Annotated in this window: 61 protein-coding genes and 2 pseudogenes (1 of these 63 only partly in view); 36 read left to right on the top strand and 27 right to left on the bottom strand. The window is 67.9% G+C overall.

From position 1 onward, the window contains the following. The 7 genes and pseudogenes from A4R43_RS29890 to A4R43_RS29865 form a co-directional block, all read right to left on the bottom strand. Positions 1-711, bottom strand: partial view of a phosphotransferase enzyme family protein gene (locus A4R43_RS29890; protein ID WP_233520028.1) — the 5' portion only. 102 nt of this gene lie to the left of the window's left edge; 711 of the gene's 813 nt are visible here — the first part of the coding sequence; its start codon is at positions 709-711; its stop codon lies beyond the left edge, outside the window. Between the two features lie 88 nt (positions 712-799). Beyond that, positions 800-1675, bottom strand: coding sequence for a hypothetical protein (locus A4R43_RS29885; protein WP_233520039.1), 876 nt, complete (start codon positions 1673-1675; stop codon positions 800-802). Positions 1676-1981: 306 nt separating this feature from the next. Then, positions 1982-2074, bottom strand: a pseudogene (locus tag A4R43_RS44220) (helix-turn-helix domain-containing protein); the annotation flags it as partial. 122 nt (positions 2075-2196) lie between these two features. Continuing rightward, complete coding sequence (locus tag A4R43_RS29880; protein WP_110341576.1) at positions 2197-2556, bottom strand: hypothetical protein; 360 nt, start codon at positions 2554-2556, stop codon at positions 2197-2199. Between the two features lie 14 nt (positions 2557-2570). Next, positions 2571-3902: a helix-turn-helix domain-containing protein gene (locus A4R43_RS29875; protein ID WP_233520027.1), complete on the bottom strand. Its 1332-nt coding sequence runs from the start codon at positions 3900-3902 to the stop codon at positions 2571-2573. Between the two features lie 466 nt (positions 3903-4368). Further along, positions 4369-5031 carry a GntR family transcriptional regulator gene (locus A4R43_RS29870; protein ID WP_233520026.1) on the bottom strand — a complete coding sequence of 221 codons (663 nt, stop codon included), beginning with the start codon at positions 5029-5031 and terminating at the stop codon, positions 4369-4371. Between the two features lie 96 nt (positions 5032-5127). Then, positions 5128-5661, bottom strand: coding sequence for a GntR family transcriptional regulator (locus A4R43_RS29865; RefSeq protein ID WP_110341288.1), 534 nt, complete (start codon positions 5659-5661; stop codon positions 5128-5130). 274 nt (positions 5662-5935) lie between these two features. On the opposite strand from A4R43_RS29865, the gene A4R43_RS29860 reads away from it, so the two are divergent. The 9 genes from A4R43_RS29860 (at position 5936) to A4R43_RS29820 (ending at position 13113) form a co-directional block, all read left to right on the top strand. Next, positions 5936-6625 carry a 6-pyruvoyl trahydropterin synthase family protein gene (locus A4R43_RS29860; protein ID WP_110341286.1) on the top strand — a complete coding sequence of 230 codons (690 nt, stop codon included), beginning with the start codon at positions 5936-5938 and terminating at the stop codon, positions 6623-6625. After that, positions 6622-7326 carry a 7-carboxy-7-deazaguanine synthase QueE gene (locus tag A4R43_RS29855; protein ID WP_205215108.1) on the top strand — a complete coding sequence of 235 codons (705 nt, stop codon included), beginning with the start codon at positions 6622-6624 and terminating at the stop codon, positions 7324-7326. The genes A4R43_RS29860 and A4R43_RS29855 overlap by 4 nt, the downstream gene beginning before the upstream one ends. A gap of 157 nt (positions 7327-7483) precedes the next feature. Further along, a complete protein-coding gene (gene folE / locus A4R43_RS29850; RefSeq protein WP_199542610.1) occupies positions 7484-8110 on the top strand; it encodes a GTP cyclohydrolase I in 627 nt (208 codons plus the stop codon). After that, the gene (locus A4R43_RS29845) at positions 8110-8925 is read left to right on the top strand and encodes a hypothetical protein (RefSeq protein ID WP_110341284.1); all 816 of its coding nucleotides are present in this window, start codon (positions 8110-8112) and stop codon (positions 8923-8925) included. Before folE ends, A4R43_RS29845 begins: the two co-directional genes overlap by 1 nt. Further along, on the top strand, positions 8925-9992 hold the full coding sequence (locus A4R43_RS29840; RefSeq protein WP_199542608.1) for a hypothetical protein: 1068 nt from the start codon (positions 8925-8927) through the stop codon (positions 9990-9992). The genes A4R43_RS29845 and A4R43_RS29840 overlap by 1 nt, the downstream gene beginning before the upstream one ends. Positions 9993-10011: 19 nt before the next feature. Continuing rightward, complete coding sequence (locus A4R43_RS29835) at positions 10012-10707, top strand: dTMP kinase (RefSeq protein WP_098087045.1); 696 nt, start codon at positions 10012-10014, stop codon at positions 10705-10707. 31 nt (positions 10708-10738) lie between these two features. Next, positions 10739-11659, top strand: coding sequence for a DUF2797 domain-containing protein (locus tag A4R43_RS29830; protein WP_098085328.1), 921 nt, complete (start codon positions 10739-10741; stop codon positions 11657-11659). Between the two features lie 66 nt (positions 11660-11725). Continuing rightward, on the top strand, positions 11726-12565 hold the full coding sequence (locus tag A4R43_RS29825) for a class I SAM-dependent methyltransferase (RefSeq protein WP_098085325.1): 840 nt from the start codon (positions 11726-11728) through the stop codon (positions 12563-12565). Beyond that, the gene (locus tag A4R43_RS29820; protein WP_098085322.1) at positions 12562-13113 is read left to right on the top strand and encodes an NUDIX hydrolase; all 552 of its coding nucleotides are present in this window, start codon (positions 12562-12564) and stop codon (positions 13111-13113) included. The genes A4R43_RS29825 and A4R43_RS29820 overlap by 4 nt, the downstream gene beginning before the upstream one ends. Before the next feature lie 20 nt (positions 13114-13133). On the opposite strand, the gene A4R43_RS29815 is transcribed toward A4R43_RS29820, so the two are convergent. After that, entirely contained in the window at positions 13134-13649 is a 516-nt protein-coding gene (locus A4R43_RS29815) for an NUDIX domain-containing protein (RefSeq protein WP_269467510.1), read from the bottom strand. A 398-nt stretch (positions 13650-14047) separates the two neighbouring features. On the opposite strand from A4R43_RS29815, the gene A4R43_RS29810 reads away from it, so the two are divergent. Next, the gene (locus A4R43_RS29810) at positions 14048-14647 is read left to right on the top strand and encodes a methyltransferase domain-containing protein (protein ID WP_098085319.1); all 600 of its coding nucleotides are present in this window, start codon (positions 14048-14050) and stop codon (positions 14645-14647) included. A gap of 70 nt (positions 14648-14717) precedes the next feature. On the opposite strand, the gene A4R43_RS29805 is transcribed toward A4R43_RS29810, so the two are convergent. The 9 genes from A4R43_RS29805 to A4R43_RS29765 all read right to left on the bottom strand — a co-directional run bounded on the left by A4R43_RS29805 (position 14718) and on the right by A4R43_RS29765 (position 24653). Further along, complete coding sequence (locus A4R43_RS29805) at positions 14718-15752, bottom strand: S1C family serine protease (RefSeq protein WP_205215107.1); 1035 nt, start codon at positions 15750-15752, stop codon at positions 14718-14720. Then, positions 15749-16702, bottom strand: a complete 954-nt coding sequence (locus tag A4R43_RS29800; RefSeq protein ID WP_098085316.1) for a M48 family metalloprotease — start codon at positions 16700-16702, stop codon at positions 15749-15751. The genes A4R43_RS29805 and A4R43_RS29800 overlap by 4 nt, the downstream gene beginning before the upstream one ends. 36 nt (positions 16703-16738) lie before the next feature. Further along, a complete protein-coding gene (gene clpB / locus A4R43_RS29795; protein WP_098085313.1) occupies positions 16739-19408 on the bottom strand; it encodes an ATP-dependent chaperone ClpB in 2670 nt (889 codons plus the stop codon). Between the two features lie 3 nt (positions 19409-19411). After that, positions 19412-19768 (bottom strand): chaperone modulator CbpM, encoded by a 357-nt coding sequence (locus tag A4R43_RS29790; protein ID WP_098085310.1) that lies wholly within the window; start codon positions 19766-19768, stop codon positions 19412-19414. Further along, positions 19765-20757, bottom strand: coding sequence for a DnaJ C-terminal domain-containing protein (locus A4R43_RS29785; RefSeq protein ID WP_098085307.1), 993 nt, complete (start codon positions 20755-20757; stop codon positions 19765-19767). The genes A4R43_RS29790 and A4R43_RS29785 overlap by 4 nt, the downstream gene beginning before the upstream one ends. A 6-nt stretch (positions 20758-20763) precedes the next feature. Then, the gene (locus A4R43_RS29780; protein WP_098085305.1) at positions 20764-21414 is read right to left on the bottom strand and encodes a nucleotide exchange factor GrpE; all 651 of its coding nucleotides are present in this window, start codon (positions 21412-21414) and stop codon (positions 20764-20766) included. Between the two features lie 14 nt (positions 21415-21428). Continuing rightward, positions 21429-23312 (bottom strand): molecular chaperone DnaK, encoded by a 1884-nt coding sequence (dnaK, locus tag A4R43_RS29775; protein ID WP_098085302.1) that lies wholly within the window; start codon positions 23310-23312, stop codon positions 21429-21431. 23 nt (positions 23313-23335) lie between these two features. Next, positions 23336-23791, bottom strand: coding sequence for a YflT domain-containing protein (locus A4R43_RS29770; RefSeq protein ID WP_236808363.1), 456 nt, complete (start codon positions 23789-23791; stop codon positions 23336-23338). Positions 23792-24014: 223 nt separating this feature from the next. Continuing rightward, a complete protein-coding gene (locus A4R43_RS29765; protein ID WP_158559783.1) occupies positions 24015-24653 on the bottom strand; it encodes an STAS domain-containing protein in 639 nt (212 codons plus the stop codon). Between the two features lie 266 nt (positions 24654-24919). Between A4R43_RS29765 and A4R43_RS29760 the strand changes: the two genes are divergently transcribed. Further along, entirely contained in the window at positions 24920-25375 is a 456-nt protein-coding gene (locus tag A4R43_RS29760) for an Hsp20/alpha crystallin family protein (protein ID WP_110341272.1), read from the top strand. Between the two features lie 104 nt (positions 25376-25479). Here the strand turns inward: A4R43_RS29760 and A4R43_RS29755 are convergent, their stop codons facing one another. Beyond that, a complete protein-coding gene (locus A4R43_RS29755) occupies positions 25480-26268 on the bottom strand; it encodes a GAF and ANTAR domain-containing protein (protein ID WP_220818364.1) in 789 nt (262 codons plus the stop codon). A gap of 490 nt (positions 26269-26758) precedes the next feature. Between A4R43_RS29755 and A4R43_RS44840 the strand changes: the two genes are divergently transcribed. From A4R43_RS44840 to A4R43_RS29735, 4 genes are all read left to right on the top strand, one after another. After that, positions 26759-27814 carry an STAS domain-containing protein gene (locus A4R43_RS44840; RefSeq protein ID WP_110341268.1) on the top strand — a complete coding sequence of 352 codons (1056 nt, stop codon included), beginning with the start codon at positions 26759-26761 and terminating at the stop codon, positions 27812-27814. Next, positions 27702-28184, top strand: coding sequence for an ATP-binding protein (locus tag A4R43_RS29745; protein WP_369973562.1), 483 nt, complete (start codon positions 27702-27704; stop codon positions 28182-28184). Before A4R43_RS44840 ends, A4R43_RS29745 begins: the two co-directional genes overlap by 113 nt. After that, positions 28181-28570: an STAS domain-containing protein gene (locus A4R43_RS29740; protein ID WP_158559782.1), complete on the top strand. Its 390-nt coding sequence runs from the start codon at positions 28181-28183 to the stop codon at positions 28568-28570. Before A4R43_RS29745 ends, A4R43_RS29740 begins: the two co-directional genes overlap by 4 nt. A gap of 189 nt (positions 28571-28759) precedes the next feature. After that, a complete protein-coding gene (locus A4R43_RS29735; protein ID WP_098085288.1) occupies positions 28760-29281 on the top strand; it encodes a hypothetical protein in 522 nt (173 codons plus the stop codon). 57 nt (positions 29282-29338) lie between these two features. Here the strand turns inward: A4R43_RS29735 and A4R43_RS29730 are convergent, their stop codons facing one another. Next, positions 29339-29665 carry a MerR family transcriptional regulator gene (locus tag A4R43_RS29730; RefSeq protein ID WP_098087040.1) on the bottom strand — a complete coding sequence of 109 codons (327 nt, stop codon included), beginning with the start codon at positions 29663-29665 and terminating at the stop codon, positions 29339-29341. Between the two features lie 946 nt (positions 29666-30611). Here A4R43_RS29730 and A4R43_RS29720 point away from each other — a divergent pair. The 12 genes from A4R43_RS29720 to A4R43_RS29665 all read left to right on the top strand — a co-directional run bounded on the left by A4R43_RS29720 (position 30612) and on the right by A4R43_RS29665 (position 36954). Further along, positions 30612-31043: an Hsp20/alpha crystallin family protein gene (locus A4R43_RS29720; protein WP_098085284.1), complete on the top strand. Its 432-nt coding sequence runs from the start codon at positions 30612-30614 to the stop codon at positions 31041-31043. Between the two features lie 100 nt (positions 31044-31143). Next, positions 31144-31548 carry a hypothetical protein gene (locus A4R43_RS29715; protein WP_098085281.1) on the top strand — a complete coding sequence of 135 codons (405 nt, stop codon included), beginning with the start codon at positions 31144-31146 and terminating at the stop codon, positions 31546-31548. A gap of 2 nt (positions 31549-31550) precedes the next feature. Beyond that, on the top strand, positions 31551-31745 hold the full coding sequence (locus A4R43_RS29710) for a hypothetical protein (protein WP_098085278.1): 195 nt from the start codon (positions 31551-31553) through the stop codon (positions 31743-31745). Between the two features lie 118 nt (positions 31746-31863). Then, a complete protein-coding gene (locus A4R43_RS29705) occupies positions 31864-32199 on the top strand; it encodes a hypothetical protein (protein WP_127516257.1) in 336 nt (111 codons plus the stop codon). An 8-nt stretch (positions 32200-32207) separates the two neighbouring features. Beyond that, the gene (locus A4R43_RS29700) at positions 32208-32543 is read left to right on the top strand and encodes a J domain-containing protein (protein WP_228809437.1); all 336 of its coding nucleotides are present in this window, start codon (positions 32208-32210) and stop codon (positions 32541-32543) included. Positions 32544-32752: 209 nt separating this feature from the next. Beyond that, positions 32753-33481 (top strand): GAF and ANTAR domain-containing protein, encoded by a 729-nt coding sequence (locus tag A4R43_RS29695; protein WP_098085274.1) that lies wholly within the window; start codon positions 32753-32755, stop codon positions 33479-33481. A 568-nt stretch (positions 33482-34049) separates the two neighbouring features. Beyond that, positions 34050-34499, top strand: coding sequence for an Hsp20/alpha crystallin family protein (locus A4R43_RS29690; RefSeq protein WP_098085272.1), 450 nt, complete (start codon positions 34050-34052; stop codon positions 34497-34499). 266 nt (positions 34500-34765) lie between these two features. After that, the gene (locus tag A4R43_RS29685) at positions 34766-34978 is read left to right on the top strand and encodes a DUF2905 domain-containing protein (RefSeq protein ID WP_098087038.1); all 213 of its coding nucleotides are present in this window, start codon (positions 34766-34768) and stop codon (positions 34976-34978) included. Between the two features lie 55 nt (positions 34979-35033). Next, complete coding sequence (locus A4R43_RS29680) at positions 35034-35810, top strand: redoxin domain-containing protein (protein ID WP_098085268.1); 777 nt, start codon at positions 35034-35036, stop codon at positions 35808-35810. A gap of 21 nt (positions 35811-35831) precedes the next feature. Beyond that, the gene (locus A4R43_RS29675) at positions 35832-36140 is read left to right on the top strand and encodes a glutaredoxin family protein (protein ID WP_098085266.1); all 309 of its coding nucleotides are present in this window, start codon (positions 35832-35834) and stop codon (positions 36138-36140) included. Further along, positions 36110-36586, top strand: coding sequence for a thioredoxin (trxA, locus tag A4R43_RS29670; protein WP_098085263.1), 477 nt, complete (start codon positions 36110-36112; stop codon positions 36584-36586). The genes A4R43_RS29675 and trxA overlap by 31 nt, the downstream gene beginning before the upstream one ends. Further along, the gene (locus tag A4R43_RS29665) at positions 36583-36954 is read left to right on the top strand and encodes a nuclear transport factor 2 family protein (RefSeq protein ID WP_098085261.1); all 372 of its coding nucleotides are present in this window, start codon (positions 36583-36585) and stop codon (positions 36952-36954) included. Before trxA ends, A4R43_RS29665 begins: the two co-directional genes overlap by 4 nt. Positions 36955-37033: 79 nt before the next feature. On the opposite strand, the gene A4R43_RS29660 is transcribed toward A4R43_RS29665, so the two are convergent. Beyond that, positions 37034-37351, bottom strand: a complete 318-nt coding sequence (locus A4R43_RS29660) for a DUF2267 domain-containing protein (protein WP_050998041.1) — start codon at positions 37349-37351, stop codon at positions 37034-37036. A 96-nt stretch (positions 37352-37447) separates the two neighbouring features. On the opposite strand from A4R43_RS29660, the gene A4R43_RS29655 reads away from it, so the two are divergent. From A4R43_RS29655 to A4R43_RS29645, 3 genes are all read left to right on the top strand, one after another. After that, the gene (locus A4R43_RS29655; RefSeq protein WP_098085258.1) at positions 37448-38053 is read left to right on the top strand and encodes a hypothetical protein; all 606 of its coding nucleotides are present in this window, start codon (positions 37448-37450) and stop codon (positions 38051-38053) included. Between the two features lie 160 nt (positions 38054-38213). Beyond that, a complete protein-coding gene (locus A4R43_RS29650; RefSeq protein WP_098085255.1) occupies positions 38214-40937 on the top strand; it encodes an nSTAND1 domain-containing NTPase in 2724 nt (907 codons plus the stop codon). Positions 40938-41245: 308 nt separating this feature from the next. After that, positions 41246-41890: an HAD family hydrolase gene (locus A4R43_RS29645; RefSeq protein WP_110341264.1), complete on the top strand. Its 645-nt coding sequence runs from the start codon at positions 41246-41248 to the stop codon at positions 41888-41890. Between the two features lie 18 nt (positions 41891-41908). Here the strand turns inward: A4R43_RS29645 and A4R43_RS29640 are convergent, their stop codons facing one another. Further along, positions 41909-43177 carry a helix-turn-helix domain-containing protein gene (locus tag A4R43_RS29640; protein ID WP_110341262.1) on the bottom strand — a complete coding sequence of 423 codons (1269 nt, stop codon included), beginning with the start codon at positions 43175-43177 and terminating at the stop codon, positions 41909-41911. Between the two features lie 442 nt (positions 43178-43619). Between A4R43_RS29640 and A4R43_RS29635 the strand changes: the two genes are divergently transcribed. The 4 genes from A4R43_RS29635 (at position 43620) to A4R43_RS29620 (ending at position 45882) form a co-directional block, all read left to right on the top strand. Beyond that, positions 43620-44177, top strand: a complete 558-nt coding sequence (locus A4R43_RS29635) for a 6-pyruvoyl trahydropterin synthase family protein (RefSeq protein ID WP_112276357.1) — start codon at positions 43620-43622, stop codon at positions 44175-44177. After that, on the top strand, positions 44174-44626 hold the full coding sequence (locus A4R43_RS29630) for an NUDIX domain-containing protein (RefSeq protein ID WP_098085249.1): 453 nt from the start codon (positions 44174-44176) through the stop codon (positions 44624-44626). The genes A4R43_RS29635 and A4R43_RS29630 overlap by 4 nt, the downstream gene beginning before the upstream one ends. Positions 44627-44699: 73 nt before the next feature. Next, positions 44700-45578 carry an inositol monophosphatase family protein gene (locus tag A4R43_RS29625; RefSeq protein WP_098085246.1) on the top strand — a complete coding sequence of 293 codons (879 nt, stop codon included), beginning with the start codon at positions 44700-44702 and terminating at the stop codon, positions 45576-45578. Beyond that, positions 45565-45882 (top strand): hypothetical protein, encoded by a 318-nt coding sequence (locus A4R43_RS29620; RefSeq protein ID WP_098085244.1) that lies wholly within the window; start codon positions 45565-45567, stop codon positions 45880-45882. The genes A4R43_RS29625 and A4R43_RS29620 overlap by 14 nt, the downstream gene beginning before the upstream one ends. Before the next feature lie 1419 nt (positions 45883-47301). Here the strand turns inward: A4R43_RS29620 and A4R43_RS29615 are convergent. The 6 genes and pseudogenes from A4R43_RS29615 to A4R43_RS29595 all read right to left on the bottom strand — a co-directional run bounded on the left by A4R43_RS29615 (position 47302) and on the right by A4R43_RS29595 (position 52529). Continuing rightward, on the bottom strand, positions 47302-48276 hold the full coding sequence (locus A4R43_RS29615; protein ID WP_098085241.1) for a hypothetical protein: 975 nt from the start codon (positions 48274-48276) through the stop codon (positions 47302-47304). Between the two features lie 587 nt (positions 48277-48863). Next, positions 48864-49004, bottom strand: a complete 141-nt coding sequence (locus A4R43_RS44835) for a hypothetical protein (RefSeq protein ID WP_371392077.1) — start codon at positions 49002-49004, stop codon at positions 48864-48866. Then, positions 49005-49263 (bottom strand): annotated as a pseudogene (locus tag A4R43_RS44830) (RNA polymerase-binding protein RbpA); the annotation flags it as partial. It lies immediately after the preceding gene. 66 nt (positions 49264-49329) lie between these two features. Beyond that, positions 49330-49551: a helix-turn-helix domain-containing protein gene (locus tag A4R43_RS29605; protein ID WP_112276355.1), complete on the bottom strand. Its 222-nt coding sequence runs from the start codon at positions 49549-49551 to the stop codon at positions 49330-49332. Between the two features lie 21 nt (positions 49552-49572). Then, positions 49573-51696 carry a hypothetical protein gene (locus tag A4R43_RS29600; RefSeq protein ID WP_112276353.1) on the bottom strand — a complete coding sequence of 708 codons (2124 nt, stop codon included), beginning with the start codon at positions 51694-51696 and terminating at the stop codon, positions 49573-49575. Beyond that, the gene (locus tag A4R43_RS29595) at positions 51693-52529 is read right to left on the bottom strand and encodes an SAM-dependent methyltransferase (RefSeq protein ID WP_098085232.1); all 837 of its coding nucleotides are present in this window, start codon (positions 52527-52529) and stop codon (positions 51693-51695) included. Before A4R43_RS29595 ends, A4R43_RS29600 begins: the two co-directional genes overlap by 4 nt. 324 nt (positions 52530-52853) lie before the next feature. Between A4R43_RS29595 and A4R43_RS29590 the strand changes: the two genes are divergently transcribed. Both A4R43_RS29590 and A4R43_RS29585 read left to right on the top strand, forming a co-directional pair. Next, on the top strand, positions 52854-53726 hold the full coding sequence (locus A4R43_RS29590; protein ID WP_127516251.1) for a hypothetical protein: 873 nt from the start codon (positions 52854-52856) through the stop codon (positions 53724-53726). Positions 53727-53743: 17 nt separating this feature from the next. Beyond that, complete coding sequence (locus tag A4R43_RS29585) at positions 53744-54511, top strand: hypothetical protein (RefSeq protein ID WP_098085227.1); 768 nt, start codon at positions 53744-53746, stop codon at positions 54509-54511.

The following is a 54511-nucleotide window of genomic DNA, read 5'->3' as shown; positions in this document are numbered from 1 at the left end:
GAGGACGAAGGCAGTCCACCGGAGTTCTCTGATCGTCGCCAGGGTGCGGTAGCCGGGCCAGGCGGTCATGTCGTAATCGCCGTAAGCGTCCACAAAAGCCTGGTAGTCCACCTCCGTGATCCGGGCGAAGTCGGTGTAATCGACCGCCAAGGAGACCAGGTCCCACTCAGGAGGCCCGATCCCGACATGGTCGAGATCCAGCAGCACGGGGGCGCCGCCTGCCCTGGGGACAACAACGTTGCCCTGCCAGGCATCGCCATGGATGACGCGCCGAGGCAGTTCCGGAACCAGCACCAAGTACTCACTGTGCAGCTGCCCTGCGAGATCTCGAAGCCAGGCCCGGTCATCCTCGGGCAGGATGGTTCCGCCGTCGATTGACTCGCGTAGCCCTTCGAAGGGGTCAACAACGGGGAACGAAGGCGATTCCGGCACCTCTAGGGCGTGAAGGCGCCCCAGTACCGCGCCGAGTTCGGCCGGCGTGGCGTGGCGGTGGTCAGGAAGCTGTACCCACCATGTGACGGGCCGATTCCCAACAACCGTGGGCTGGTCGATGTCGTCGACGGCACGCACGACGGGGATCCCGGCATCAGCCAGCCAACGCGACGCCTGGATTTGACGGGCGGCCACGAGCTGCGAGCCCGGAGGGCCCACACGAGCGACGACCCTACCGGCCACCTGGTAGATGACGTTCGTACCGTCGCGGATCAACATCGCTTCCGCGGTTGATACGCCGGCCTTCCTGCCCGCTGCCGTTAGCACGTAACGTGGATCTCGCGACAGGACCAAGTTCGTGTCCACATCAGACATTGGTCATGGCCGATGTCGCGAAGTCCGAGAGCTCGGCCACTTCTGGTATTGACAGGTGAGGTTCACACGCTCGTACCAGTTTGGACAGTTCCTCGCTCATCCGCCGCGAGTGCAACATCGGCGCATCGGCGATGGCTTGCCGTCCAATGTCGACGGCCTCCCACGGGTCGCCGATCGTCATGTTCAAAGTCGCCAACCGCGTCCTGGAGAATGCCCGTGAGCGAGGGTAAGCGTCGCTGTGCAAGCGGATCGCCGTTTCGAGGCGTCCGGCGGCGTCACCCGGCCGCTTGTCGGTCATAGCGAGTGGAGTGAGTGCTCGCGCGCTGCTGCCCGCATGTTCAGCCTCGTCGTAGTAGATCAGCCAGGGCGGGTCCGTCTCCGCTTGACGCCCGACGAAATGCTCGTCGGCGCGGTCGACCTCAGCTCGCGCTTCGTCGTGGCGGCCCAGCATCGCCAGCAATCGAGCGCGGACGACGCCGATCATCGCCCTCGCGGTGGCGGTCAGCCGGTCAGCCCGGACTTGGGCGAACTCGATCAACGACAGGGCGTCGTCCAAGTTGCCCAAATAGATGGCTTGGCGCGCCATGTCGGCGAGCGTCGCGGCGCGTAGTTCCCACGACCCGCCCTGTTCTGCGCACCATAGGCCGAAACGGAAGCATCGTGCTGCGGCGTCCTGGTTTCCGACGTCGAACGCTGAGAAGGCCACAACCCCCGCCAGGTTCCCGACGGCCTCGAACATCCCTGCTTCGACGCTGGTGCCGGCCTGAGAGCTCAGCAGGCGGCTGGCCCACCGCAGGTGGGCGAGTCCTGCCTCACCGGCCATGCCGCCGCCGTAGAGGTTCTCGCTGGCGGCCAGCGTGCGCGTCATCAGCCTTACCTGCTCGACCTCGGCCCACCCGACACGCCGAGGAGGCTGCACGTCCAAGGTCAACGGCTTGAGGAACTCGGCTGGGCTGGCTCCCACGTCAACATGTGCAGTCGGGTCGTATCCGGCCACGCCAGTGGAAGCGGAGCCTGGCAGCGCCAGGGAGGTTCCGTGGGATTGCCCTGGGACTTCTTGTCCGGTGCTCAACTGTGACGGACTTGTCGGGGCGTCAGCCGAGACCGGTCCGAGCAGGGCGTCCAATTCATCGAGGGAAACATCAAGCGCTGTCGCGATGCGGGGCCTGCGCCATGGCTGAGGAGTCAGGGCACCGCGCTCCCACCGGCCAACGGTCGAGAACTCCACACCGACGGCAGCAGCGAGGCTCTCCTGGGTGAAGCCCATCGCCTCGCGTCGAGCTGCGAACGCTTCACGCCTGTTTCCCACGCGTTTACCTCACTCCACCCGCTCACACGTCCGCTACGCCTGGGCTTAAAGACGATGCTTGCCTTGCCCCGGCATAGGGGTTACACGTCCTGTTCGATGCGCTCGAAGATGTCGATGTCCGTCGCCCTCTGCCAGTCCGGCAAGTCGTCCCAGTCCGCGACGTAGGACGCCTTCGGCTCGGGGAAGTGCTTGAAGATCTGGCCAATCCAGCACAGCGCGACGAAACGGCCTTTCTGGTCTCGGGTGAGCTTGGCGGTGGCGCCATCGGTAGCCTTGATGAAGGCGAAGACCTGGTCGTATACAGCGGTCGCGGCGTCGCGCTCCCAGTCCGGGGTCTGGTCCCACGGCGTGATGTATCCGGGCTTGGGCTCGCCGGGGTAGTGCTTGGTGACTCCAGCGATCCACGCCTCGCGGAACACGCGGCCTCGGTCATCCTGCATCCTGTTGTCCTCCATCAAGCGGCATGGCTGCCGATAAGGCTGTTGATCTCAGCATCGAGTTGTTGGATCTGCTGGTTGGTGAGCAAGGGTGCCAAGTGCGGCTGTAGGCCACGCAGCTTGCGCACGACGACTCCAGAGCCCGTCTGGCGAGCGGTGGCCAGGACGGCGGAGGCGTAGTTGACGATCTGGTCGGGATCGCGCCGGTGCACGCCGATCATCGCCAGATCAGTGAGGACGCCTGCTTTTCGCCGAGCGGTCAGGTTGCCGGCCAGTGCGTCGGTCAAAGCGGCCTCGGCGAGATCAGGGCGACCAAGGGTGACGTAACAGGTGCCGCGTTCCTCGGCGAGACGGGAGCCGTCGAACCGGAGCCAGCCGCCGTTGTGCACCGGCTCCTGCAGGTGCTGGACCTCGGCGGCGGTGTCGAGTGCACGCTGACAGGCATCGAGGTCTCCGAGTCCGGCAAAAGTCTCGGCCTGTACGACGGCGATCCAATGCCGAGTCGAGAGACCGGGGTTGCCGCGGCGGGCCAGGTCTGCAGCCAGTTCCAGGATCGGGGCGGCTTCGTTGAACCGGCGTTCGTAGACGGCGATGAAGGCGTGTCTGGTCAGCGCGCAGGCCCAGAGGTCAGGGGTATTGGCTTCTTTGCTCGCTGTCGCGGCGAGGGTGTAGCAGTGGGCGGCGTCGGTGTAGCGATCACCGTCGAAGAAGATCTCGCCCGCCAACTGGAAGAGATCGGCGGACAACTCGCAGAGTCGCTGCCGGGTAGCCGGTGACTGTGGTCGACGCAAGCCTTCGGACAGTACGTCGAGCTGGGCGCGGACCAGGGGAAGTACCTGGCTCTTGGTCGATGCGAAGGCATATACACGCCACAGATGGCTGTTGAGCTGCTCAAACTCAGCGACTGCCGTCGAGTCCACGGCACCAGTTCGAGCCGCCGCAGCGAGCCTTTCCGCGTCGCAGACAGCCGACTCGGCCGCTGGCAACGCCAGCAAGGCGCCGGTCATGCTGAACAGGCGTAGCAGGTCGCGACGGTTCATGTCGTCTGTCTCCGCGAGGTCTGGCTGAACAGGGAGGACATCCGCTCCCGCGATCTGGGCTAGGGCGACGGCCGAGGTGCCGTTCGGCCCGGACGGTGTCGGTGCGAGCAACGTGCCCAGCTCTTCGAGGGTGAGACCGAGTGCCTTCGCGATGCGGGGCCGCCGGTACGGCTGCGGCGTCAGATCACCGCGTTCCCACCGGCCGACGGTGGAGAACTCCACACCGACGGCTGCTGCGAGGCTCTCCTGGGTGTAGCCCATCAGCTCACGCCGCGCGGCGAACGCCTCTCGCCGGTCGCCCATGAACATCACCTCGCTCCGTCGGTCCAATGCCACGATAACCAGCTACCGGTCAAGCCTGATCACCCGCTCGGCGAGCAGCACCCGTTCGGACTACTGCCGTAAAAATGGCGTTTGCGCAGGTCAAGTCGGGTGCCGCCTCATTGCCGCCTCATTGGCGCCGCGTCTCCGCTCTGGCCGTCGTTGATCATCCCCACTTGACTGGGGTCGCTGCGGTCTGGGCGAGTTTCCGTCTTCGGCGGCAGCCCGAGTACCTAGAAGCACGTTCACCAGAACGCACCGCTGGGGATGCCGGGCGACGAGACCACCCTCCACGTCTATGGGGAGTTCCCGTTCCCGCGGACGTGCTGGCGGGGACGCTCGACGCACCGCATTGAGGTCTCGGACCAAGTCGTAATTCGAGGGCGTGACCGATGAGGAGATCGTCACCAATGCAGTTGTCGTGTCTGAAATCGAAACCCTTGGCATCGTGGCTCTAGCCCAACTCGGTCTCTACGGTCTGGCGGTACAACAGCTCATACAGGTGTGCGCCCTTGATGAGGACCGAGGCTTCGACGGGGCGCTCGTTGTCGCTGTAGATGACACGCAACTGCCGGATCACCGGCGTCCCATCTGGAAGGTCCAGTGTCTCGGCTTCCTCCACCGTCGGGGATCGTGCCGAAATCCGGTCGACGAAGGTCCGCTGAGGAAACCCGAGGTCGGCGAGGGCTTGGGGCGCGCCGCCGCGGATCTTCGCGGCCTTGGCCAGGCTGCTGTTGTCGGCGATCTCGGAGGGGTAGTAGGACGCGGACAACTCCACGGGCTGGTCGTCGTGGAGGAGGATTCTGGTGCGGAGGATCGCGGTAGCGCCCGGCGTCAGCTGCAATCCGGCGACGATGTCCGCCGGTGGAACGACGTTGTCGACCTTGAGCAACTGGTAGCGGAACCGGCCTGGTTCGGGCGTGATGTAGGCGGAGGCGTCGATGACGAACGGCTGCCGGTCGCGGACGTAGACGCCTTTGCCGACACGGCTGTCGAGGAAGCCTTCGTCCTTCAGGGCCTTCAGCGCGTGCTGGATGGTGGCGTTCGCTGCGCCGTACCGCTCCACGAGTTGCGCGGTGGACGGCAGTTGCGTACCAGGGCTCAGCTCGCCACGCATGATGAGATCGCGCAGTTCCGCTGCGATTTGCTGGTGCCGGGGCCGGCTGTCACGGGCGCGAGGCAAAGTCGGCTCCTGGAGACGTCGTTAGAGCGATCATGGCGTCAGCTCGTATCGCAGCCGTCGTCCGTCGGCCACCATCGTCATCAGGCTGGCTTCGACAGGCCGTTCGTCTCCGGTGAGGAGCACACGGGCGAGCAGCAGCACGCAGGACGGGTCGTTCAGTTCCAGCGTGGTCCGTTCGTGCGGCGTGGCAAGCCGCGCGCTGACGTCTTCACGTACGCGGCGTGGCCGATGTCCGAGGTCAGCCAGGAGAGCGACGGCTCCGCCAGGGATCTTGCGGGGCTCGGCCAGCCGGGTGCCCCGAGCGATGTTCACCGGGTAGTACGAGTCGACGAGCTCGACTGGGTGGTCGTTGAACAGCATGAGGCGGCGCCGCACGACCACCGGCTCGCCTGCAGCCAGGCCGAGCATGTCCGCCACCATCGCGGAGGCGGACACCTCCTCCACACCCAGCAGCTTCTGGGTTCCCGTACCTCCGTGCTCTGCCGCCTCGGCGCTCCAGGCGTCGCCGCGGTGGCCGCTCACGTACGGCATCGACACGCTCGTCCACGGGCCGGCATCGGTCATCGCTCGCCCTCCTTGCGTCTCCTGGTGGGGGGTGCTCCCACCGTTGACCTTAGTCGTAAGGCAGCAAGGCTGCCCTCGACAGCGAGACCTCAACCTTATTACCTTTCTGATATCGCAGTAAGGTTCACCGGTAGCGAAGGTACTACAGATCGTCACGGCTCGGTTCGGCCCCCGGACTTTCCGTCGCTGCGTCGTTCGTGCCGGTACGAGCAGTTCCGCCGCCAGCGCACATCGGTCCGAGTGCTGTTCGGCATGACCGACGAAGGAGGGCTACATGAAGGCCGCTGAGGAGAAGTGTGTGGCGGACGGCCAGATCACCATCTCGCAGTCGTTCGGTTTCAGCGCCAGCCATGAGCTGAGACTGTTGCCGGCCAGTCACAAGTGCAGCCGCAACCACGGCCACAACTACACGGTGACCGCATCGGCGCTCGTGCACAATGACGGCCCCGGTGACCTGACGCCTCTTGGGGACTATCTGGCCGCGACGTTTGACCACCGATTGCTCAACGAGCAGGTCACCTTCCACCCGACGAGCGAGCTTCTCGCTTCTCACCTTGCCGAGTGGTTCCGGGACAACGTTGAGTCCGCGGTGCCGATCACGCTCGTCGCGATGGTTGTTTCGGAGACCGCGACCACGTCGGCACGCTGTGACGGTGTCACCGGCGAGGTCACGATCTCGAAGACCTTCAAGACCGGCCACGGTGACGTCACGCTGGTGCTGGGGGCGGACGGGCTGGACGAGGTTGGGTTCATCACCGATTTCGGCGACCTGAAGCCGTTCGGGGCTTACCTCCAGGCCCCTGCCGCCGACGCGGGGCTACGTGCCGCCGGCCCTGCGCTGGTCGCCCACCTGGCTGGCTGGTTCGTCGACAACGTCGAGCCGGAGATCCGCGGTCGACTCGTATCCGTACGGGTCGACTCGGGGACCACCACTGGCCTGTGGGAACGAGGCGATGCCTCGTGAACACGCTGACCTTGGCTCCCGAACGGGTAGAGGGTTCTGCAATTCTCACGGAGAAGTTCGAGTCGTTCCAGGGCGAAGGCCCCTGGACAGGGCAGCGCTGCGTGTTCGTCAGATTCTCCCGCTGTAACCTCCGGTGCGGCTACTGCGACACCCCGGAGAGCTGGGACTGGAGCAGGTACAACCCGGTCGAGGTCAGCGACCGAGTCCCCGTCGCCGAGCTGGTGTCGTGGGTGCGCGAGCGCGGCGTGGACATGATGGTGATCACCGGCGGGGAGCCGATGTTGCAGCAGCCCGCCATGACCGCCCTCGCCCGCGGCCTGGCCGACATCCGGGTGCAGGTCGAAACCAACGGCACGGTCGCACCCACACCGGAACTCACCTCCTTGGTCGATCTCTGGGTGGTGAGTCCGAAACTCGCGAACTCTGGCATGACCTACTCCACCCGCATCAAGCCCGAAGCCCTCTCGGCGTTGGTCGCGACAGACCGCGCAGTGTTCAAGTTCGTTGTCACCGAGCCCGACCGCGACCTCGACGAGATCGCCCAGCTCGTCGAGGAACACCACCTGGCTCCGGTGTGGGTGATGCCGGAAGGCACCACCCAGGAGAAGGTTCTGGCCGGCATGGACGCGCTCTACGGCCGGGCCACTGAACGCGGATGGAACGTCTCCACCCGCCTGCACATCCTGACCGGAGCGCGGTGACACCGACTCCCAGACCGAGCACTGGATCGCGGTGCTCGCGGTCACTGTCGCTGCGCCCGGCATGTCGTCCCCGCACCTGCGGGCCGTGGCGCTATCAGGAGCCGCCGCCGCTGACGTCCTTGACCCATTCACCACTCCCGGAAGCGAGGCGAAGTCCGTGACCAACACCCTCGACAGGCTTGCTCCCAGCGAAAGCCAGGACCTGGTGTCGCCGGGCCCGGTCGACACTGAGCGCGTTGCCGATCTTGTCGGCCAGCTCCTCGCCGCGATCGGCGAGGACCCTGGACGGGAGGGTCTGTCGGACACGCCGGCCAGGGTCGCCGCGTGGTGGCGCGGGTTCTTCTCCCCGGAGCCGTCGGCCGCCCCGACCTGCTTCCCCGAGCAACATCTGAGCGGCCAGTTGGTGGTGATCGGCGGCATGAGCGTCTGGTCGCTGTGTGAGCACCACCTGCTACCCATGAACCTGGACGTCGCCATCGGTTACGTACCGGACGGCGAAGTAATGGGCCTGTCGAAGTTCGGTCGAATCGCACAGCAATACGCGGGCCGCCTTCAGGTGCAGGAGCGCTTCACCCGGCAGGTAGCCGACGAGATCGCCGTCGTGATCGGCAGTACCGACGTGGCCGTCGCGGTTCGTGGCACGCATCTGTGCATGAGCGCGCGGGGCGTGCGGATGGAGGCAGCTCGTACCACCACACTGCAGGCCCGCGGCCGATTCGAGAGTGATCCTGTGCTCTCCCAACAGTTCCTCGCCCTCGCCACGGACAGGTGGAGGGTCGCCTGATGGCCAAGAGCATCGCCTTCTCCGCGATCGCCCCGCCCGACTACCTGAACGTCTTCGTCGCGCAGGAGCCCGCCAGCGTCCACCACGTGGCGGCCCAGCGTGTTCTGACCGACGCTGCCTACCGCGCGTTCTTCCACCGCGAGGCGCAGCGGGGTGCGGAGATCATTGTCGACAACGGGGTCTTCGATCTCGGCCACGCCCTGCCGGCCGCCGACCTGATCGCGGCGGCCCACATCGTGGACGCCCGCGAGATCATCCTCCCGGACGTCATGCGCGACGGGCTCGCCACCATCAAGGCCAGCGACGAAGCCGCTCGCGAGATCCTCGACCTCAGCGACGAGTTCCGCCTGTGCGTCGTGCTGCACGCGGCAGACGATCAAGAGTGGCTGCGCTGCTACGACTACTTCGCTTCCAACGAATACGTCGGAGCGATCGCGCTGCCCGCATCACGACGTCCCGCGCCCGAAGACCAGCTCTGCCGCACCCGCTGGGCGGCCACCCGGTACCTGGAAGACCACGGCATGGTCGAGGACCGGATCGTCTATCGGCTGCTCGGCCTCGGCCGCACCGGGCACCTGGAACTCGTCGAACAGCGCGAGCACGAATGGATCGCCTCGGTCGACGGCGCCGCCCCGGTCATCCTCGGCGCGATGGGCATCGAGATGCTGCCCGACGGTCCCTACGAGAAACCCCCGACCCCTCGAATCGAGAATCTGGGTCGGATCCCCGAAGAGCGGTTCGACTTGATCCGGCGGAACATCGCCGTCGTCCGCGAAGCGGCGGGTAGTAGCGTGCGGATCCCGGAGGCGGCCTGATGAGCCTCCTCGCCAACACAATCCCGACCGCGGGAGCCAGCTCGGCGTTGCAGACGTCCCCCATCGCGGTGGACGGGCACACGATGGCCCCGGACCGCCTTCTGCGCTACCTACAGATCAAGGTCCACCACCTCATCCAGGACCACGACTGGGACAGCATCCACGTCGTCGGCGGCTACGACCGCGAAGCCGTGATCTCCACGCACGAGAAGACCGGCAAGCTGTTCAACTTCGAGCGCCCCACCGCCGAGGTCCACGGCCGTGACCTCATCGTCAAGGCGTTCCCCGGTGCCGACTACGTCCACCACTACGCCCTGATCATCGCCACGTACCTGTCCATGACAGGAAAACCGGCCGACACGGTCACCTACGAGTTGCCCGACCCGATGTTGTCCCGCGAGGCGGTGGCGAAGCTCGGCCTCGAACTCGATGGCGACCTCGTGATCGTCGGCTGGGGCCTGGCGCACCTCGCTCCTGCCGACGGAGCGTGGACCTACGGGCACGGCTACGCCTGGCAACGCGCTCAGATCCACGGCCGACGAGTGGTCTACCTCGGGTTCCTCCACAGCATCTGGGGCGACGTCGCCGGACGCGTGGTCACGCGCCTGGCCGAGCTCGGTGCCCGCGACGTCGTCTACGTCGGCAAAGTCGGTGCGCTGAACCCCGACATCGAGCCCAACACGCGGCTGGCTACCGGAAACACAAGCCTCGTCGGCGGCAGCCTCGTGGCGTGGCCTGACTTCTTCGGCGACTTCGCCACCGCCCAACCAGGCGTGCACACCGGCATCCACGTCACGTCACCCTCGATCCTGCTGGAGAACAGGGACTGGCTGACCGAGCACGCCGAGCACGCATTCGTCGATCCCGAGATCGGCCCTATGGGAGTTGCAGCACGCGACGCCGGGATCGATTTCGGCTACCTGCATGTCATTTCCAACAACCTTGCTCGCCACTACCCCGCGGACTTGTCCAACGAGCGTCACAGCGACGTTGTCCGGCGGCGCACCGTCCTAATTAGACAGATTCAAGACATCGTCGCCAACCGACTGGCCGCCCGGCCGATCTGATCCCTTGGAGCGCACCAACATGACGAACGCAGCACCACTTTTCAACCCTGCGCGCGGGCGCGAGATCACGGTCGTCGGCATCGACGGCGCGGGCAAGTCCACCCTCGCCACCCGCCTGCACCAAGCGCTCAACGAGGCCGGCCACGAAACGATCCTGATCGGCAAGCACAGCACCGAAGTCCCGATGGACGCCGAGTTGTCCGCCTACGTCGACAGGCTCAACGCATTGGTCTATCGCCGCGACGCGCGCGTCGCCCAGGCGTGCGGCGATCACTACTGGCTGCTGGCGCTGGCCGCCTGGTACACCCTCCAGGACAAACTCGTCATCCAGCCCGCCCTCGCCGCCGGAACCCACGTGATCCTCGACAACGCCCACCACAAGATCCTCGCTCGCTACGCGGTGAATCCCGACGTCTCCACCAGCCTGGCCGAGCAGGTCTTCGCCCACCTCACCGAACCCGACCTGGTGTTCTTCCTGCGCATCAGCGCCCGCGACGCGCTCGCCCGCAAGGGCGAATTCAGCTCCCTGGAAACCGGCCACTCCGGCGGCGCGGACGAGGACTTCATCCGCTACCAGGACACCGTTCTCGCGAAGCTGCGCGAGCACGAGCAGCGCGGCGGATGGCTGTCGATGGACGTGACCGACATGGACCGCGACGCGGTCTTCAAGACCGCTGCCGAAGCGCTCGCCGACCGCCTCCAGCTCGCCATCTGACCCCGCCAACAGTCATCACGAGGAACGCACCATGCCAGCGACCCGACCAACCGGCGGCGAGTACGTGTGCCACGGCATCACCTGGGCGACAGGAAATCCCCGGCTGCTGCTGGCCCCGCTGCCCGACGGGCCGCTGGTCTACGCCGAGATCATGAACCAGCGACTCGGTTTTGCGGTCGGTACCGGCCGGTGGTGCACCGGCCGGTACCAGTTCGCCGACACGGTGCGCGTCGAGGCCCTCGCGTGTCCCGACCGCGCGCCGACCGAGCAGGGCGACCAGTGCGCTCGGTGCTTGCGCCAGGACGAGTTCCGCTTCGCCCACCAGTTCCACCAGGACGGCAACGTCCCCGCGGCCCTGCGCCAGTACATGGACCAGCCGCACTGGCTCTACCTCGCCACCTTCGCCGACGGCGCCACCAAGGTCGGCACTGCAGCCGAACCACGCAGGCAATCCCGCCTCGACGAACAAGGCGCCCTGATCGCGACCTATCTGACCAAGAGCGCCGACGGCCGCGCCGTACGCCACCTCGAAGACGCCATCACCCGCGGCCTGCAGGTGCCCCAGACCATCCGGGCCTCGACCAAGCTCAAGGCGCTGGCCAATCTGACCGACCTGTCCACCGCGAGCGCGACCCACGACCGTCACGTCTCCCGCGCCGCGGACGCGCTCGCAGCGATGAACACTCCGGCAATGCTGGAGACGTGGACTCCTCCTGCCGAAGGCGACCGAATGCGCGTCGCCGACGGCGTACGGATGCTGTACCCACACGATCTGCGCGACGGTGAGCACGGCTTCACCGTCGTCTCGTGCGTCGGCACCCAGGTGCTGGCCGCCCTGGACGGTGACGACGAAGTGGACTACGTGCTCGACCTCGGCACCCTCAAGGGTCGCCGCATCACGCTCGGCCCGTTCACCTCGCCCGCCGCCGCCTTCCAGAACTCCCTCTTCTAACCGACCCCGGCTCGTCGCGTCCGTCCGCAACGAGCCTGGCCTGCGCCCTGAAGCGAGGTACCCGCGATGGCACCACTGGACGCCCTTCTCGGCTGGGACGAGGACACCACTGCCGAGGCGTACGCCGCCTTCACCCGTGCCTTCCCCATGTATTCGGCCACCAGCCGGGACCTTGCTCGCCGCGCCGATCTCACCGACAGCCGGCTGGTGGTCGACCTCTGCGGCGGAGCCGGCGCGACCGCGGAGGCAATCCTCGAACTCGTGCCGATCGACGCCCAGGTCGTCTCCCTGGACAACGCCGCTGCCATGCAGCGCGTTGGCCGACGCACCCTGGCCGACCCACGCCTGAGCTGGGTCACCGCACCAGCCGAAGATCTGGTCGGCCACGTTCCCGGCGCGGCAGACGCGGTGGTGTGCAACTCCGCGATCTGGAAGACCGACGTGCCACAGGTGTTCGCCGCCGTCCACCAGGTCCTACGACCCGGCGGCCGGTTCGTGTTCAACGTCGGCGGCGGCTTTGCCGGCGTCCGCCACCCCGACGAGACCAATGTGCGCACCGGCCCCTCGCTGAACACCTTGATCCGTCAGGTCGCGGCCCGTGACCACGGCTACGCCCCGCCTCCAGCCGCCGAGCCAGCTCCGAAGCTGCCACTGGACACGATTGCCGACCACCTGTCGGTCGCCGGACTGACCGTGCTCGACACCGAGGTCGTCGCCCAGCGCAGCACGATGGCCGAGAAGAAGGCGTGGTTGTCGATTCCGGTCTTCGCTCGACCCGACGGGGACTTCACCCACGCTCAGCGGATGGACATCCTCGACAAGGCGTACTCGCTGACCACGCCCGACACGCCTACCGTGACGAGCTGGCTCGTGGTTGTCGCACAGCGACCCAGGGAACTACGTTGACCGCCCCGCCACCGACCAGTAGCCACGGCAGCAGGATCAAGTACTGCGACCACGCGGCCGTCGGCGTGCTCATCTCCTCACCGGACGGGCTGCTGGTCTTCGAACGCGCGAGGCCCCCTGCGGGGATCGCGCCGGTCGCTGGTCATGTCGACCAGCACGGAGGCCCCGAGCAAGCCGCCCGCATTGAGGTCGCCGAGGAAGTCGGCCTGACCGTCACCTCACTTCACCTGCTGCTGACCGCATGGCGGCCCAACCACTGCCGCCGACCGACCAGCGACCGCGTGGGCCATCAGTGGTGGATCTATCGGGCCCAGACCTCTGGCCCGATCCGACCCTCTGCCCAAGAGGTGCGCGCACCCCGATGGCTGCACCAAGACCAGCTCCAGCAGCACGCGCACCGCACCGCGGCCTACGCCGAAGGGCAGCTGAGCGAGGAGCAGTTCACCGCGAAGCCCGGCTTGGAGCCGGTGTGGGTTCGATTCCTGCACGAGCTCCAACTGGTGACGCTGCCCGACGACATCCTGAGTCTGATCGACAAGGTCCTCTGACCGTGCACCGGCGACGGGTCTCAGCGCGCCCCCACCACGTTCCCCGCTGCCAATCGGCGTACGTACGCGCGGATACGTTCGCGGTCCTCGGGGAACACGCTCTCCCACGTCTCGTCCAGGTCAACCCACCTCGATGGCTGCCCAGTCTCCCCGCCGAGCGGCACGTCGCGGTCGACGACGGCGCCGTAGGACAGGCTCAGCGTCGGCGCCCAGTCGGCGCGGAAGGAGCGGACAGCCACCGCGGCCGGCATAGGCAGCAGCTCGCCCGCTACGCCGGCCTCCTCCACGAGTTCACGAGCTGCGGCTGCCCGCGGCGTCTCGCCTGGCTCGACCTTGCCGCCAGGCGGCACCCATCCGCGCACGCGGTGCCGTACCAGCAAGACGTGGCTGTACGTCGGGTCGGTGACCCAGACCTCGGCCGCGAGCGGCTTCAGCAGCGACTGGTGGGCGTGGAGCCACGTCTGGGCGTCATCGAACTCCATCGCGGCAAGGCGAGCGTCCGCGACCGCCGCTTCCACGGTCAACTGGTCAATCACCTGACCCAGCCTAAGCCGACGTCGCAGCCGACCCGGACATTGCAGGGGGACAAGGCCCGCCGTGTCCTGGCCTGTGAAGGAACGACCCGGAGGTTGGATGCCCCGAATGGTGGAATCGTCAGCGACGAGTCGCGATATTCATGCAGGTCAAGCTTGGTGACGCCTCAACCGCGCCTCCACGGCACTGCCCGAACGCGCTTGATGACATGGCCCATTCGCAGTTGACTACCTCGGGCTGCGCCGAGAGGGAGGTGCTGCCTTAGCGGCGCGCTCTGTCGAGAGCATTTCTGCCCGAACAACCCAGGGTGTCCGCCCTGTCTCATATCTGGATGCGTCGTAACCGGGCCATGCTGACCATGGCCGTCCACATAGTTGATCGTTGAACTAGAAGGGAAGCGATGGGCACCGATACCACCACCGTGTCGCCGGGGTCGCTGCGCGCGGAGATGGTCGCCAAGGTCCGCAAGTCGGGATACGCGCAGCTCAGTGAGGTCGCGCGGGTCCTGCTGGACACACCACGTCATGAGTTCGTGCCCGACGCCCCACTGGCCACTGCCTACGACCCGTGGCAGGCGGTGATCACCCACCGGTTCCAGGATGGCCGGTCGTTGTCCTGCGCGTCGGCGCCGTGGCTGGTCGCGGCGATGCTCGACCAGCTTCACGTCCAACCCGGCAACCGCATCCTGGAAATCGGCGCGGGAACTGGCTACAACGCCTGCCTGCTTGCCCAGTTGACCGGCCGCGCGGACCTGGTGACCACGATCGACATCGACCCGGACGTCACCGCGAAAGCCAAGCGGGCCCTGACCGCCACCGGCTACGGCGACGTGCATGTGATCACCGGCGATGGTGGGCTCGGCTATCCCGACCACGCCCCGTACGACCGCATGATCGCCACCGTCTCGCCGTGGGACATTCCCGCGCAGTGGTGGCAACAGCTCGCGCCCGGAGGACGGCTGGTCGCCCCGCTGCGCTTCCCTGTCAAGTCAGCGTGTTGAACCGTTTCGTCGGGCGGTGGTGGCGTTCCCAGCCGCCGCTCGGACCGATTAACGTGGGTGCTGAGGGTGCTCAGCCGGTGCGCGAGCCGATGGTCAGGGTGACGGATTGGGATGTGTCTGCGCGGATGAGGGTGGCCGGCACCTTCTGTCCTGGCTGGGTGTGTCGGAGGGCAGCCAGGAGGTCCTCGACGCTGCGGATTGGTGTGCCGGCGAATTCGGTGATGACGTCGCCGGTGCGGATGCCGCTGGCGGCGGCGGGACCGCTTTGGTCGATGCCGAGGACGAGTGCGCCGTGGTCGGTGTGTACGCCGAGTTTTTGTTGGATGTCGGGGGTGAGCCGGCCGAGTGAGATCCCGAGGTAGGGGTGGGTCGCGGTGCCCTTGGTGAGCAGCTGGTCGGCGATGTCGGTGACGGTGGCTGAGGGGATGGCGAACCCGAGAGACACCGCCCCTGCGGCGGGTGGGATGTATGCCTCGTTGATGCCCACGACCCGGCCTTGCGTGTCGAGCAGTGCACCGCCGGAGTTGCCGGGGGAGATCGAGGCGTCGGTTTGAATGAGGTCCACAAGGGACTGGGTTTGGCCGGCGGATCCGGGGATCTCGCGGTGCAGCCCGGAGATGATGCCGGCGGTGACCGAGTTCTCGAAGCCCAGGGGGCTGCCGATGGCCAGGGCTCGTTCACCGGGCCGGGGCAGGTCGTTGCGGTACTGCGGCACGGGCAGGTTCTTGCGGTCGGTGCGCACGACGGCGAGGTCGGTGATGGTGTCGGTGGCCAGGACGGTGCCGGGTGAGCGGGCGCCGTCGGCGTAGGCGATGGTGACCTCTCGCTGGGTTCCCACGACGTGCTGGTTGGTGACCACGACGTCCGGGCGCAGGACGACCCCGCTGCCCAGGTCCTGGCCTGCCTGGACGGTGACCACGCTGGGGCTGACCCGGTCGACCACGTCGGCGTACCCGGCCCCTGGCCCCGCGGGGGCCGGGGTGGTGGTGGTGGCGTTCGGCTGGGCGGGATTGCTCGATCCGGTCGTGCAGGCTGACAGCGCAATGGCCGCCGCCGCGACTGCACCGCAGATCCGCGCCGTTCGAGGGCTAACTGTGCTGTTCATCGCGCGAGGCTCCTCATCGTGGGGGCCAGTGCACCCGCCCAACTCGACCGGGGCGCGGGGCGCGCTGGACCCGACGGGCCGGCCGCTACCTGGCTGGCTAGCTGCCGCAGGCGGCGGATGCGCTCGGCGGTCGGCGGGTGGGTGCTGAACAGCGCCGCCACCCCGTCGTCGCTGAGCGGGTGAGCGATCATGAGGTGGGCGTAGGCGGCGTGTGGAGCGTCGGCGGGCAGCGGCAGCCGCCGTGTCCACTGGTCGATCTTCTGCAGGGCGCTTGCTAGAGCGAGCGGGTCGCCGGAGAGATCCGCGCCGTCGACATCGGCTTGGTATTCGCGGCTGCGGCTGATGGCGAGCTGGATCAGCCCGGCCGCGACGGGGGCGAGGATCAGCATCAGCAGCGCGGCCACCGGGTGGGGTCCGTCGTCGTCCTCGGTGGACGAGCCGATGGGCAGGAACAGGGCGAGGTTGGCCAGGCTGGTGAGGATCCCGGCCAGGGCGGCGGCGACGCTGGAGGTGAGGATGTCCCGGTTGTACACGTGGGACAGTTCGTGGCCCAGGACCGCGCGCAGCTCGCGTGGGGTGAGCAGACGCAGGATGCCGTCGGTAACGCAGACCGCGGCGTGGCGGGGACTGCGGCCGGTGGCGAACGCGTTGGGCTGGGCGATGGGGCTGACATACAGCCGCGGCATCGGCTGGCCGGCACTGGTGGCCAGCTCGCGCACCATCGCATGCAGCTCGGGTGCCTGCGCTTCGTTGACCGGGCGGGCGGCCATGGCGTGCAACGCGATCGTGTCGGAGTAGAAGTAGGCGGCCCCGTTCATCACCAGCGACAGCACGGTGGCCACGATGAGTCCGGTGCTGCCGCCGAGCGCGTAGCCGATGGTGAGGATGAGCGCGGTGAGCACACCGAGCAGCAGCGCGGTCTTGAGCGCGTTGGTGTAGCGCCGCACCATGAGGATTCACCTCCCGTTGTCGTCTGGTGTTGTGGGTTATGACCCGGTGCCGGCGGCTACTCGGTCGGCCGGGTCCTGGCTCGGGCCGGTGTTGGGGTTGTCGAAGCTGACCGTCAGCCCACCGTCGGATAGTCCGATGTGGATGGTGGCGCCGTCGTGCACGTCGCCGCCGAGCAGGGCGCGGCCGATGCGGGTTTCGACCTCGCGGGCGATGAACCGGCGCAGCGGTCGGGCGCCGTAGACCGGATCGAACCCTTGCTGGGCGATGAAATGCCGCGCCGGGTCGGACAGATGGAGGGTCATCCGGCGTTCGGCGAGCCGGCCGCGCAGCTCGTCGGTCATCAGCTCGACGATGCGCTCGATCTCGGCCTCGGTCAGCGGTTTGAACAGCACGATGTCGTCGATCCGGTTGAGGAACTCGGGCCGGAAGTGCCCGCGCAACGCCGCCATCACCCGCTCCCGCGCCTCCGGTTTGATCTCCCCGCCCGCCGTCGCGCCCTCCAGCAGATATTCCGAGCCGATGTTGGAGGTCATGATGATGACCGTGTTGCGGAAGTCGACGGTGCGGCCCTGGGCGTCGGTGAGCCGGCCGTCGTCGAGGACCTGCAGCAGCGTGTTGAACACGTCGGTGTGGGCCTTCTCGATCTCGTCGAACAACACGACCGAGTACGGCTTGCGGCGCACCGCTTCGGTGAGCTGGCCGCCCTCCTCGTAGCCGACGTAGCCGGGTGGGGCGCCGACCAGGCGGGAGACGGTGTGGCGTTCCTGGTACTCGCTCATGTCCAGGCGCACCATGTTGTCGGCGGTGTCGAATAGCGCCGCTGCAAGGGTTTTGGCGAGTTCGGTCTTGCCGACGCCGGTGGGGCCGAGGAAGACGAACGACCCGATCGGGCGGCGCGGGTCCTTGATGCCGGACCGGGCGCGGATGATCGCGTCCGCGACCAGTTGCACGGCCTCGTCCTGGCCGACCACTCGCTGGTGCAGGATTTCGTCCAGCCGCAAGAGTTTGTCGCGTTCGCCTTCTTGCAGGCGGGACACGGGGATGCCTGTCCAGCGCGACACGATCGCCGCGATTTCGTCCGCGGTGACGACTTCACGCAACAACCGCTGCCTGCCCTGCTTGGCCGTCAGCTGCTGTTCCTCGGCGTCCAGGCGGCGTTCCAGCTCGGGCAGCCTGCCGTGACGCAGTTCGGCGGCACGGTTGAGGTCGTAGTCGCGTTCGGCCAGCTCGGCGTCATGGCGCACCTGGTCGATCTCCTGCCGCAGCGACTGCACCTTGCGCAGCGCGGCACGTTCGGCCTCCCACTGCGCCCGCATGGCGTCGGCTTCGGCGCGCAGGTCGGCCAACTCCTTGCGCAACTCCGTGAGCCGGGACTGGCTGGCCGGGTCGGTTTCCTTCGCCAGCGCCGCTTCCTCGATCTCCAGGCGCATCACCCGCCGGGTCAGCTCGTCGAGTTCGGCCGGCATCGAGTCGATTTCGGTGCGCAGCATCGCGCAAGCCTCGTCGACCAGGTCGATGGCCTTGTCCGGCAGGAACCGGTCGGAAATGTAGCGGTGGCTCAAGGTCACGGCGGCGACCAGGGCGCTGTCCTGGATCTTCACGCCGTGGAAGATCTCCAGCCGCTCCCGCAACCCACGCAGGATCGAGATCGCGTCGGCCTCGTCCGGTTCGTCCACGAGCACGGGCTGGAAGCGGCGTTCCAGGGCGGCGTCTTTCTCGATGTGCTTGCGGTACTCGTCGACCGTGGTGGCGCCGATCATGTGCAGCTCGCCGCGGGCCAGCATCGGTTTGAGCATGTTCCCGGCGTCCATCGCCCCTTCCGCGGCGCCGGCACCGACGACGGTGTGCAGTTCGTCGACGAACAGCAGGATCCGGCCCTCGGCGGCTTTCACCTCGTTGAGCACGGCCTTGAGCCGCTCCTCGAACTCGCCGCGGTACTTCGCGCCGGCGACCAGAGAGCCCATGTCGAGGGCGAAGACGGTCTTGTCGCGCAACCCTTCGGGCACGTCGCCGCGGTGGATGCGTTGCGCGAGGCCCTCGACGATGGCGGTCTTGCCGACGCCGGGGTCGCCGATGAGGACCGGGTTGTTCTTGGTCTTGCGGGACAGGATCTGCACCACGCGGCGGATCTCAGCATCACGCCCGATGACCGGGTCGAGCTTGCCTGCGGCGGCGTCGGCGACGAGGTCGCGGCCGTACTTGTCCAGCGCTTCGTAGGCGACCTCGGGCATCGCGGAGGTGACCCGCTGGTTGCCGCGGATCGCGGTCAGCGCCTGCAGGAACCGGTCGCGGGTCAGGCCGTGCTCGTGCAGCAGCCGGCCCGCGGCGGTGGTGGTCCCTTCCTCGATCAGCGCGATCACCAGGTGTTCGACGGAGACGTACTCGTCTTTGAGCCGCTTGGCCTCGCGCTCGGCGGTGTCGAGCAGCCGGACCAGCCGCTGGGTGAGGAAGATCTGCCCCGGTGCGGCGCCGGGCCCGGACACCTTGGGACGGCGTCCCAGTTCGGTCTCCAGCGCGGTGCGCAGCGTGTCCGGGTCCGCCTGGGCCTGGGCCAGCAGCCGCGGCACGAGTCCGTCCGGGTCGTCCAGCAGCGCCAGCAGCAGGTGCTCACCGTCGACCTCGGTGTGGCCGAAGCGCACCGCCTTCGTCTGGGCGTCGTGCAGTGCCTGCCGGGATTTCTGGGTCAAAGGGTCGGTCTTGTCCACGGGTCACCTCCACGGTTGTCGTTGACTACGGCGCAGCGCGCGTTCCAGCTGGTCGACCCGGTCCAGCAGATCCAGCACCAGCCCCAGAGCGGCGTAGTTGACCGAGAACGCGGCGCGCAGTCGCTGCATGCGGGCCAGCCTCGCCAGCTGGTCCGGGGCGAACCACAGCGCCCCGGCCCGGTCTCGCTCTGGGTCGAGCAACCCGAGCGCGACGAACCGGGTCACCAGGTCCGGGTGGGTGCCGGTGGCGCGGGCGAAGGATTCCAGGTCCAGCCACCCACGCCGGTTGTGGTCGGGATCGCGCTGGTAGCGGATCAACGCATAGCTCATCGGGGCACCTGGGATCGAACTGTCGGTCATGACCGCCTCCTCGCCGACGTGCCGCGGGGGTCGAAGGTCGAGGCTGTGGCCAGTTCGGCGAACAGCCGGCGCTCGGCGTCGGTAAGCCGGTCGGGTACCACGATCCGCGCCTCGGCGTAGAGGTCACCGGCCTGGCCGCGCGGGTGGGGCATGCCCTGTCCGCGCAGCCGCAACCGCCGGCCGCTGGAGGTACCCGCCGGGACCTTCACCTTGGTCTGCCCGCCGGGGGTGTCCACCGCGACCGTCGCGCCCAATGCGGCTTCCCATGGCGCCAACGGCAGATCGACGGTCAGGTCTCGTCCGTCGACGCGGTAGCGCGGGTGCGGTGTCAGCCGCACCACCAGATACAGGTCGCCCGCTGCCGCGGCGTTGCCGATGCCCTGGCCGCCTTGCCCGGCCAGCCGGATCCGCTGCCCGTCGGTCACCCCGGCGGGAATGGTCACCCGCAGCGTGCGCGGCCCGTCGGGGCCGGGCAGGGTCAGCGAACGCTGCCCGCCCCGGTATGCCTCCTCGACAGTCAATTCGAGTTCGGCCTCCTGGTCCGCGCCCCGCACGGACTGCCCGCGGGCGCGGGCGGTGCGCTGGCCGAAGATGCTGCCGAACAGGTCCTCGACATCGAACTCGCCGCCGAACCCGGCACTGAACGGCGACCCGCCGAACCCTCCGCCGGGCCCGGTGTTCACCCAGACCCGCTCACCACCGGAACCGGACCGCGCGCCGGTGCCGGCGCGGGCGCGCTGCCAGGTCTCGGGGTCGACGCCCTCGGGCACCTGCCGGAAGTCCGGCCCGAACGCGTCGTAGCGGCGCCGCGTCTCCGGATCGGAGAGCACCTGGTACGCCTCGGAGACCTCCTTGAACCGATCCTCGGCCCCCGGTTGCTTGTTCACGTCCGGGTGGTACTTGCGCGCCAGCGTGCGGTAGGCGCGCTGGATCTCCTCCTGACTGGCGGTGCGCGACACCCCCAGCGCCTCGTAGAAGTCACGAGCCACCGAGCGTCACCCCCTGTCCCGCTCGTCTCGGGATCCGTCATCGGCGGCGCGGGCGGCGACCACGACCGTCGCCGGACGTAGTTGCCGGTCGGCGTCACCGTAGCCGGGGCGCAGTACCTCGACCACGGTGCCGGGCTTGGCCTCGGTGTCCGCGCGGGTGGACACGGCCTCGTGCCGGGTCGGGTCGAACGCCACGCCGTGGTCGTCGCGGCGTGGGTAGCCCAGTCCGGCCAGCACCGTCAGGGCCTGGTCGCGGACCGCGCGGATGCCCTGCACGATCGAGCCGGGGTCGGCGTCGGCGTGGGTCAGGGCGAGGTCGAGGTTGTCCACGACCGGCAGCCAGGCCGCGGCCACCCGGCCGCGCTCGTCAAGGCGTTGCCGTTCGCTGTCTCGGGCTACCCGCTTGCGCAGGTTGTCCAGCTCCGCGGCGGTACGCCGCCACCGGTCTTCCAGCTCGGCCACTTGTGCCCGCAGCCGAGCCACCTCGTCCTCGGGCTCGGCCTGGTCGGCCGGGGCGGCCGGGTCGGTTTCGGGAGCGGGCGGCTCGGCCCGCTCCCGCACGAACCGCTCCTCCCGCGGCTGCTGCTCGCCGACCGTCGCTCGGCCGCCGGGGTCGAGGTGCTCGCCGGGGCCGGAGCGGATGCGGTCCTCGGCCATGGCGTGCCCTCCTCTCACTCGCTGGTGAACTCGGCGTCGATCACGTCATCACCGCCGCCGTCCCGCCGGGCGCCGCCACCGGCCTGATTGCCGGCGGTGCCTCCGGCCGCGGTATCCAGGCCGTAGAACAGCTGCTGCAGCTCCGAAGTCAGCTCCCGCAGCCGCTCGATACCGACGGTGTCGTCCTTGACGGCCTGGTGAGCGTCGCCGATGAGTAGCTCCGCGCGGGCCTTCTCGTGCGCGGGCGCGGCGTCACCCAACTCACCGAGGCGCTTCTCGACCTGGTAGGCGATGGTGTCCAGGGTGTTGCGGGCGTCGACGCGCTCGCGGATCTTGGCGTCCTCGCCGCGGTGCCGTTCGGCGTCGGCGACCATCCGCTCGACCTCACTCTGGTCGAGGTTGGAGCTTTCGCTGATGGTGATGGTCTGTTCGGCGCCGGTGTCCTTGTCCTTGGCGGAGACGTTGAGGATGCCGTTGGCGTCGAGGTCGAAGGTGACCTCGACCTGCGGCACCCCACGCGGGGCGGGCCGGATGTTCTCCAACCGGAACCGGCCCAGCACCCGGTTGTCCGCCGCGCGTTCCCGCTCACCCTGCAGCACCACCACATCCACGGCGTTCTGGTTGTCCTCCGCGGTGGAGAACACCTCGCTACGCCGCGCCGGAATGGTGGTGTTGCGCTCGATCACCTTGGTCATCACCCCGCCCAGGGTCTCCACACCGAGCGACAGCGGAGTGACGTCGAGCAGCAGGACGTCGGACATCTCGCCCTTGATCACCGCGGACTGCAGCGCCGCGCCAAGCGCGACGACCTCGTCCGGGTTGACCGTCATGTTCGGGTCCTTGCCGCCGGTCAACCGGCGCACCAGCTGCTGCACCGCCGGGATCCGGGTCGAACCGCCGACCAGGATCACCTCGTCGATGTCGTTCGCGGTCACCTTCGCATCCGCCATCGCCTGCTGCACCGGGCCCATGCAGCGCTCCACCAAGTCCGCGGTGAGCTGGTCGAACTTCGACCGCATCAGCGTGGTGTTCAGGTGCTTCGGCCCGCCGGCGTCGGCGGTGATGAACGGCAGGTTGATCGTGGTCTGGGACACCGAGGACAGCTCGACCTTCGCCTTCTCCGCCGCCTCGTACAGCCGCTGCAGCGCCTGCGGATCCTTGCGCAGGTCGATGCCGTAGTCCTTGCGGAACTCCTCGGCCAGCCAGTCCACGATCCGCCGGTCGAAATCGTCACCGCCCAGGTGCGTGTCGCCGGCGGTGGCGCGGACCTCCACGACCCCGTCGCCGACGTCGAGCAGGCTGACATCGAAGGTGCCGCCGCCCAGGTCGAACACCAGCACGGTCTCGTTCTTCTTCTTGTCCAGCCCGTAGGCCAGCGCCGCCGCGGTCGGCTCGTTGATGATCCGCAGCACGTTCAGCCCGGCGATCTTGCCGGCGTCCTTGGTCGCCTGCCGCTGGGCGTCGTTGAAGTACGCCGGCACCGTGATCACCGCTTCGGTGACCTTCTCGCCCAGGTACTTCGACGCGTCGTCGACCAGCTTGCGCAGCACCGCCGCAGAGATCTCCTCCGGCGCGACCTGCTTGCTACGCACATCGAACCGTGCCGCGCCGTTCGGGCCGGACACCACCTCATAGGACACCGTGTCCCGTTCGGTGGCCACCTCCTCGAACCGACGGCCGATGAACCGCTTCGCCGACGCGATGGTGCCTTTCGGGTTCAGGATCGCCTGGCGGCGCGCGAGCTGCCCGACCAGCCGCTCGCCCTGGTCGGTGTACGCCACGACCGACGGGGTGGTGCGGCTGCCCTCGCTGTTCGGGATCACGGTCGGCTGGCCGCCCTCCACGGTGGCGATCACCGAGTTGGTGGTTCCCAGGTCGATACCGACTGCCTTAGCCATGAGAAGCGCCTCCCCTCACGTGATCAGGACTGGCTGGTCTGCAGCAGTTCGCGGGCGCGTTCGGCGTGCGCGGGGTCGACCAGCACCTCGTAGCGGTCGGCGATCAGCTGGCTGGCCGAGAGGAAGTCCCGGCGGCCACCGGAGAGCGCGTGCCAGATCAGGGCCGCCACGGCGCCGACCACCGCGCCCCACAGCAGCGCCCACAAGATCACCGCGAACCACGCGACCGCGTTGGTGGTGAACAGCGCCAGGAACACGCCGAACAGCAGCCCGATCCACAGCCCGTTGAGGGCGCCCAGCCCGGCTGCCTTCGGATATGTCAGCCGGCCCAGCACGTCTTCCACCAGGCGCAGGCCCACTCCGCTGATGGTGGTGTGCTCGACCGGGAAACCCTTGTCGGACAACGAGTCCACCGCGCGTTCCGCGTCGGCGTAGTTGTCGAACCCCGCCACGACCTCCCGGTTACGGGAGCTGGTCACCTGAGCCAATCGAGCCATTGCTTCCGCCTCCCTGCTGTTGTGAACTCGCCTTCGATGGGTCTCTCCGCCCCACGAGCGCTACTACACGCATGCCGCGCGTAGCGGGAGAGAAATCACCGGCCAACCACCCGCATACCCGCCGCGGCTCGCACCAACCGGGCTTGCGGTCACCGCCGCGGACAGGTCGACGGGGTCGCCCTGTCGGCTGGTGCGGATGCTGCACCTAGCGGGATGCCACGGGACTGCGGTGCCGGTGTCGGTCGCCGTGCCTGCTGCGCGCCGTGCGGCTGGGGTTGCTGCCGTGCGCCGCACCGCCGGGATGGAGCACCCGCTCACCAGGCAGTCGGCGTGGCGCGCGGTGCGCACCGTCCGGTGTGGGCCAGGGCGCGGTGGGAGCGCTGGTCCGGGGCGGTCGATGCGGGGCCGGCACCAGCTGGGCGTCGGCGAGCAGGTCGAGCTGGTTCAACGTCGCCGCGACGTGCCCGGCTGCCTCGGTGATCACCACCGGAACCCTGAGCACGTCACGGAGCAGGCGCAGCAGCAGCCCGAAGCCGGTGAAGTCCAGGCGTCGGACCCGGTGCAGGTCGATCACGACCTGCCGGGCGCCGCCGGTGCGCAGCCGGGCCAGCCACCGCGGCAGGTGCCGGGCCAGGCGCTCGGCCTGCTCCGCGCTCGGACGCAGAATCCATACGCCGTCGCCGGAGTCGGCCAGCACGCGCCCGGCGGGCACCCCGCTGGCACTGGTCCCACGGTCACGCGTGCACGCCTGCGGCATGAGCCGGTTCGTGCCGGTGCGCGCTGGCCGGGCGCCGTGCCCGGTGCTCGGCGCGGGCGTCGATACGAACGTCGGTGCACTCGCCATCCCGAACACCACCTCCCATCCTGGCGTCCGCGAGCAGAGCGGGATGAGTTGGCCGTCGTTCACCCAACAAGACGTGCACGACTCCATCCCGTGTTCCCGACACCACCCGTGTTTGTGACTCAGATCACATAAATCTTGAGTCGGATAGGCTCAACTTCGGGAACAAGAGGTGGCTCATGTTCGTCGTGGTGGATGTCCGGCCGCCGGGGCGACAGGTTCTGGCGGACGCGGTAACGACACGTGATCGAGTTGTGGAGGTGAGAGCCATGACGCTGCCTGCTGTGCGATCGTCGAGCTCGCTGCGGCACTGGGACCCGTTCCGGGAGTTCGAGGACCTCTACAGTCAGATGGGCCGCTGGATGGACTCGGTGGCCGGTCGCCTCGACGAGGGCGTGCGGGCCTGGTCGCCGCTGGCCGACGTGACTGAGACCGAGGACGCCTACCTGGTCGAGGTCGAGCTGCCCGGGATCAAGCGCGACGACATCACCATCGACGTGGTCGGCACCGAGCTGGCCATCAACGGTGAGGTCAAGGAGAAGGAGCGGCAGGGCTGGTTTAGGCACCGCACCCGCCGCACCGGCCAGTTCGCCTACCGGGTGACCCTGCCGCAGGACGTGAACGCCGACAAGATCGAGGCCACCCTCGACGAGGGCGTGCTGACCGTCCGTGTGCCCAAGACCGAGGCGGCCAAGCCGCGCCGCATCGCGATCAGCGGCAAGTGACCATCCCCAGGCAGTCCACCGGCAATGCCCGCGCCACCTGCCCCGCCTAGCACAGCCGCGGGTCGGTGGCGCGGGCGTTGCTGTGGCTGTGAGAAACCGGGCTGCTAGCTCGTCGCGGCTCCCGCGGTGGTGGCGTCAAGCCGGAACTTGGTCAGGGCGCTGTCGAAGGTGTCCTGTTCGTGGGCGGAGACCAGCATCTCGGCGACGTCCCGGAGTTTGGTGTTGGTGTTCTGCGAGGCTCCCTTGAGCAAGTGGAACCCGCCTTGGGCGTCGCAGCCGAAGTGGCGCATCAGCAGGCCCTGGGCCTGTCCGATCGTCTGCCGGGTCTCCAGCGCCACCTTGAGGTGGTCCACCAGGCGGCGGCTGTCGTGGAACAGTTGCGCGTTGTCGAACACCACGCCGGCGTGCACCGTCAGCAGCAGCGCGACGTCGTGGACGGTCTCGTCGAATCGGTGCGGCTCGTCGGAGAACACCGTCAGCACCGCCGACCCGCCCGATCCGCCGCAGCGGCGGGTCGGCACCGGCAACACCAGGACACTGCGATAGCCGTGCTCGGCCAGACGCGCGCTGAACCGCGGCCACCGCTGATCGGTGTGCGTGTCGTCCACCCGGCGAGGTTCGCGATACCGCAACGCTTCCACGAGCGGGCCGTCACCGGTCAGCATGTCCTGCGTGGGCGCCGCTGCACCCGGCGTCGCGCAGGCCGCCACCACGTCCGCTTGCTCGGCCCGCGCGCCGGTCATGGTGACGGTGACCGCCGCGCAGCCCGGCACGGTGCGCAGCACCCGCTCGGCAAAGCGTCCCAGCGCGCCCGTCACGTCGTCGTCCTCGACCAGCCGCGACACCTCGGCCAGCTCCTGGGAGATGGTCAGCAGCTCGGTTTCGCCGGTCATGCGCACAAACCCCTTTGTCGCGGCAACGGCCACGGTCGCGCGGACTCAACCCCGGCCTGCCGCGGGAGCGCCGGAGGCGACCTTCATCGCATCCGATGCTGCGCTGCTGAACACCGACCGTCGATGACCGTACCGAAGTATCGAGGTCGCCCCCGACGACCCCAAGTCTTGGCACCGCCCGCGCCGACCGCAACCCTGTCCAGCGCGCCGCCTCCCCGACAGTGCTTCGCCCTCTGGAAACCGGGCAGCGCCGTCACTAGCATGTCGGTCAGCTCGCGGTTGTGCAGTCAGCCGGGACGTGCTGCAAACCCACTCAGGTGGAGCAGGACAACCAGGCCCATCCGCACCTGCGACGGCTCGCGCACCGCACGACTTCGGCGCGGGCCACGGCCGGCGTCCCCTCCGCCGCATCGCGAGACGGAGGTCTGGCCGTGTTCCCTGCCCACCCGCTGCCGCCGCGACGTTCCAGTCGACCTCCCTGGGGCGTGTCATGACCGACCGCCTCATTCGGCCGCCCGGCGCCGGTGAGCCCGACCACCCGGACCACGCGCACGCCAGCCACGGCACGTGTCCCGCGTTCCGGGTCGCGCTGAGCAGCCCCACACCCAGCGCGCTGCTCGCCGAGGTTCACGGCGAGCTGGATCTCCTCACCGCGCCCCAACTGCGGAGCCGACTCACCCACGCCCTAACCGGCTCCCGGCACACCGTGCTCGTCACGGACCTCACCGACGTGCGGTTCCTGGGCGCCGCTGGCATCACCGCGCTCCTGCAGGCCCGCGAGCACGCCCACCAGCGCCGGATCGCGTTCCGGGTCGTCGCCACCCACCGGCCGGTGCTCCTGCCGCTGACCCTGCTCGACCTGACCACCACGTTCGACGTCCACCCCAGCCGTGCCCAGGCCCTGGCCGCACCGTCATACCTCGCAGGCAACGGCCGCGTCCGGCGCGAACAACCACCGACCCGGACGGCGGCGAGCCAGGTTCAGAAGGCCACGGCCCCTGACACGACCAGGCGGCACGCGCAACCCGAACTCCACCAGGCGCGCGACGACACAACATCCATAGACCGTGGTGAGGGGATGCAACCTCATCGCCATCAGGCTGTCCGGCGAGTGCGAGCCCACTCCAGCGCGCAACCGACTCGCGGATCGCCTCGTCACCTGGCAGCGTTGCCGGGCACGCCGCTGGGTTGCGATGGAAACACCGCCCACGCCGTGCCTGGGCGCCGCTGGGTCAGTGAGCTGGTCGAGTGGAAGTCGGCCCAGGGAACGACACGGCACCTAGCGTGGACACCGCTCAGGTTTGCTGTGGTGAACCGTCGGGTATCTCCGGGGATGACTCTTCGCCGTGGAGAGTGTTCTCGGACGAAGGTGGTGTGGTGCCATGTCCACCCAGGCGTGGGAGACGGCAGGCAGCACCTCGACAGCGCCCGGCGTGAGCTGCGACCTCGATACGACACCGACCAAGCACGTGCGTCGGCTGGTCCGCGGCTTGGTGGCCGACCACGGCGGCGTGGTCGTCGAGGACGCCGTTCTGGTGGCCGATGAGCTGGTCAGCAACGCGCACCGACATGGTGCGCCCCGGCGCACCTGCCGCGCCACGCTGATCCATCATGGTCGGCGGCTGCGGATCGAGGTCGACGACACCGCGAGCGGGCTGCCCCGGATCCGTCCGCCGGATCACTCGGGGGGACGCGGCCTGCTGCTGGTCGACCGGCTGGCGTCGGCCTGGGGCGTGCAGCACCGCGCCGGTGGCAAGACGGTGTGGGCCGAGCTGGCCCTGGACGGCGCAGGACATAACGGTGCGTCCCGGCATCTGGCGGTGGCACGCGCGCGAGGCACCGAACCCCGTAGTGGCGGCTCGCTCACCTCGGCATCCTGGCCCGCCCTCACCGACACCTCCCACGTGCCGACGTGACCCCTCCCAGCGAGCAACCGCCGCCGGTGGAGTTGAGCATCCGCTCGCACCGAGAGGCCGACGACGGCACCCTGGTGATCGAGGTGACCGGCGAGGTCGACCTGGACACCGCGCCGCACCTGGCCGCGGCGATCATCGAGTGCCTCGATCGGGAGGCCAGCCGCGGCCCCTGCATCCTGGATCTGACCGCGGTCACGTTCCTGGACTCCGCCGGACTGACCGTGCTGCTGCAGGCCACCCGGCACGCGGGACGGCGGCACGCATCGCTGCCGGTCGTGGTCGACGCGAACCGTCCCGTCATCAGGCCCATCGAGGTCACCGGCCTCGACGACGTCCTGGCGCTCTACCACACGGTCGACGAGGCGCTGCAGGCTCCCAGACCCTAAGCCGCCCCCTGGGTTGCTGAGAGAGCGTCGGCGGCCACCGACCTCCGGCTGATGCATCCGAGCGATGCGCGGCGACCGGTGGTGCACGATCGCGCCGACCCTGGGGTGGAGCGGTCACGGTTCACTCGTTCGGGTTGAGTCCGCCGTCGGGCCGCGGCCATTGTGGTCCGCCGACCGTAGGGTGGCCGCGTGCGCGCCATCACCCGCAGCAACCAGGTCGCTGGCGGTGCGCACGGCACACCCCCACCACGGGATCACCTCATCATCGGGTGCGCGGGCGCCGAGCAGGTGCCAGGCCCGACCGTGCGCTACGCCGTGATCACACCCGAGGGCCTGTTGATGGTGCGCGAGGCGGTCGGCGACACGGGGCCAGACGAGTGGGGTGAGCCCTACCAGCACGAACTGTGGACCGCGGTACGCGACCAGGTCGATCCCGACGGCGGCGCCGTCAACGGCGTGCCGCTGGCCGGCGGGATGCGCGCCAAAGTGGCCGACGCGGCCGATCACCTGCCGCGAGTCCACCCGCCCAATCCGGTCGGCTCGGCCGTGCTGATCTCGCTGAGCTGCGCGCCGCGGGTCTGGCGCGGCAGCATCGCGATCATGGGCGAGGAGACCGACGAGGGCATCACGACCTCGCTCACCGCCGACCAGCTCGACACGCTGGCCGGGGCACACCGGCGGGCCCTCTCCTTCTACGCGCGCTGCCGTTGATCCCCGCACCGGCGCGGACTGAGCCGATGCGGAGCCGTGACTGAACGTGCCGGGCGATCAGGGTTGCGTCGCGGTGTCCAGCCGGCTGCGCAACTCGGCGATCTGGGCGTGTGCGGCGGCGAGTTCGTCTTCCAGCGCGATAATCCGGGCGCTCGCGACGATCCCGTGGCCGTCGTCGAGCAGACCCCGGATGCGCGCGGCGAGGTGCAGCTGGCGGCGGCTGTAGCGGCGGTGCCCACCACCGGAACGCTGCGGACGCACCAGCCCAGCGGTGTCCAGGCTGCGCAGGAACGCCTGCTGCACACCGAGCATCATCGCGGCCTGCCCGGTGGTGTACGCCGGATAGTCGACATCATCGAGATCGCGCAGATCAGTACTGGTCACGAGCGGGCCTCCCACGGACACCACGGGTCGACCTGACCCTCACCCGACACTCTCCGAACCACGGTACCTCCAGTGGCGCCTTGACATAATCTACAGTACTCACTATAAGAAAAGTATCGGTCAGAACCTGGTGGACACACAGCTGGGGAGTGATCGAGATGGATGGCACGAGCATCGCCCGCACGGCGGGAAGCGACCTCGCGTGGCCCCTGGAGGTCGGGCCGGCTCGCTTCGCCGACCTGATCTGCGCGGAGCCCGCGTGGGTGCGCGCGGAGTTCGACGCGATCGTCGCCGCCAACTTCGGCTCCTCCGCGACGCGGCCTCTCCCGCCGCACGACCGGCCACCAGGACCAGCGCCCACCCGTCGCCACCGCGGCGACGAGGCGTCGTCGCGCCGCGACCCGCTGTCCCACGCTGTCAGCGGTGATCTCGCGCGGACCGCGCGGCGAGTCGGAGCTCGCGAACGGTCTCCTCCGCCGCCGCTGTGCGACGCCGCGCCGACCGCGCGGACCCTCTTCCCGGATCGCAGCACCAGCGAACACGTAAGGAGGTGATAACGGCACGACCGTACCGGGGCACCATCACGTGAACCTGCCCGTGGCAGCCGGCTCTCGTCGTTGGCTGGCACACCGGTGAGCAATGCCAGCACCGCGTCTCGTGACGCACCTACCGACCCGCCACGGCCAGCACCGGTCACGGTCGTCGCTGGGGACAGCGTCCAGCCTTCCTCGATCATGTGAATCCGCGAGGCCCGCCACTGCATCGCCAGGGCGGGCTTCGGCGCGTCCGGGCACCCCCAGGTTCCCTCGCCGTCGTCGCCGAAGTTGTGGTCACGGGAACAGAAAAGCTGAGCGGACCGTTAGCAAGAATGAGCGGCGGGGATGCAGCCCCGTCCGATCGGAACTGACCTGATCGACAACCTGATGGTGTGGAAGGAGACTGTGACATGTTGATGCGTACCGACCCGTTCCGCGAGCTCGACCGGCTGACCCAGCAGTTCTTCGGCGCCAACGGAACCGCGGCCCGTCCCGCGGCGATGCCGATGGACGCCTACCGCACCGGGGACGAGTACGTGGTCGCATTCGACCTGCCCGGCGTCAGCCCGGACTCGATCGAGGTGAACGTCGAGCAGAACGTGCTGACCGTCAAGGCCGAACGCCCCGGCCAGACCAAGGAGCACGTGGAGTACCAGGTCGCCGAGCGGCCCCGCGGCGTGTTCAGCCGGCAGCTGTTCCTGGGCGAGGCTCTGGACGCCGAGCACATCCAGGCCGGCTATGAGGCCGGTGTGCTGACGCTGCGAATCCCGGTGGCTGAGAAGGCCAAGCCCCGCAAGATCGCCATCAGCGCCGGCAGCGACCGCAAGCAGGTCAACGCCTGACCCGCACGCCCTCGCCGGCCCCGCCGACGCGCCCCGTCGGCGGGGTGTTTCCGGGGCCGTGCCGGGGGAAGCCGACGAGGTGCGGGAAAGGAGGGAACCGATGACCGACACCAGGCATGACGGCGCGGCGCCGATCGACGCAGCGCGGACCGAGGTCGCGCGCGTCGGCGGGACGCGGATCGACGGGGCGCTGGCCGATGCCCGGCGGCGGCTCGCCGACACCGCCACCGCCCTGCGCACCGGTTTCCCTGGCGCGGCCGAGGTGTCCGCGGTCATCACCGGCACGCACGAGGTCACCACCACCCTGGCCGACCTGGTGCAGACCCTGATGGACCGCACCCCGGCCCTCGCCGAGCGGCACGGCCCGCAGGTCAGCAACGAGATCCACGCCGATCTGCGGGCACTGCACGGCTGCCTGACCACCGGCGCACTGCTGCTCGCCCCCGCCCTGGACGACCTGGCCGGTACCAACCGCGACGGGAAGACGCCGCAAGGGGAGGAATGACGATGAGCCTGGACAAGCCCTGGAACGACGTGGCCGACCAGCTGCGCCCCGCCCGACCCGACCTGGAGGACGAGTCCGGCGCGGACCCGCTCACCGAGCCGATCGACGTGGTCGAGGCCGACCCGGCCGACGTGGCCGATCAGCGGCGCGTCGTGCCGCTGCCCGACGAGCCCGCCGACGACCAGTCCTGGCCGTGATCGACGGGAGCAACGTGCGATGCCCCGTTCCCGCACTCTTTCAGGATCACCGCCCGGCGCGTCGCTGGCCGTCGCGCTGACGAGGGTGACCGAGGCCGTGCAGCACGCGGTAGGCCGCGTGACAGCCGGCCACGGGCCCGGCCCTGCCGGCCTGCGCGAGGAGACCTGGCAGCTGATCTATCTGCTCGGCGCGTTGGGTGACCTGGCCGCAGCGCTGGCACCGCAGGTCGGCGGCTATCCCGAGCGGTATCGGCTGCGTGCCGACGACGACGTCGACCCCGCCGAGCACGTCGCCCGCACCTGCCGGGAACTGGCCGCGCTGCGCCACGCGCTGGACGAGGCGGAAGGTGCCGCCCGCGAGGTCTACACCGCCGTCAGCCACCTGCACACCGTGCCCGAGAACACCGTGCCCGAGGACACCACGGGAACGGCGAGCAGGACCGACCATCCCTGACGGAGCGGATGACCATGTCACCGTCACCGGTACCCGACCCGTACGAAGTACTCGGCGTCTCGCGGGAGGCGACGCCGAGCGAGATCGCCGCGGCCTACCGGGCACTGGTGCGCCACCTGCACCCCGACGCCGCGCACGCACCCACCGATCCGGCCCGCCTGACCGAGGTGCTCGCCGCCTACGCCGAGTTGCGCGATCCACGCCGACGCGCGACCGACGACCGCGACCATCCCGCCCCGTCACCATGTCGAGAGCCCATCTCCATTCCCGTGCGGATCCACCGCCCCGGTGCGCGCAGCCAACCCGACCTGCGAGTCGGCCCCGTCCGCCGCCACCTCCACTGACCGCGCGACTGACCGCCTCCGCACCGACTTTCACCGGGTCCGCGACTTGATGCCCGGCAGGCGTGTCACCACCGGTTCCCGCAGGTCATGTGGCATCGACTGCGCTGGCGCACCGGATGCACCCCCAGGGTTCATGGGTAACGGGCGGCCTGACGGGATACCCGAGGTAGTCAGGCGTTGCGGCGCCCGGCAGCCGACGAGAGGCAATCATGGACCGCGCACGGGACGAGATGTGGCCACAGGTGCTGGACGAGGTCACCGGCGCGCTGGAAAGCCTGACTGCGGCGTTGGGCAGCGTGGACGACTTCACCGTCTTGCTGCAGCAGGTGTGCGCCCAGGTCACCAAGGCCATACCGGGCGTGGACGAAGCGACCGTGACCCTGCTCGACGATGGCAACGCCCGGACCGCGGCCACGACCAGCGACGTCGTCGCCGGCCTCGACGGTGACCAGTACGCCCTCGGACACGGACCCTGCCTCGACGCCGCGCGATCAGGCGCGCTGGTGCGCGTGTCGATCGCCCAGGCCCGTGACCGCTGGCCGGACTTCGCCCGCGACGCCACCGAGGCAGGATTCGCAAGCTTCCTGTCCGCGCCGATCGTCATCGACGACGGGCACGCCGGCGCGGTGAACTGCTACAGCACCCACGCTCACGGCTTCGCCGAACTGGACGAGAAACTGCTCGACCTCTACACCAGCGCCGTCACGGCGGCCCTGCGCGTCTACCACCGCTACCAACACGCCCGCCGCACCGCCGCGCACTTGCGGACCGCGCTGGAGAGCCGGGCGGTGATCGACCAGGCCAAAGGCATCCTCATGGCGGTCAGGCGGATCGACGCCGACCAGGCATTCACCCTGCTGGTCGAGCAATCCCAGCGCGACAACATCAAGCTGCGTGACCTCGCCACCCGGTTCGTCGCGCACGTCACCAGCGCGTGATCCCCGACGAGGCGGTGATCGTCGTCAGCCAGCACTCCGGTTGTCCACCGACCGCTTCGGCGAGCAGCTGCTGGGTGGTGCGCAGCGCGGCAGCCAGTCGCGTGCGCCGGTCCCTCCAAGTCGTCGACGCGACGCTGGGTAGATCTCCACCCCACCTATGCTCTCGCACTCACCGCACAACCCACCCCGCATGTCTGACCACCGCCTGGCCACCTGTCCACGCAGGCGCACACCGTCACACCTGCCCAGGCTCGGCAGGACAGCAAGTGCGCGCCGCCGGTCAACCGTGCGGCCCTGCCAAATCAGGACGGTCCGCGGTGCTGATGTGCTCTTGCGTCTGATTCCCGAGTCGACAGGCCGTTCCAGCACTGCCGTCACACCATCCTTGAACTGCACCTTCATACTTCAATCCATTTAGCAATAGATCGACGCGTGAACTACATCACATAGGGAACATAGGTCAGGAGTAGTGCGTTGCTAGGGATGTCAGCGACGTGATGGTGCTGACGCGACGCGGTTGTCCGCGACGCGAGCACACGGACACGACGAAGGGAAGGAGGAGAACGCCATGCTGATGCGTACTGATCCGTTCCAGGCGCTGGACCGGTTGAGCCAGCAGTGGTTCGGCAGTGGTTTCGGCGGCGGCCTGTCGCGGTCGGCGGTCATGCCGATGGATGCCTACCGCTCCGGCGATGAGTTCGTGGTGCACTTCGACCTGCCCGGCGTGAGCCCAGAGTCCATCGATGTCGATGTGCAGAACAATGTGCTGACGGTCAAGGCGCAGCGCACCACGGTCATCGACGAGAACGGCGAGAAGGTCGAGACGATCATCAGTGAGCGGCCGACCGGCACGTTCAGCCGGCAGCTGTTCCTGGGTGACACCCTCGACACCGGCAACATCCAGGCCAGCTACGACGCCGGGGTCCTGACCCTGCGCATCCCGGTCGCCGAGGAGGCCAAGCCGCGCAAGATCGCCATCACCAGCGGCACCGGGGAACGCCAGGCGATCAACGCCTGACCCCTGGTCGCCGCTCCGCGGTGATAATTCGGCGCTCACCTCAGTGCACGTGGTGACGCGGTCATCGACGCCTGGGCGCCCCTGACCCTTTCCGGCGGCCTGGGCGCGAGCCGCCCGGCGTCCTGTCGACGCGGCAGCACGGGTGAAGTGCCGACCGTCCCGTCTCTTACGAGCCGGTCGTCGTGCGCGGTATTTGGCCGCGCACGACGACTGGCTCTGTTCTGTTGGTGGGGAACATCGGGAAGCGGTGGGAGGAGAGATCCACGATGGGCACGAATATCGGGCCGTACGTGGTGGCGGCGGGACTGGTGCTCGCCGTTGTCGGCGTGCTCGCGTGGACCGGTGGGCTGTCGTGGTTCGATCGTCTCCCGGGCGACATCCGCCTCATCGGCGAGAACGTCCGCGTCTACATGCCACTCACGTCCATGCTGTTGGTGTCCGTCGTGCTGTCTCTGGCCATGACGCTGCTTCGCCGATGAGGCTCGCGCCGACCGGCGCCGCGCCACCCGAATCTTTGTCAGGGAGGTGAGGATCATGATTCCCGCTCGTGGCTGGGATCGGCTGCACGAACTGGAGCAGCGGTTCGCCGACCTCGGTGACCGTCTGGACGCGGACTCCCCGGTGACCGAGGCACTGTCGGTGCTGCACGCGATCACCCAGGAAATCGTGCAGCACGTCCCCGTGACGGGGGAGACACAGGCCGTGGGGCACCAGGCGCCCGACGGCATCACCACGCAGGGCGTGACGCTGGAAGACGTCGCGAACTTGCACCGCAGCGCGCCCCCGATGCAGGGCGCCCGCGAGTCCACTGGCCTGGCGGTAGGCACCCGAGCACCCGATTTCACGTTGCCAGACGCGAAGAACCGGCCGGTGAGCCTCGCCGATTTCCGCGGGCACCCGGTCCTGCTCGTGTTCTACCCGCTGGACTGGAGCCATGGGTGCAGTCGACAGTTGGAGCTCTACCAGCAGGAGCTGCCGGAGTTCGCCAGCCGGGGTGTGACCGTGCTTGGCATCTCCGCGGACTCCCTCTACAGCCACGGCGCCTGGGCGGCCGTGCGCGGCATCACCTTCCCGCTGCTCGCGGACTTCCACCCCAAGGGTGAGGTCGCCCGCCGCTACCAGGTCTGGCGCGAGTCCGACGGGTTCAGCGAACGCGCGCTCTACCTCGTCGACGCCGACGGGGTCATCCGCTACGCGCACGTCTCGCCACAGGTGGACCACATCCCGGACATCTACGAACTGTTCGACGCGCTCGACCAGGTCGCCCAGCAACCCGCGTCGCGCGAACCCCACGACCTGACGAACCTGTGACCTGTCGAGGAGGTGACGACAATGACGATCCCGATGGTCGCCCCGATCAACCGCGCCGCCCGCACCGTCGGCACGGTCGCGCCCGCCGCGGTCGTCGTGTACGGAAACCGCTGGTGTGGCATCACCCAGATGGTGCGCCGCCTGCTGGACCGCGCCGGCGTGCCCTACCAGTACGTCGACCTGGACCTCAACCCCCAAGCCAGGCAACGACTGCGCTGGCTGGCCGGCGGAGACATCCGCAACCCCGTCGTCTACATCGGCGGCCAGTGGCTGGAACAACCCACCATCCAGGAGCTGCAATGGGCACTGACACGACACGGACTGCTGTAACCGGGGCGATCACACCGTGCCCTCGGTGCGGGCGCCGCAACCGGACTCCGGTTGCGGCAGCCGGCCATCCCCGCTGCGGGGCGTGCAAGACCGACCTGCCCTGGCTGGTCGACGCCGACGACACCAACTTCGAACCCGCCGTCCAGCACGGCACACTGCCCGTCCTCGTGGACATCTGGGCGCCCTGGTGCGGCCCCTGCCGCACGATGGCCCCGGTCATCGATCAACTCGCCCGCGACCAGGCCGGACGGCTCAAAGTCGTCAAGGTCAACGCCGACCACGCGCCCCGCACCGCCCAGCGACTCCAGGTCCGCGGTATCCCCACCCTCATCCTGATGAGCAACGGCACCGAACGCGGCCGGATGGTCGGCGCTCAACCCGCGCACGCCCTCCAGAACTGGCTCACTCAACAGGGGGCCATCGCCGGGACAGGAGGACCAAAATGATCTCGACCACCGGCGACGAGGTGATCGACCTCGAAGAACAGGGCTGGCAGGCCCTGTCGTCCACCCCAGAGACGGCGCGACGGTTCTACGAGCACATCCTCGACCACACCGCGGTCATGCTCCTACCCGGTGGCCTCGTGCTAGACAACCGGACGGCGATCCTGGACTCGCTGTCCGGCCCACCCTGGTCCGCCTACCAGCTGCGCGACCCACAAGTGCTCCACCCCACCAACGACACCGCGATCGTGACCTACGAAGCGACCGCCCACCGAGACGACGCACCCACCTACACCGCCCTGACGAGCAGCGTCTACGTGCGCCGCACCGACGGCTGGAAGCTGACCTTCCACCAGCAGACACCCCGATAGCACCCGCAGGAGGCAGCGCGTGCCGACAGCGTTCCCAGGCAACAGCGGGCACACCGGCCGCTGAGCTGGGTCCTCCGGCTCAGTTCAGCGGCCCGATGCTGCCCGCATCGACCAACTCCCGCACATCGGCCGGCAATGCCTCGCACACCTTGTCGACCACGCCGCCGGTCGTGGCTTCGCGGAACACCTCGAACACCACCCGTGCCCGGTACACCGCCGCCGGCTCGTCGGCGCGGTCCCGCTGGACGACTCGCATGACGAACTCGCCACGGTCGAACCGCACGCCGCTGCCCGCGCCGCCCATCGTGACCGTGCGCCGCAGGTGCTCGCTAATCTCCTGTGGCAGCTGCACCGCATCCCGCGACACCCAGAACACGCCAACCCGCCACGCCACCATCCCTCCCGAAGTGGATCAACACCCACCTTCAATAGGGAACTGCGGTGGCGCGGCCAGGGACGCAGCGTCGCCTTCACCTACACCGATGGCCGTCTGGTGTCCGATTCGCTCCACCTGTGCGGCTTCGTGTACCTGGTCGGCGACGACGAGGGCGAACTCAGCGGCGCGATCACCACCGACGAACTGGTCACGCTCCACTGGGACCGCGATCAGGCCGTGGACCTCGATGCGCTGCGTGGGGTGCTCGACCAGCCGCGTGTCACCGCCTGGTCCGGAACGACGCTCGGCAGGAACGAGTCGCATGACGGGCTCTGGCTCCGCCTGACCGTGACCGACCCTCGCGTGTGCCGGATCAAGGTTCACGCCGACGTCCCACCCGAGGTGTGCGACCCCGTAAGGGGATGGTGGCGCATGGCGCTGGTCGACGGCGACACGCTGGTCTACCTCACTGCCCGGCGACTGGAATCCGGCGACGAGGTGTGCTGGGAACTGGGCGCGATCGGTCATGGCCCGGCCGCCGCCGAGGTAACCGAGTACCTCTGCGAGGAGATCCGATCCTGGGCGCCCGAACGGAACCGGCACACGCCATCGCTCATCGTCTATCCGGCTGGTACTCCGGACAGCGAACTGGCCGGCTCCGCCATCGACAAGACCCACAGCAGGTTCGTCCTCACCTACGGCGACCTGACCAGGGTGACCTAACGCTGGCCTCAGCTGTGACCGGCGCTTCAGTTGGCCCAATTGAGCGCGGCTGTTGGCCAGTCGGAGCTCAAGCCGGGCTGGGTGCTCCGGGCTGCAACGTCCGCGCGGGAGCCAAACACGTGAACTCCCAGCTGACAGCACCAGCGCGTACCCTGCATCCGTGGATCAGATCACCGTTGACACGGCCGCCGTCGTTGTTCTCGCGGAGGGCTCATCGACGAGCGAGATATCTAACAGGCGCGGTCACCTCTTCGAGATGTTTATCGCAAAGCTTCTTGCGACGCAGGGATACGGCGATCCCCACCCTGAAAATCTAAACTTCACCAGCGAAGGTATCGAGCTGGACGTCCAGGCCCGTCACACCGTTACCAACGAGCAGCTGATTTGTGAGTGCAAAGCCTACAGCTCCAATGTGCGGGTCCCCTTGTTGACATCCTTTCTAGGGAAGTTCGCTCTAGCCCGAGCCGATGATGACCGGATTCACGGACTCTTCATTGCGCTCCCTCGTTTGACTCCCGAAGCGAAGGAGAAAGCCGACGCAGCTCAAGCAAAGTTGCCCGGCTTTCGATACCTCGGCTCTTATGAGATTTGCCAACTACTGCAGGCGGCAAATGTTCTGCCAAGTTGGGACGAAGGGCCAGAGATTCGATCAGACCCGACCGTCATCGTTACCGAGCATGGCGTCGTCCTGGCCGCCTGTGAACTTGACTCTCAAACTCGCCGAGCGTCCAGGTGGGTGACATGGACGCGGACGCAAGATGTTCCGGCTCCTGTTGTTCGCCTAATCGAGCGACATCTATCAAAGGGCCTTCCGGTTGTTCGCGCAGGCCATGAAGCGGGAGCGGTGCCGATTCGCGTCCCATCCTTGCCCAAAATTGTCGAGGTCCAGGGCAGCACGTCTGATTTCGAGTACCAACTTCCAGCGGCACCCGAATTCTTCATCGGCCGGAAAATCCTCGCGCAGTCGCTACTTGAAAAGCTCAGGGATCGCGACACGGCTGGTTCAATAGTAATTAATGCCAAATCCGGCTGGGGTAAGAGTTCGCTAGTTCTGCATCTGCAGAAGGGGATCGAGAAGGCAGGCGGCGTCGGCATCGTTATCGACTCAAGAACGGCGGAGCGATCCGAATTCGTTCCCGCCGCAATGGAACGCATTATTCGGAAGGCGGTCGAGAGAAAGGTTCTTGAGTTGCCGCCCCAGGCTGCGTTCAGCAGTCTGCAGAGCATCGTGGAGACTCTCAAGCGTGCCACCTGGACATCTCCCGCCCGGCCAATCTTTCTCGCTTTTGATCAATTTGAGAATGTTTTTCGAGACTCGGATCTTACCCGAGAGTTCCGCGATCTCGCATTTCTGATCCGCGAAATAAATGCGCCGTTGACGATCAGCTTTTCCTGGAAGACTGACGTGGTTGCATGGACCGAGGGGTACCCATTTGGGCTGCGAAATGATATACGTGACGCATCCCTAGTTTCCATCCTTGAACCGTTCGGGCCACGCGAGGTCGAGGCCCTTCTGCGACGACTTGAGAAGTCGCTCGGCAGTAAGCTCAATCGCGATCTGCGACAAAGGCTTCGCGAGTACAATTCACAGGGCCTCCCGTGGCTCTTCAAGAAGTTCGGCGCCCATATACTCGCCGAGGTTGATCGCGGCGTCACGCAAGACGATCTCGCTAAGCAGGCACTGAACGCCCGCGGCCTGTTCGAAAGTGACCTTGCCCGGTTGAGCCCAAGTGAGCAAGCCGTTCTCCGAACCGTTGCTCAGGCGGCACCAGTCGCGATATCCGATCTTGACTACGATGTGGCCACTGGCGCCGTTCTGGATAGCCTGCTTCATCAACGTTTGGTAGTGCAGGTCGGTCATACTATCGACGTCTACTGGGATACCTTCCGTGACTATCTTAATAACGGCAGCGTGGCGATCGAGGACTCATACGTCGTCCGCTACGCCCCTCTCGGGGCCGGCCGCCTGTTGCGCGTGGTTGTTGCCGAAGGTGGTAGCGTTTCAGTCCCAGATGCAGCTGCGAGGTTGGATACGACAGCAACAGTTGTCTTTAACTACTCTCGTGAGCTTCGGCAATTCGGCGTGCTGAGTGCAGAGTCGAACCGCGTCACGCTTGAGCCGGACCTGCTCGATTCCCCCGATAGGGAAGAAGCTATTAGGGCGCGCGTTTCTCAGGCACTGCGTAGACATAAGATGTACAAGCTTGCTGCCGATATGCTCACCCGCGAGGACATCGTCTCAATTCCACAGTTTGCAGCTGTTCTTGCTGCCGAATTCAGGGCCGTGGCGGCGAAAAGTGATAGTTGGGTTACATATGCTCGCTCTTTCTGTCAATGGATGGAATATGCCGGTCTAGTGCGGCTTCTAGCAAACGGCATGACAAGGATGACGGAAAGCGATAGCGAACCCCTTGGTCGACTCTTGAGCGGAGCAGTACCTGTCCGGGTGCGGAGCCCTTTCCCTGGCGCAAACCCTGGGCCCGCCCTGCAGCTCCTGCTGCATCTCTCTGATCCAGCCGGGCACACCCGCCCTTCCAAGAACGGATTTGCGACCGCAGTCCGCGACCTAACCGCACTCGGCTTGGTGGATACCGATGAGGGCGAGCGTATCGTTCTGTCGGGCAACAGCGTGTTTTCGCACGGCGCGGTGGAGCCGGGACGACTCCGCGAGATCGTAGAACGGCAGCGGGGCATGCGCGAGGCGTTTGCTGCGCTGGAGTCAAATCCCGGCCTTTCTCCACTATCGCTTGGCATTGCACACAGGGACGCACTCGGCGCCGAATGGGCAGAATCGACGATGCTTTCGGCTGGAAAGTTTATTCGTGCATGGGCCAGAGCGTGCGGAATCTCTACACAGCTACGCACGACTGACCGACAAGACTGATCGCTTCTTGGCCGAACCCGACCATGAGCATCACGTTAAGTAGCCGCGAAGCGCGCTCACGGCTACGGTCGCCACAAGTGATCGAGTCCTGGCCGACAGCTGAGCACCGGACTGGCCAACTGACGCGCTCTCTCACACCAATCGCCGTTAGGTCGAGGCTCGGCCTGCTCGCTGTTCGGGCTGCGTCGACGTGGTCAACCGGGAAGCGGACAAACCGGCGGTCGCCGCGGACACGGATGTCAGTGAGTTGGGCGGCCGAAGGGCCCTCGCTGTCGCGCGGTGTCTGCACGTGACGTAGGAGTAGGAGCATGGTGACCGCGGTTGTGTTCGACGTGGGCGAGACGTTGCTGGACGACTCGCGGGAGTGGGGTGCGTGGGCCGACTGGATCGGCGTCTCGCGCCATACCTTCTCGACAGTGCTGGGCGCGGTCACCGCCGCTGGCCGGGACAATGCCGAGACGTTCCAGTACTTCAAGCCGGGCTTCGACCTTGCACGGGAACGACGGCTGCGCGAGGAGGCCGGCCAGGGTGAGCACATCGAGGACAGCGACCTTTACAGCGATGTGCGGCCCGGCCTGGTCGCGCTGCGAGAACGCGGCTTGTGGGTCGGGGTGGCCGGGAACCAGACCGCTCGCGCAGCCGAGCTGTTGCGTGCACTGGAGCTGCCGGTGGACCGGATCGCGACCTCGGGCGAATGGGGTGTCGCCAAGCCGTCGCCCGAGTTCTTCGCCCGCGTGGCGGAGATGGTGCCCGACGAACCGGGCGAGACGGTATACGTGGGTGACCACCGGGACAACGACGTAGTTGCCGCGAAGGCAGCTGGGTTCCGCACGGCACTGATCCGGCGGGGCCCGTGGGGCTATCTGTGGGCTGACGACCCGTTGGTCCGTCGCGACGCGGATTGGGTGATCGACTCCCTTCACGACCTGCCGGATCTGCTATCCCCGCGCTGAGCGGCTGTGGCAGGCGGATCAGCGAGCACGGGCCCAAGCGGCGAGGTCGAGCAAGCCGGCGCTGGGCGCGCTGTGGGTGCGCAGGAGGGACGAGAGGGACTGGCGGACCTGCGGGTGGGTGCGGGTGTGCTCGGGCGCGGCCTGGCGGGCCGCCTGAAGGCACAGGTGAGCGTCTTCGTGGCGACCGAGGGTGAGCTGGGCGCGGGCCAGATCGATGAAGTAGTGGGAACGACGCTCGGCGGGAAGTTCGTCGGGCGGGCGCCAGGACGCCGCGCGTTCGATACCCAATGGATCTCGAAGTTCGACCGCGACCGCGAGTTCGTGGATGCGCAGCGAGGCCGGGCCGAACGCGGTGCCCACGTAGATGCCCTCGGGCACACTGCCCGCGGCGCGGCGAGCCTCACGCAGGTGGTCGGCGGCGAGGTCGGCCTTGCCCGCCCGACCAGCCACGACTGCCGCGCGCATGTGCAGGGCACCGAACGCGGCCAAGGAGGAGGTCGTGCCGAGATCGGGCACGTGGTCAGCGGCGAGTTCGAGAGCGCGGGCGGCGGTATCCAGGTCGCCGGTGGCGAAGAAGGTTTCGGTTCGCACGTATGCAACGGCGGCCAGCAGCAGCGGGTCCTCGGCGATCTGGGCGGCCGAGCGCATCAGGTCGATCAGCCGGGCTGACAGATCCAGGTAGCCGAACTTGAACGCCACGCCGTCAGCAGCCCGCAACGCCAAGGTCAGCAGGGCGGCGGCGTGGCGCTGGCCTGCAGCGTCGCCCAGTTGACCGGCACGGGCGAGTTCGGCGATGAGGTCGGGCAGGCGGCGGGCGAGGTTGCCGTAGCGGGACTGCAGCCGGTCGTCGCTGGCGCGGATGATCTCGCCGTGCAGGTCGTCCGGAGACCTGGTTGGTCCGTCGTCGGGCAGGTCCAGTCGGTCAAGCGCGCGGCGCAGGCGCGGGATGGCGGCGTGGATGACGTCGGCATCGGGTGCCGGTGCGTCCTCGTGAACGGTCCGCTCGGCAGGGAGCGTCACCAGGCTCGACGAAGGTGAGATCAGGACCGTGGTGATGTCGGCAGCAGGTTGCCGAAGGCTACGTCGTAGCAGGTCGTCGAGTACGTCGAGCGAGATCTGCAGGGCGGTGGCGAGGCCGCGCCGCTGCCAAGGCTGAGGTGACTGGACCCCACGTTCCCAACGTCCGATGGTGGTCCGTTCGACCTTCAGGGTGACGGCGAGGGACTCCTGGGTATAACCAGCGGCCTCGCGGGCAGCTGCGAGCGGGGTGAGAGGCCGTGCTGCCATCGCGTCGTCCCTCCTGCCAGACCCTCCATAGCGCACAGTACTCGCCGGTTTTCGCAGCGTAGGGAAGGTGTCGCCTCATCGCTGCCTCATGGCCGCTCCGTTCTCGACCACGGCTGACGATCCGGCTGACCGCCAAACGCAGTTGCCCGCCCATCTGGGTGAAGCCCCTCGCTCCAGCAGACCACTAGCGCCCTGGTCAGCGCCTGGGCCGCCCCGTTGACGCCTCGTTCTCGCCGCACGGCCGCTCTGGTGATCGGCAAGGGCGGCGTCGTTGACTGGGATTCGGCCTGCGGTGGGCGACCTCCGACCGCCCATCGCAGGCCATACCGGTCTCGGCCACTCCTCTCGGTACGGAAAGTGAGCTTGTTGCAGTGGATATGCGCGAGGTGCAACCAGCACGCTCACCCGCGCCGGTTGACCAGTCGAGCCTGGTGCCCCGCTGATGTCGCACAAGATCACCATCGAGCACTCGTTCGCGTCCGGGCATCGCTTACCGCACCTGGGCGGCAAATGTGTAAGCCTGCACGGCCACTCCTGGTCGGTCGCGGTGACAGTGAGCGCCGCGGAGCTAAGCCCCGAGGTGACCGTCGTGGAGTTCGGCGCGCTGAAGGTCGGGGTACGGCGCTGGATCGACGAGCACCTCGACCACGCCACGATGCTCGGCGTCCGCGATCGGCTGATCGCGCCGCTGGTCGCCGAAGGCAACCGGGTGTTCCGCTTCGGGGCCGAGCAACCGGCCGACCATGCCGAAGAATTCGGATACGGGCTGCCGTGGCCCACGGTGGAGGCAGTGGCGGTACTGCTGGGCCGAGTCGCCGAGAGCACGCTGATCGGACTTGCACGCGCCGACGGTGCGCGGGTCGAGCGGGTCCTGGTCCGCGAGACCCAGTTGAACACTGCCGTCTACGAACCCCGGTTGTGCGATGAGCACCACCACGTTGGCCTCTTTGAGGCGTCACCTCGGTTATCGTCCTGTCCGTCGATCGTGAGAGCACCATGATGACCTCCACCACCACTCCAGCTCTCGGTCCGCTTGTCGGGGCATACGGCCTCGTCGGGCACGAGGAGCGTCTCCTGCTCGTCCGAGACCGGGACGCCAGCGCCTTCCGGCTACCCGGCGGTCGAGTACAACCAGGTGAATCCGTTGAGGACGCCCTGCGGCGCTCCGTGCGGGAACAGACCGACGTCGACCTCGCCTACCTCGACTTCTGTGCCACCGTGGAACTGCGCGATCACACCTCACCGAACGGGCCTGCCCTCTACGAACTGGCCCTGCTGTTCGACGTGACTCTCGCTGGCCCCGAAGCCGCCCGGTCCAGCGAACACGAACTGCGGTGGCTCACCCAAGCGGACCTCCACCAAGTCGAGCTGCGCCCCGCGGTCATCGCGGAACGACTGCGAAGCGACGCGCTGACTGTCGAACACCCGTGGTGGCCGCACTACTCCTGACCCTCACCGTCCACGGCCCGGTCCATTTGGCGCAGCTACGTGAGCCGGGCGCGCCCGAAGAACCGAAGGAACCATGCTGTCGGCACCCGACCTCACCGCTGCCCTGCCCGCGGCACAGGCCGCGATCGATCTTGCGGTCGAGCATGTCCTCAGCCACCGTCCTCGCTCGATCCGGTACAAGGGCGACCGCGACCCTGTGTCCGAAGTGGACGAGGACGTCGAACACGTGGTCCGCCAACGGTTGATTGCCGATGGACGCACCGAAATCGGGTTCCTCGGAGAGGAAACCGGCTCGGTTGGCAACCAGGAGACGTACTGGGTTCTCGATCCCATCGACGGCACGATCAACCACCACCACGGCAGTCCCTTGTGCGCGATCGCGCTCGGGCTCGTGCACAACCACCGCCCCATCCTCGGCGTCACAGCGCTTCCCTTTCTCGGACACCGCTACTGGGCGACCGACGGGCAGGGCGCTTACCGCGACGGAGAACCAATCGCCGCCTCGGGCACTGAGTCGCTCGATCGAGCCCTGATCGGGTTCAGCGACTATGGCAGCGGCCAGGACACTGCGCTACGAGACGTGCTCTGCTCCACTGTGGACCGGGAACTCACGGCACGAGCACAAGGGCTTCGCCGTTACGGCTCGTCCGCACTTGACCTCGTCTGGGTCGCCGACGGCACCCTTGATGCCTGCGTCCTGCTCGGCAACCGGACGTGGGACACCGCGGCCGGGGCCGTCATCGCCCGAGAGGCCGGAGCCCTCGTCCTGGATGCCGACGCCAGCCCACACACCACTCGTTCCCGGTGCGCGATTGCCACCACGCCAGGACTTCGCGAGGAGTTGCTGCCCTTCCTGCACGTCCTGCGTGGCACCCGTTTTTGGCCCGATGGCGACCGACACGAACCCGTCATGAGTCCGACCAGTTTGCCGCAGAGCAGTGAACCACAGTGAGGAGCCGGACACGAAGGCGGACGCGATGGTGATCCTGCCGAGTCCTCGCTGCTCGCCGGAAACCCCCGAACTGCCGTTCGATGCTGTCCACGGTAAAGCCGCGTGCCGCCATGCCGACAACGGACCACTCACCGAGTACCTCCCCAGCCTTGGACAACTGCCCGCCACGGGGCCGTCCGCGGTTCCGCTCGACCTCGACGAGGAACGAGCCGCCGCGCGGCGGGCCGCGCTGGAGGGACCGCGGCCCGACGACGAGCACCTGGCGCTTCTCGACCGCGTGCTGCAAGCACTGCGCCGCCTGTGACCAGCGCCGCCGCGACCTTGGCTGGAGTCCGTTTCATGCACCCGGCAACCGATGGCCTCAAGATTCCCGACCCGATCCCGGACGCTTCGATCTTCCAGCCCGCGCCGTGGGTCGCTCCGTCTTCCGAGCAGCTTCCCTTCCTCCGCCGGCGGCTTCACGAGCACTACGCCAACATCGCGGCCGAGGGCGCCCAGCAAGGACGTACAGGCCAGGTCGCCCGAGCCGCCGCGGCGGAGAGCGAGGGCCGGGAAGTGCGTCGATACGCCCGCGATGAAGCCGACCGCCTCCAGAACGCGAGCCTGACGTGGGTCGACCACGAGGCGATCGAGATGGCCGTGACCTACTCGTCCACCCCGTCCACCGAACCCGCCCGCTCGGACCGAATGCCCAGCATGACCGGCTTCATGCTGTTCGAGAGCTGCATCGGCGGCGCCCTCTATGACGCCGCGCGTGCGCAAGACCTGCCAGGCTCAGGATGGATACCAGCCCCCTGGCTCTACGACGTCTCCGGTTACGTCGAGGCCCCAATCGTCGCCATTAGCTGGTCACACCTGCCACCGCCGCACGAGGACCGGGTCCAACTGTCGTTCTACACCCCAAATCGGCCGCCCCACTGGACCGGCCTGCCCCCGGACACGTTCGTCGCCCAGTGGGCAGCGACAAAGACCCGCTACAGCGCGGGCTACTTCGCCGACCATGTCCGCTCGGTCTCGGCCCGGATGAGCCCGATGCCGGTACTCGCTACCTTCACCGCGACCCTTCAATTCGGTGAACTGCTCCCCGAACCCGACGCGAACCACTGCGCCGGGTGGGTCCAGACCGTCTACGGCCTATGGCAATTGCTCGACCACAAAGTCAAGAAACCGCTGACCCAGACCGATGTGATTGCAGCTCCGCGATCAGTGACCCGAGGCGACGCCCGAGCCGGCATCATCGCGACGAGCGCCGTGAACGTCGTCCGGGTACACCCGCGGTTCAGGACTGAAGACCTGCCTCCCCACGACGGAGACGACAACGCCGACCACGACACGTCGGACGAAAGCCGCAGCTCGCCTCACTATCGCCACCGGTACTGGCGCGGCCCGTATCGCGCAAACATGTGTATGAACACCTGGGGGCATAGCGAAGGAAACTGCGAACACAAAGAGGTGTCCGTGGGTCGGCATTTGTGTCGTCTGCCACGGCCGTGGGACCACCACGTGGCCAGTCATGGGACCACCGACAGCGGTGCAGAACTGGAACAGGTTATCGCGATGGCGATTGGCGGACGCTGTGTTCCCGGATGGCCGGTCAGCGGCTATGAGCGGACGTTCAGGCGGCCCGGAATCTGGCTGCTGATCTTGATAGTGCGGGCCAGCGGCCGAACTTCACCTGTGAACACAGTCAGTGCTGGGCGGCAGCAGCAACCGCGGTGGATTCTCAGACCGTGCGGCGCTCTTGCCGGTCGAGTTCGGCCAGCGTGCGTAGCGGATTCACGATCAGATCGAACAGACAGCTCGTCCGACGAGCCCATTGCATCGGGTTGTTGCCCTCGTCGAACGCAGCGGCGGACGCGAACTGGTCCTGGAGGTTCACCGGCAGCTTGCCGGCCAGAGCCGCACCGAGCTCGCGACGCAGGAGAGCTTGCGGAGACGACGGCCGAATGAATCGACTAAGCCTGTCGGTGGCCGGGACAGGGGTGTCGGAGGTGCCATCGAGAGCCGTGGCGGCTTCTCGCACCCAATCGTCGTCGCAGGCGTCAGGGAGCGGTACGGCGACCTGCTGGACGCTGGCGATCGCGCTCCGTCCCAGGGCGAGTGAGAGTCCGCCGGGGTCCTCGTGATAGTTGAGGTAGCGGGCGACGTCCACGCCTGGAGGGCAGACCTCGTCGAGAACTACGTCACCCATGAAGTCGCTGGGGTCTATGAGCCAGCCCTCCCGCACAACGACGGACGGCACCAGAAGAACGCGGTACAGGTAGAACTGGCTGCCGCGGTCAGCTTGGTCGCGCATCCGCCTCAGCATGTTGTGGACCGCGGACTCGTATGTGCCGACATGGAGGGCTTTCCCGCGCTGGCGCGCGGCCCACGCGGCGACCCGCTTCGCGCCGCCCATCACTCTTCGTGTCTCGGGCGTGAGATCGGCCGCCGGGTCGAAGTCCCTCGTCGGCCAGTCCGGCACCGTGGTCGTGTGGTACCAGGCGAACTGTGCGATCTTGTCGGCGTCGAGCGCAAGATCGTCGGGATTGACCGTCACCCGGGGAGCGTTTTCGTGTTCGCACGTCGTTCCGCACCCAGGGCACACCTCTCTACCTTGCTCCCAGCGGTCGATCCAATCGAGTCCGACCAGCCACTCGTGGGCGCAGATCCCGCACAGCATGCGGCGGTCGCGCGAGAAATCGATCGGCCGTTCCATGGCTCCATTATCCGGAGGGAGGTCGATGGCGGCGGATCGAGCCGTTGTTACCGCAGGTGCAGCGCTGGCGTCCGTGTCGGGTCGGGCCACTCTCGGCCGTCTCATCGCCGACCCATCCATAGAGACACTGCCGTGTTGATCGCGTCGCTCAGTGGCCTGTGCCAGCGGCATCAAGGTCACTGCGCAAACAATCGGAATCGGTCATCCACCGTTCGACCGCACATCGGCATTACAGGACATTCGGTCGCCATCGCCATGATCGCTCCGCGACGCAGATCTGGAACACGTTTCTCTCGGTAGATTACCGCTGTCGCTGGTCCCATGACTGGCAACGTGGTTGTCCCACGACGGTGGCAGACGACAATTTGCGCGGGCCGGTCGGCGCGCCATTCCGCGAGCGTGTCACGGAACTGCGCGGCTCACCGGCTCGTAACTCCGGCACCGGCCAGCCCAAGCCGTAGACCGCGACCTGCACGTCGATGATGAGGCGAGGCGCCCTCGGGCTCGATACGTCGCATGCTCCGAGGTAGTCGGCTCGAAACATCAGATCAGAGCTGGCCTGCCTGTTACGCCTTCTCGGCCGGCGGTCATGGCTCGAATCGGAAACCGTAGGTTCGGTCGCCGATGGGCACGCGACCGTAAGGCGATCGGCGCTGCAGGAGGATGCCCGCCAGCGCCTGGTCGACGAGGTCTTCAAGATCGACGATGCTGCGTCGTTCCAAGAGCATGACGTAGTGCGTTGCGTGGGGGCTTTCCCTTGGGAGGTTGCCAGTCGGAGTCTTCATTGATGCGGAGGCAATGTTCGACGCCGTGTCGCGGGCACCTCCAGACGGCGGGTATCTCGGCGTCTGTCGAGAACGGCACAGTGAACTCGTGTCCTCTTCGGCACGCGAAGCGGACTTGAATCCGCGGCGCCGGCCGCGCATCGCGATCCGGTTCGCCAGTGGGCGTTCCCAGGCGGTAGCCCCGCAAGACGCGTCTGGGCATCATGATCTCCGCTCGCGTATCGGATGGCTGGTGTCGCGAGCCGTTCTCGTGCCCGCTGTCGCTTGGCTATGGGGTTTTGGTTTTGGTCCGGGTAGCGCCGCCGCGTCCACGCAGCACCACGCCGGACTCGGTCAGGATTCGGTGCACGAAGCCGTACGAGCGGTCGGTGGCCTCGGCCAGTGCACGGATGCTGGCGCCCTTTTCGTACTTCTTCTTCAGGTCAGCAGCCATCTTGATGCGGGCCTCGCCGGTGATCCGCTTTCCCTTGACCGTGGTGTGTGCTGCCATGTCGTTCGCTCCTCTTCGCATTCAGGCGGTCGGTTGGTCGGAGTCGAGGGCGTCGCGCCGGGCGATGACGGTGGCCTTGCTCTTGTCGGCGCCGGGGCCGGCGGCGGTGTAGTAGTCGATGGCCTGGCTGTAGCAGCGGTGGGCCTCGGCGGTGTCGCCGAGCGCGGCGTGGACCTCGCCGAGCACAGTGCATAGGTCGGCCAGGTAGCCGACCGAGCCGTAGTCGCGCACGGCCTGCTCGATCTCGGCCAGCTCCGACACTGCCTCGGCGGCTTGCCCGTTCAGGGTCAGGGCCCGCGCCAAGTGCAGGACGGTGCGGGCGTGGCCGATGTCATCGCCGATGCCGGTGAACATGCTCGCCGCCAGCCGCAGGTGGTGGAGTGCGAGCTGGGCGTCGGCGATCTTGGGGTGCAGGGCGGTTTCGCCGAGGCGTCGGTGTCGCAGCGCGATGCTGCGGGCGTCGTTCATCCCCTCGGCGACTTCCAGGGCATGTTCGAGGTCCGGGAGGGCGGCGTGCGGGTCGTCGGCCTTGAGGTGGGCGCGGGCGCGGGTGGACAGCGCGCCGGAGTGCAGCCACGGGTCACCGACTTCGGCGGCCAGCTCGACGGCGATCGTGCAGATGGCGACTGCGGCCTCGTGGTGGCCGAGGTTGGTCTCGCCGAAGCCCTGGCGGGTGCGGCAGACGACCTCCAGGATGTGCCCGGCGTCGGCGGCGGCATTAGCCCCGAGGAACTGCGAGCTCACCAACTCACCGGCGGTGTAGTTGGGTCGCAGCGGGTTCCACAGGACCTCGCCGAACTGGTACACCAGCTCCGTCCAGCCCTGGTCGGCGGCGTCCTGTTGAGCGGCGAGAAGGTTGGCGCGTTCGGTCTCGGCCCAGTCCAGGGCGGCCTTCGCGTCGGCGAACATGCCGGTGTCCAGATCGGTGTAGACGGGGCTGAACCGGCGAGGGAAAGGATTGATGATCTTGTCGGCCGCCGCCCCGCGCCGCAGGTACCACTCGATCATCCGGCGGCGCACCGCCAGCCGCTTGGCCTGGTCATCCTGGCCTGCCAGGGCTCGCACGTGCTCACGCAGGACGTCGTGCAGCCGGTAGCGCTCGTCCCCGGACTCGGTGACGAGGTTCGCCTCCACCAGCCGCCCGAGCCCGCGGCCGACGTCGGTGACCGGCACGTCGAGCCCGGCGGCGAGCGGCTCGGCTGTGAACTCGACGCCGGGATGCTCGGCCAGACCGCGGTAGAGCCGGGCGGTGGTGGCGTCTAGGTCCTCGTAACTCATCTGCAGCACTCCTTCAACGGACAGCTCGTGCGGGTCCAAAGCGCCAGTGGACGCCTCGGCGAGGTGGGTCAGCCGGGTGATCAGGCGCGCCGGGTCGCGCCGGGGGTAGGCGGCGAGATGGGCTCCGGCGATGGTTAGGGCCAGCGGATGCCCGTGACAGCGGATGGCCAGCGCGTGCAGCAGCTCCTCGCCGATGGGCTGTCGATCCTCGTCGAGGAGGCCGGTCAGGAGCGCGGCGCCGGTGGCGGCGGGGAAGCAGTCGAGGTCGAGGTGGCGGAAGCCCGCGATGGCCAGCTCGGCGAGCCGATTGCGGCTGGTGACCAGGATCGTGCCGCGCGCCGTGGCAGGTACCAGGGGCTGCACCTGCTCGGCGGAACGGGCGTTGTCGACCAGCATGGCCACCGCCTTGTCCGAGGTGACCGTTCGGTACAGCGCGACCAGCTCGGCCACCTCGCCCGGCAGGTCGTCGGCGGCGACGCCGAGCGCGCGGAGCCATCCGGCGAGGACCTGCGCGGTGGCCGGTGGCGGGTGGCCGCTCCAGCCGTTGAGGTCCACGTGCAGCACGCCGTCGGGGTGGCGCTCGTGGTGTCCGTCGAGCCAGCGCACCGCCAAGCCGGTCTTGCCGACCCCGCCCAGGCCGGTCACCACCACGCGGGTCGGGCCCGCCGTGGTGAGCAGACGGTCCAGCCGCTCCAATTCATCTGCGCGGTCGACCCAGGTGTGCGCGGGCGGCGGAAGCTGCCGGGGAACCGGCACTCGGTGCTCGGGAGCGTGCAGGACGATGGTGTCGGCGGTTACCGTGCGGGCTTGCAGCACCTGGCCGTGGACCGATCCGGACACGGTGTTGATGTGCTCGGCCTTGTTCATGCGCGCTCCGCGGGCTCGGGACGGCGGTCGGCGAGCACGGCGTTGCCCCACAGGCACTCGCGTACGGGCAGGGTGAGCCCGTCCGGTCGCCACAAGCCGATCGGCGCCACGCCGTCCGGGTGTGGTTGCCACGGTCCCAGCAGGTCGGCGAACTGCCGCCGGCTTCGGTGGACGAGCGTGATCCCGGCCCTGGCGAGACAGTCCTCGATCGCACCGGCCGATTCCAGCCCGAGGACGATGCCGTCGGCGTGTGAGGCGGCCAACAGCGAGCCGGGTGCCAGCCGCTCGTGGTACCTGGCCAATGCGGCGGCCGGATCCTCGGCGTCGGGCAGGCAATGCAACACCGACCCGGCCACCACGCCCACCGGGCGAGTCAGATCGAGCAGCCGAGTGGTCACGGCATGGTCGAGCACCTCGTCAACGTGCCGCAGGTCGGCCTCGATCACCCCGGTGCTCGGATCGTCCGCATGGACGATCAGACCGAGACCGGCGATGGCTATGGGGTCGCGATCGACGTAGACGACGCGGACGTCAGGACGTTCAGCCTGGGCGAGATGGTGCACGGGGTGGGCGCTGAACATGCCCGCACCCAGGTCGAGGAACTGCTCGATTCCGGCCGTGAGCATGTGAAGGACTGCGCGGCGGACGAAGGCGCGGCTCTCGCGGACGAATACGTCATACCCAGGCACCAGCGTGGTGATCTTGTCGGCCACGGCGCGGTCGGACGCGAAGTTGTGCCCACCACCGAGCAGGTAGTCGTAGATCCGGAACAGCGACGGCGCGTCGGGGTCTACCTGTTGTTCAAGACCTGACGCGCTCTCATGCGTCGCCATCACCGTGACGTTCTCCCACCCCGTCTCGCCATCACGAGCCGACTCACCGTGCGTCTGGTCGACCCACCTGCCGTGACCTGCGGCGCACCAGCACCAGTCGAACCGGCTGGGTCGATTCGTGTGGGCGATTAGACGGCTGTATCAAGATCTGAACCAGAGCGGCGGCGAGGCGCTGGTGAGGCGCCAATGAGGCGACACCACACGTGAGCTCGACAGCAGCGGCGGCATGGTTCACCCGGTTGAGTGGGAGGGCGGATAGGTAGGCTTCGAACGTGCTGGCCCTGACGGGACCGCTTCGACGAACGGCGCTTGGAGGGCCTGCTCATGGGCGAGCTCGGTGTGATCCGGAGTTACGCCTACTGGTCGGATCGCCGTATCCGGGACATCGCGTCGGCAAACGGCATCGCCCTCGAACGGCGCGTGAGTTGGAAGGCCAAGACGGCGTCGATTCCCTTGATCGGTGGGCTCGAATTTGCGCAGGAGGCGCGCACGCTCGACCGTGCTGAGGTCGCACGTCGAATCGAAACGGCGATCGGAGACCTCGCAGTCGAGGACTTCGTCACCCCGCCGCCGGCGGTGTTCGCCAAGGGCGTCGGCCGTGTCGAGTTCGCCCAGTTCACGGGCGGTATTGAGAAGCGACAAGGCGTCGTGATGTACGTCAGCACTCGCAGCAGCACTGGCGTCCGCGTCGATGTGTGCCTGTTCGGCAGCCTTGAGAACACCGCCGACTACGTCGGCGGCTCCGACAAGCCACCGGAAGGATGGTCGTCCTCCGCAGCTCGGGCGATTGCTCTGTACATCCGGAGCCGCGGCACGATCAACAATTCACAGTGGGACGACCCAGAGTCCATCGCGGTCGAAGCCCTGAAGATCGCGACCGAGCAGGGCGTGACCGGAACCTGGGACGAACACGAGGACAAGCCCTGGACGCGGGGCTTCACGCTCGGCCACGCGACTGAATCCGAGTGGTTCGCGCAGATCTACAGCGACGTCGTGCTCGACAAAGACCGGTGGACCTTTGACCGCGACGGCGGCATCAGCCCAGACGTCGAACGCATCCTCATCGGCGCTCCACTGTGGGTACGGACTCCGGGCGCACACGCCGTCACCCGCTACCGGGACCTACGTCGAGGGAGCGGCGGGGAACATGACGGTCGGCTCCTGCCTGGCCTGGATGGCCAACGCCTACGTCGTTGACGGGACACAATGATCGAGTGAGCGACGACTGGGAGCTGCGCTGGGCATCGGGAGCCCGGCGGTTCTACGTCGCCGAGATCGTGCGGCAGGCGAGTTACGCCTTGGCCGCGGTGCAACAGGCTCTCATTCTCAGCCGGGATCCGCAGCGGCGTTCCGAGGCGTGGCCTGCGGTCCAGTCGTTCCTCACCGCGTCCGCCATCATCAGCAAGCTGTTGTGGCCCGTCAGGGCCGATGGAGCGGATCCCAAGTCCCGTTGGCGTCGCTTCCGCGCCGACCGACTGCGGACAGAGCTGATGATCAGCGACACCTCGGCCCTCCGGGACAGGAAGGTCCGGGACTCCGCCGATCACTTCGACGAACGCATCGACGACCTTGTCCGCGACCAGCGCATCCCACAGTCGTGGACAGACCTGGCGGATGCGGAGTTCGTGCGGCAGCCAGCCCCGTTCCGCGCCATCGACCCTGACACTGGCGAGGTGCTCGCAGGCCATGATCGAATGGCTCTGGGGCCAGTCATCGCGGAGCTGAATGCGGTTCTGCGGCGGTGCGAAGACATCGAGCCCGGATTAACCAGCGCTCCAGACATCGCCATGCTGCTAGCCACGCTGAGGTGGCCGCCGCTGCCGTCCCTGTTCGCCCCCACCGAACGCCCTGACGAACCGGTCATTGCCGGGGCTACGTTTGGAACGACCGGGCCTCAGTCCCTGGAAGAGCTCATCGCACTGGTTGCCGACCAACTCTCCGACCACCCGGAGCCGAACCGACCACACGGCGCAGACGGATAG

It is taken from the genome of Amycolatopsis albispora, assembly GCF_003312875.1.
GTDB lineage: Bacteria > Actinomycetota > Actinomycetes > Mycobacteriales > Pseudonocardiaceae > Amycolatopsis > Amycolatopsis albispora.
The sequence above is the reverse complement of the archived record's forward strand: the minus strand, read 5'-3'. Positions and strand labels throughout refer to the sequence as shown.

Excerpts from the sequence above, each read along its gene's own strand:
- A4R43_RS29885 (WP_233520039.1), bottom strand. The coding sequence starts at position 1,675 with ATGACGCGCACGCTGGCCGCCAGCGAGAACCTCTACGGCGGCGGCATG.
- A4R43_RS29880 (WP_110341576.1), bottom strand. The coding sequence starts at position 2,556 with ATGCAGGATGACCGAGGCCGCGTGTTCCGCGAGGCGTGGATCGCTGGA.
- A4R43_RS29875 (WP_233520027.1), bottom strand. The coding sequence starts at position 3,902 with ATGTTCATGGGCGACCGGCGAGAGGCGTTCGCCGCGCGGCGTGAGCTG.
- A4R43_RS29870 (WP_233520026.1), bottom strand. The coding sequence starts at position 5,031 with ATGCGTGGCGAGCTGAGCCCTGGTACGCAACTGCCGTCCACCGCGCAA.
- A4R43_RS29865 (WP_110341288.1), bottom strand. The coding sequence starts at position 5,661 with ATGACCGATGCCGGCCCGTGGACGAGCGTGTCGATGCCGTACGTGAGC.
- A4R43_RS29860 (WP_110341286.1), top strand. The coding sequence starts at position 5,936 with ATGAAGGCCGCTGAGGAGAAGTGTGTGGCGGACGGCCAGATCACCATC.
- A4R43_RS29845 (WP_110341284.1), top strand. The coding sequence starts at position 8,110 with ATGGCCAAGAGCATCGCCTTCTCCGCGATCGCCCCGCCCGACTACCTG.
- A4R43_RS29840 (WP_199542608.1), top strand. The coding sequence starts at position 8,925 with ATGAGCCTCCTCGCCAACACAATCCCGACCGCGGGAGCCAGCTCGGCG.
- A4R43_RS29835 (WP_098087045.1), top strand. The coding sequence starts at position 10,012 with ATGACGAACGCAGCACCACTTTTCAACCCTGCGCGCGGGCGCGAGATC.
- A4R43_RS29830 (WP_098085328.1), top strand. The coding sequence starts at position 10,739 with ATGCCAGCGACCCGACCAACCGGCGGCGAGTACGTGTGCCACGGCATC.
- A4R43_RS29825 (WP_098085325.1), top strand. The coding sequence starts at position 11,726 with ATGGCACCACTGGACGCCCTTCTCGGCTGGGACGAGGACACCACTGCC.
- A4R43_RS29810 (WP_098085319.1), top strand. The coding sequence starts at position 14,048 with ATGGGCACCGATACCACCACCGTGTCGCCGGGGTCGCTGCGCGCGGAG.
- A4R43_RS29805 (WP_205215107.1), bottom strand. The coding sequence starts at position 15,752 with ATGAACAGCACAGTTAGCCCTCGAACGGCGCGGATCTGCGGTGCAGTC.
- A4R43_RS29800 (WP_098085316.1), bottom strand. The coding sequence starts at position 16,702 with ATGGTGCGGCGCTACACCAACGCGCTCAAGACCGCGCTGCTGCTCGGT.
- A4R43_RS29790 (WP_098085310.1), bottom strand. The coding sequence starts at position 19,768 with ATGACCGACAGTTCGATCCCAGGTGCCCCGATGAGCTATGCGTTGATC.
- A4R43_RS29780 (WP_098085305.1), bottom strand. The coding sequence starts at position 21,414 with ATGGCCGAGGACCGCATCCGCTCCGGCCCCGGCGAGCACCTCGACCCC.
- dnaK (WP_098085302.1), bottom strand. The coding sequence starts at position 23,312 with ATGGCTAAGGCAGTCGGTATCGACCTGGGAACCACCAACTCGGTGATC.
- A4R43_RS29765 (WP_158559783.1), bottom strand. The coding sequence starts at position 24,653 with ATGGCGAGTGCACCGACGTTCGTATCGACGCCCGCGCCGAGCACCGGG.
- A4R43_RS29760 (WP_110341272.1), top strand. The coding sequence starts at position 24,920 with ATGACGCTGCCTGCTGTGCGATCGTCGAGCTCGCTGCGGCACTGGGAC.
- A4R43_RS29755 (WP_220818364.1), bottom strand. The coding sequence starts at position 26,268 with ATGACCGGCGAAACCGAGCTGCTGACCATCTCCCAGGAGCTGGCCGAG.
- A4R43_RS44840 (WP_110341268.1), top strand. The coding sequence starts at position 26,759 with ATGACCGACCGCCTCATTCGGCCGCCCGGCGCCGGTGAGCCCGACCAC.
- A4R43_RS29720 (WP_098085284.1), top strand. The coding sequence starts at position 30,612 with ATGTTGATGCGTACCGACCCGTTCCGCGAGCTCGACCGGCTGACCCAG.
- A4R43_RS29715 (WP_098085281.1), top strand. The coding sequence starts at position 31,144 with ATGACCGACACCAGGCATGACGGCGCGGCGCCGATCGACGCAGCGCGG.
- A4R43_RS29710 (WP_098085278.1), top strand. The coding sequence starts at position 31,551 with ATGAGCCTGGACAAGCCCTGGAACGACGTGGCCGACCAGCTGCGCCCC.
- A4R43_RS29700 (WP_228809437.1), top strand. The coding sequence starts at position 32,208 with ATGACCATGTCACCGTCACCGGTACCCGACCCGTACGAAGTACTCGGC.
- A4R43_RS29695 (WP_098085274.1), top strand. The coding sequence starts at position 32,753 with ATGGACCGCGCACGGGACGAGATGTGGCCACAGGTGCTGGACGAGGTC.
- A4R43_RS29690 (WP_098085272.1), top strand. The coding sequence starts at position 34,050 with ATGCTGATGCGTACTGATCCGTTCCAGGCGCTGGACCGGTTGAGCCAG.
- A4R43_RS29685 (WP_098087038.1), top strand. The coding sequence starts at position 34,766 with ATGGGCACGAATATCGGGCCGTACGTGGTGGCGGCGGGACTGGTGCTC.
- A4R43_RS29680 (WP_098085268.1), top strand. The coding sequence starts at position 35,034 with ATGATTCCCGCTCGTGGCTGGGATCGGCTGCACGAACTGGAGCAGCGG.
- A4R43_RS29675 (WP_098085266.1), top strand. The coding sequence starts at position 35,832 with ATGACGATCCCGATGGTCGCCCCGATCAACCGCGCCGCCCGCACCGTC.
- trxA (WP_098085263.1), top strand. The coding sequence starts at position 36,110 with ATGGGCACTGACACGACACGGACTGCTGTAACCGGGGCGATCACACCG.
- A4R43_RS29665 (WP_098085261.1), top strand. The coding sequence starts at position 36,583 with ATGATCTCGACCACCGGCGACGAGGTGATCGACCTCGAAGAACAGGGC.
- A4R43_RS29660 (WP_050998041.1), bottom strand. The coding sequence starts at position 37,351 with ATGGTGGCGTGGCGGGTTGGCGTGTTCTGGGTGTCGCGGGATGCGGTG.
- A4R43_RS29645 (WP_110341264.1), top strand. The coding sequence starts at position 41,246 with ATGGTGACCGCGGTTGTGTTCGACGTGGGCGAGACGTTGCTGGACGAC.
- A4R43_RS29640 (WP_110341262.1), bottom strand. The coding sequence starts at position 43,177 with ATGGCAGCACGGCCTCTCACCCCGCTCGCAGCTGCCCGCGAGGCCGCT.
- A4R43_RS29635 (WP_112276357.1), top strand. The coding sequence starts at position 43,620 with ATGTCGCACAAGATCACCATCGAGCACTCGTTCGCGTCCGGGCATCGC.
- A4R43_RS29630 (WP_098085249.1), top strand. The coding sequence starts at position 44,174 with ATGATGACCTCCACCACCACTCCAGCTCTCGGTCCGCTTGTCGGGGCA.
- A4R43_RS29625 (WP_098085246.1), top strand. The coding sequence starts at position 44,700 with ATGCTGTCGGCACCCGACCTCACCGCTGCCCTGCCCGCGGCACAGGCC.
- A4R43_RS29615 (WP_098085241.1), bottom strand. The coding sequence starts at position 48,276 with ATGGAACGGCCGATCGATTTCTCGCGCGACCGCCGCATGCTGTGCGGG.
- A4R43_RS44835 (WP_371392077.1), bottom strand. The coding sequence starts at position 49,004 with ATGCTCTTGGAACGACGCAGCATCGTCGATCTTGAAGACCTCGTCGAC.
- A4R43_RS29605 (WP_112276355.1), bottom strand. The coding sequence starts at position 49,551 with ATGGCAGCACACACCACGGTCAAGGGAAAGCGGATCACCGGCGAGGCC.
- A4R43_RS29600 (WP_112276353.1), bottom strand. The coding sequence starts at position 51,696 with ATGAACAAGGCCGAGCACATCAACACCGTGTCCGGATCGGTCCACGGC.
- A4R43_RS29595 (WP_098085232.1), bottom strand. The coding sequence starts at position 52,529 with ATGGCGACGCATGAGAGCGCGTCAGGTCTTGAACAACAGGTAGACCCC.
- A4R43_RS29590 (WP_127516251.1), top strand. The coding sequence starts at position 52,854 with ATGGGCGAGCTCGGTGTGATCCGGAGTTACGCCTACTGGTCGGATCGC.